This window comes from Bartonella vinsonii subsp. berkhoffii ATCC 51672, from assembly GCF_902825225.1.
In the GTDB taxonomy this organism is placed as follows: Bacteria; Pseudomonadota; Alphaproteobacteria; order Rhizobiales; family Rhizobiaceae; genus Bartonella; species Bartonella berkhoffii.
Genome location: NZ_CADEAK010000008.1, coordinates 1 through 57671 on the forward strand (window position 1 = coordinate 1; position 57671 = coordinate 57671).

Sequence of the window (57671 nt, forward strand, 5' to 3'; positions counted from 1 at the left end):
TAATCCCTACCGTGGTGCACGGTTTAACTCTTTCAAACTTGAAGGGTTCTTAAAGCTGATTTACCGGCGTTTATCAAATGTGACCATTGAACATTTAGACTGGTTTGATTTTATTAGGCGTTATGACTGGCCAATGACCTTGTTTTACCTTGATCCACCTTATTTTGGCGTTGAGAATTGCTATGGCAAAGATTTGTTTAAGCGAGAGGATTACCAGAAAATGTCCACACTGCTTGCCCAATTAAAGGGAAAGTTTGTTCTGTCTCTTAATGATGTGCCAGAGATCCGATCAACCTTTAGCCAATTTAAACGAAAAGAGGTGAATACATCTTATACATGTGGTTCAAATAATCCGATGCCCGCTCAAGAGCTGATCATCTCAAATTGCGATCTTTAGGAAAAGAAAAAAAATTCATGAAAGGGGGCTTTAAATGACCTTTGAAAGGTCTTTGAAGACCCTTTGAGAACCCTTTGAAAAAATGAAAATCCTTTGAAAAGGAGGTCATTTTTACAAAATATGATGCGAATGAGACAAAATTTGCTGGTCTCTGCATGCATATCTTACAGATTTTAGCTGTCAAATAATGGGATTGATGGAAAAGATGAAGCATCTCAAATTGCGATTCCTGAGCAGAGCAAAATAAGGCTCATAAAAGCAACTCTAAATGATCCTTCAAAACCTCTTTGAAAAAAATAAATTGGTACAAAACCTACTGTCAAATTATACAAAACCTGCTGGCAAGCTACAGGCAAGCTACAGCTGGCAAGCTACAATCTCTGGAAAAAAGTGGTCGGAGCGGCGGGATTCGAACCCACGACCCCTTGACCCCCAGTCAAGTGCGCTACCAGGCTGCGCTACGCTCCGAACTGTATAGAACGACTAAACGACTGCTTCTTTAAAGGCAAGAGAAAAATAAAGAGAATAAAATCTAAAATGCTTTTGCACTTTTAAAGAAAATTTATGGAATAAAAATTTTTCCGCTTCAATGTTTCTTTATTTATTGAAGAGCTAATTATGTTGCTAAGTCTGTTTATTTTTTGAAAAATGAGAATAATAAAAATAATACCTTTTAAAGTTTTTTATTTGTCTATCGGCAATTTTCAAAAAAGGCGAGCGTTTTTATCAGTATATGAAGAGATACATGACATTGGAAAATGTTTTCTTTTTTAATAGCAATAAGAATGCCACGTGCATTTGTTGCATTCGTAGTTACTTTGTTTATGATTTTTGTAAAAATGCTTTTTTGCATAATGTCACAAGCGCAATAAAAGAGAAATTTTAGGACTGACAGTCATAAATTAAAGTCATTGGATATGAGGATTTTATCTCGATAAGAAAAGATCAAAACATTTTAATTTATATCTTGTTGTTTTATTTCTAAGCTACTAAATAAATATCGTAAATAAAACACATTTCGAAATGTTTGTTGAGCAAGAAAAGAGTAAGTGATGAGCCGTTTTCCGGTAATAAATTTGACCCAATCTGCAGTAAATCGTGTTAAGGCGATTATGGATGAAAAAGGTGCACGTGGCATTCTTATTAGTATCAAAAAAGGTGGATGTGCGGGGATGGAATATACAATTACTCTTGTAAAGGAAGAGGGGTTGGATGCAGATGTTGTTGAAGTTAATGGCGCACGTGTTTTTATAGCACATGATGCAGTATTATTTTTATTAGGGACACAAGTGGATTACGAAGCAACGACACTTCGTTCCGGTTTTGTCTTTAAGAATCCTAATCAAGTTTCAGCATGTGGATGTGGTGAATCGGTAGAACTCCGTCCTATATCACAAAATCAGTTAAATAAAACAGATAAAGCCAATTAAGCTTAATACGATTCTATTGAATAATTTGATGATTTCTTGATTTTTATGGTTGATGAAATCTGATATTTTCCCTGTTTTTTACTTTTCGCTTTACTCCAAAGATCTTCCGTTTCGTTCAAAGATACATCAGCTAGTGTTTTAGATTGAGTGGAGAGACTTTCTTCAATATAGGTAAAACGATTGCGAAATTTTGCGTTTGTTTTTTTTTAATGCTTTTTGTGAATCAATATTCAAGTGGCGTGCAAGATTAAGCAAGGTGAAATAAAGGTTACCGAACTCTGCTTCTATATCTGACGTTTTATGATCTTTAATGGCTTCTTTGAGTTCATTGAATTCTTCTTCAATTTTTGCAAAAAAAATCATGATTTTTATGCCAACAAAAACCCTCTTTGGCCGCGGCTTTTTGTAAAGCGAGTGCTTTTTGCTCTGCTGGCTGGATTTTTTTTACTTTTGCAAGAATGCTTGTTATAGGATCGTTTGTTAAGCTTGCTTCTTTGCAGCATTTTCTCTGTTCAGCCTGTTCTCTTTTTTTGATATTTTCCCATTCTTCTGCGACAAAACCACGTTTTTTTGCTCTATATTTCCAAAAACATGAGGATGGCGGCGAATCATTTTTGCGGTAATTGCGTAAACAACATCCTCAAAAGAAAAACGACCTTCTTCTTGCGCAATTATAGCATGATAGACGATTTGTAAAAGAAGATCACCGAGTTCGTCGCAAATATCTGTCCAGTTTTTTCGTTCAATGGCATCGATAACTTCGTAAACTTCTTCAAGCATATAGGGTATGAGGGATTCAAATGTTTGTTTTATATTCCAAATACATCCGTTCTCACGGTTTCGTAATGCTGAAACGATTGCGATAAGATCACTGATCTCTTTTGATGCGTTCATTTATGCTTTTCCTATAAAGCTATGAATATGTCAATTATCCCAACGTCTGTGTAGCCACGTCCATTGTCCGGGATATTCACGTACCCAACTTTCAACAATATCGTTTAATTTTTGCGTGGAAGCAGCTATATCAATCTCATTTTTTTCATCAAGTGGAAGTTTTATAGATTCATACAACTCTAAACGATGACGTCCTCCAGCTAGCCGGATACAACGTGCTGGATAGATATCACAATCATATTGTCGCGCGAGTTTTATAATTAAGGGATTTGTTTTAAGTGGCCTATTGAAAAATGTTCCTAAAATACCTCGACGAAACTTTTGATCAACGAGCATGCCAACATTTTTACCTTCTGCTAACTTGGCTGCTAGTGCCCAAGCTGCCCCAGCTTTAGATGGCACGAGATGTCCCATAGAAGTTTGTCTGGCTTTAAGGACTCGTTTTGCTATATAGGGATTATTGGGGGGACGAAAAAGCACTGTAACATTCAGTCCAAAACTTTGGGCACATATAGGAAGGAGTTCGAAATTTCCGCTATGAGCTGTGAAAAAAATATGCGGTTTTTTTTCATTTTTTAATCGCTGAAATATCTCAGCACCTTTAACTTCAATAAGACCAGGTTGGTCCGCATGAGGATCAAAATCAAAAATTTTATCAAGAAAAATATATTCGGCTACGAACAGCCCTATATTTTCCCACATTTCTATTGCAATTGTATGCAGCTCTTCTTTTGTTTTTTCTGGATACGCAGCCTTAAGGTTTGCAAGCGCGATTTGATGACGATGGATAAGAGGACCAAATGTTTTTGCTAACCAAGAAAAGAAAGAAAGTCCAATGTTGCTAGGAAAATATTTTAAAATAAATAAAGAACCAATGAGAAAATATCCCCATAACAAATAAAATAATTTTTTTGCTATAATTTTAATACGATACATAAAAATTTTAATATAAAAATTCATCATAAATTAATCGATTTTAAGAATAATTTTACCGAAAATATCACGGCTTTCCATGCGTTTTAAAGCTGTATCAATTTCATCAAATTCAACAATTGTATCAATGACAGGATGAACAAAACCTTTTGCCATTTTCCACATGGCGTTTTGCATGTTTTCTATACGACAGCCAAATGAACCAAATATCTTAAGTTGTTGTTGGAATAACTGCATAAGATTTAATGGTGCTGTCACTCCAGAAGTTGAACCACAAGTTACTAAGCGTGCTCCTCGTTTCATACACAACAGAGAACCGCTCCATGTATCGGCTCCTACGTGTTCAAAGACAACATCAACACCTTTTTTTTGCGTTAATTTGCGGACAACGCCTTCAAATCGGTCTTTGCGATAATTAATAACATGATCTGCCCCAAGAGATTGTGCTTTTGCAATTTTTTCATCTGAACCTACAGTTGTGATAACTGTGCATCCCATGTGTTTTGCGAGTTGAATGGCTGCTGAACCGATACCAGAACCACCTGCTTGTATCAGTATTGTTTCTCCTACTTGTAGTTTTGCATTATCAAAAAGCATATGTTCTACAGTGCCGAAAGTAATGGGAGCAACAGCTGCTTGCAGTTCATCACATTCTGGTGGAGCAGGGACCAAGAGGCGTGCTGATAAATTGACAAGTTCACAGGCAAATCCATCAAGATGAAAACCGTAGACGCCTTTCACTTGACTACAGAGATTATCACGCCCTTCACGACAAGCTTGGCATATTCCACAGGTTTGCGCACCATAAAGGGAAACAATTTGGCCGAGGCGTAAATTTTTAACATGACTCCCTAGTTGCGTAACTTCACCGGAAGCTTCTGCGCCAATGATGAGTGGTATTTTTCTTTTAGCAAAGGCCATACCACGCCAGCCCCATACATCAATATGATTGAGAGCAACAGCTTTTATACGTACTGTTACCTCATCGGGATTAGGTGGTGGTGGTGGAGAAATGTTGGTGATTTCAAGCTGACGTTCATTTAATAGTTGCAGTGCACGCATTATTATCCCCCTTAACGTATATGGCTATTAGATTACGCGTTACTAAGTTTGATGAGTATGAATAAAGTTTATCCTTTATATGCTGTGATAACAAGACTTGTATTTTGGCCACCGAATCCAAAAGAGTTTGATAAAACTGCATTGACACGTGCTTTACGGCTATGGTTAGGAACAACGTCTAAAGGAATAGCAGGATCAGGATCATCATAATTAATTGTAGGAGGAAGTATCCCCGATTGAATAGTTAAAAGAGAAAAAACAGCTTCGATGGCGCCAGCAGCAGTTAATGTGTGTCCAATCATTGATTTATTAGAAGAAACAGGAATATGTTTTAAAATATTACCGAAGACTGTTGATAGTGCGAGGTATTCCATCTTTTCATTTTCAGGAGTTGAGGTTCCATGGGCATTAATGTAGTCAATTTCATTGGTGATTATCTTTGCATCATCTAAAGCTTTACGAATGGATTCAATTGCTGGAGATGCATCGGGCTTTGAACGCGTACGATGGAAATCATCGGCTGTTTCTCCACAGCCAGCTAAAATTCCTAAAACTATGGCATTACGATCTAATGCGCTTTTAAGAGATTCAAGAACAAGAGCACCTGATCCTTCTGCCATAACAAAACCATCTCTATCACGGCTAAAGGGTTTTGCTGCTTTTTCTGCAGGATCATTATGGGATGAAAGAGCAGATAATAACGAAAAGCGGATGAGAGATTCTGCTGAAACAGAACCATCTGTAGCAATTGCGAGTGCACGATTTGTTTCTCCCCGTCGAATAGCTTCAACACCTAATTGAATTGCTGTTGCACCAGATGCGCAAGCGGTTGAAAGTGTAATTGGAAGTCCCTTTGTTCCAAATTTTTTTTGAAGATTTGCTGCAATTGCACCAAATTGTGTGCTTTCAAAGAATGTTTCGTGAAGGTTATGGCTGCAGACTTCAAGAAGATGCGCATAGGAAGGCTCACCATTAAATGCTTCCTCTTGATCAAGAGTAAAACGTGCTGTCCACTCTAGCTCAACAGGAGGAGCTGCTAAAAAGAGTGGACCATTAAAATTCGTTTTATCAAGAGCGGCTTGCGCTAAAGCTTCTTTTGCTGCGAGATCTGCAAGTTTTTCAGAAAGAGCTGAAGCACCAAGCGTACTTTCTTTAAGAAAATCAACTGTTCCAGCGATACGTGTGTTTAATCCTTCAACAGGAAAGCGTGTGATTTTATGAATGCCGCTCACACCACTTGTTAATTTTTGCCAATTTTCATGTTTGCCTTGTCCCAGTGATGTTACAATTCCTGCTCCAGTTATTGCCACAAATGGACGCCCAAAATGATCATTATATTTCACTATGGAAATCTCCCTCAAACAGCAGTTAGGCGGGCTACACCTTCAGCTCTTTTTATACCAATAGTCGTAACAAATGCTTCACATACTTCTTTTAGAAAAGGCTTTTCAGAAGCACTTAATGCTGGAAAACTGCGTTTTTTTTCAATAACAAGAGCAGCAAGTGCAAGTGCTAAAGGAAATTGCGCTTCCCGCATATAACCAAATAATGTTGTAATTCCGCGGTAAAAAATATCAGAATTTTCAAGAGCATTTTGTTCTGCTTCTGTCACTTCATGAAATCCTGAAGCAGCAGAAATAGCTAAAGCAGATTTTGCTTTGGTTGTTTTCAACATTGATACAATTGATTCTTGAAGGGAGACTTTTGTTCTGTCTGTTTGATCTGTGATGATCTGCTTAATTTCAGCATAAGCACGTGCATTACGTTTTTTTGCATGTGCTTCACTTTCAAGAACGAGAAAGATACCACCAGAACCAGTTATAACACCGCCACCAGAATATTTTTTACGTTCCCACACTGGTGCCCACCCATCTCGCATTAAGAGGTTACCAAGTTCATGGGCTAACAACATATCATAGCCCTGTGCATTATAGGAGCCTCCCACCAATACATGTGTACTTTGCCCTGATCGAATACGCGCTGCAGCAATTTGAATTGCAGAAAGTCCACTGCCTTCTTCTCCCATAAAGGTGCGAGAAGAGCCGGTAACTTTATGAACAATTGAAATATTGCCAGCCAAAAGATTTGACAGTTGTGCTAAAAACAAAGTGGGACGAAGTTCAGTCGAAAGGACTGAATTTAATATGGAAGCAGGATCGGCAGCTGTGCGTGCTTTAGAAAGAATTTGTGTATCAACGACAATATCGCGCTCTCCTCCGCTTGCTGCGACAATCATATCCATTGTTGATGTTAATTGTTCATTATTTTTCATGCCTGCATCATGAAGAGCAAGGCCTGCTGCATAGGTACCAAGGCGTTGCCACGTGCCCATTTGCCGTTGATCACTTTTTTTGGGAATTTGTAAACTCCAATCAATTTCAGGCAATTTATGAACCGTGTAGGGTGAAAAGGTTGTACAATCAAGATTTGGTGTAACTGGGGGATTATTCAAGAGATCCCAATGATGACCAACGCCTTCACCAAGAGAGCTTATAAGTCCTATACCAGTAATGAAGACAGCGTGATCATGCATGGTAAAAAAAAATTATTCCGCCTGTTTTATGGCGACGAGTTCGTCAATTTTTGCACAAAGATTTTTGAGAACAAAATATTCTTCAGTAGCAATTGCACCTTCGTTAATTTCTTGTGTCCACTGCTCTAGTGGAACTTTAATCCCAAAAGCTTTATCAATAGCAAAAACAATATCAAGAAAATCAAGGCTATCGATTCCCAAATCATCAATTGTATGGCTTTCAGGTGTGATTGTGCTGCGATCAATTTCACTGATTTCTGCGATAATATCAGCAACTTTATCAAACGTAGAGGACAATGTAGGATTCCTTATTATAGAGTTGATAAATTCAAATATATTTATTATTCTTTTTTTAGCCTTTTTTCCCTTTTAAAAAAAGACTTAGAATATAATTATCTTTCTATAGAGTAAACAAATTTACAGTTCATGAAATGATATACTTAGAGGCTGTAAAAAATTTTAAAATTTTATTTTAAATTTACTTATTTTTATTTATCTTATGATGGATTTTTTCCTATTGGCTGCGAGAACTGCAAGAGCTGTCATATTAACGACTCCTCGTGAAGTGACTGAAGGTGTCAGGATATGTACAGGACGTGAGGCGCCGATTAAAATAGGTCCAACATGAAGTGCATTGGTAAGATTTTTTATGAGATTGAGTGTTATATTCGCCGCATCAAGTGTTGGAAAGACAAGCAAATTAGCTTCATCTTTGAGGCGTGAATCAGGAAAAACACGATCACGAAAAACTTTAGAAAGTGCTGCATCACCGTGCATTTCTCCATCAGCTTCTAAATTTGGATATAGTTTAGCAAGAATTTCGGTTGCACGGCGCATTTTACGCGCACTTTCTGTATTTTTTGAGCCAAAGTTTGAGTGTGATAATAATGCTGCTTTTGGAGTTATACCAAACGCTTCAATTTCTTGTGCTGCTAGTACCGTCATTTCTGCTATTTCTTCTGCAGAAGGATCTTCATTGACGTAAGTATCTGTTAGAAAAAGGGTCCGACGTGGAGAAATAAGTAAACTCACAGCAGAAAAATGACGAACGTTTGAATCAAGTCCAATGACCTGCTCAATTAATTCAAGATGACGTTCAAAACGCCCTTCTAAACCGCAAATCATTGCATCAGCTTCTTCACGCATTACAGCGAGGGCTGCAATTGCTGTTGTTGATGTTCTTACAATTGTTTTTGCTACATCGGGTGAAACACCACGTCTTCCTGTGTAACGAAGAAATAAATGAACATAATCACGAAAACGTGGATCATCTTCTGGATTTGTAAGTTCAAAATCTATGCCTGGGCGAATTCTTAAACCAAAGCGCTTTAGTCTCGCCTCCACCACATGGGGACGTCCAATGAGGATAGGTATTGCAGTTTGTTCTTCAAGAACAATTTGTGCTGCACGAAGTATGCGTTCATCTTCACCATTCGCATAAATCACACGTTTACGTTTTGCTGTTTTTGCAGCAGCAAAAACGGGTTTCATCATTAAACCAGAACGGAACACAAATCGGTTAAGAATATCATGATAGGCTTCCATATCTTCAATGGGACGAATTGCAACACCAGTATCCATTGCTGCTTTAGCAACAGCAGGAGCAATACGCAGTATTAAACGTGGATCAAAGGGAGAGGGAATCAGATAGTCTGGACCAAAACTGGGTGGTTTTTTGGAGTATGCACGTGCTGCAATATCTGAAGTTTCTTCGCGGGCGAGAGCTGCAATCGCGTGAACTGCAGCCATTTTCATTTCTTCATTAATTGCGCTAGCACCAACATCTAATGCACCACGAAAGATATAGGGAAAACAAAGAACATTATTGACCTGATTGGGATAATCAGAGCGCCCTGTGCAAATCATTGCATCTGGCCGCACGGAATGTGCTTCTTCTGGCATAATTTCTGGTGTTGGATTAGCGAGTGCTAAAATTAATGGATTTGAAGCCATTTTTTTCAGATATTCAGGTTTTAAAACACCCCCTGCTGAAACACCTAGAAAAACATCGGCATTATCAATAATTTCGGATAAAGTTCGTGCCTCAGTTTCTTGGGCATAATTGATTTTCCAACGATCCATAAGGGCTGTGCGACCTTTATAAACCACTCCTTCTAAGTCGCTAAGCCAAATATTTTCAACTTTTGCTCCAAGGCGAACTAAAAGGTTAATACAAGCTAAAGCCGCGGCACCAGCACCTGAGGTAACTATTTTTGCATTTTCAATTTTTTTCCCAGCAAGATTTAAAGCATTTAATATAGCTGCAGAAACAATAATAGCAGTTCCATGTTGGTCATCATGGAAAACTGGAATATTCATTCGAGAACGAAGTTTTTCTTCGATTTCAAAACATTCAGGAGCTTTAATATCTTCAAGATTAATACCACCAAATGTAGGTTCTAAGGCAGATACAGTGTCTACCATTTGTTCAATATTGGGTGCATCAATTTCAATATCAAAAACATCAATATTCGCAAATTTTTTAAATAAAACGGCTTTTCCTTCCATAACGGGCTTTGAGGCGAGGGGACCAATATTTCCTAGTCCAAGAACAGCAGTTCCATTTGATATAACAGCAACTAAATTAGAACGAGAAGTATATTGTGCAGCAAGATTTGGATCTTTATGAATTGCAAGACATGGTGCAGCAACACCTGGAGAATAAGCAAGAGCTAGGTCACGCTGATTATCAAGAGGTGTTGTCGCTTGTATTTCCAACTTTCCGGGTTTTGGATGTTGGTGATAAAAAAGTGCGGCACTGTCAAGTTCAACTTTTTGTGAACTGAAATTACTCTTTCGTTCTATAGACATTTTTATGATATCCAAGTTAGTATATGTTTATGTGAGATGTTTCATCTATGATAAATTTTATCTACTGGTAGCTCTCTTTTCTCTGAATAAAAAATGCACAAGAAAACTCTTCTGGAGCATTAAAGCAGTTTGATATTTTTTTATTTGTGCCCCTTAAAGATTGCATTGATAACAGCACGATTAATCTTTTTTCCTTAACAAAAATTTGCGGAAGTGTGTTATTTAAAAAGACGAGTATAATATTATTGATGCTTACATTATCAAGCAGTTATTTTTTTTGCAATGCTGGCAAAAAAAACAGAAGAGAATTTATTCATTTAACCTAGTTTTTATAAACTCCAGCTTTATTCATACTTATAGTGAGTGATAATTCATAAACCATTATTTTAAAATTCTAAACTGCTTTGTATCATTTTAATGAGCACTAATGGAATGAGTCTATGCATGTAGGTAGAAAAATATGTGTATTTTAACGAATAAAGCTTTGGTTGGAAAATTTATCAATTGAGTGCTTTATAGAGAGTTTGTTTCTACAATAGGTCTAAATTTGTATAAGAGGTATAAAGCAGGGGAATACTTATCCTTATTTTTGGGGGTACGTTATTGGTCATTAATATTGTTTAGGATACCAATCATCTATCCAACTTTTACAAAATGCTACATTTGCAAGTAGTGCATTATATGACGATAAATCCATAAATACAAAAAGTGGAAAAAATATTTTTCCACTTTTATGGTTGTCTATTGGATACGACCACTTGCATGAGCAAGCATAGTGTAAACTTTCCCAGTATCTGATATTAGATATTTTCGAACTGAGTTCGAAGAAGCTGAACCATGAGATACATCACGTAATAGTTTTTCAAAATCCGCAATATATTGATTAACTGACTGTTTAAAATCAACATCGCTCATATATTTTTTCTTAATCATTTCAAATATGGTTTTTCCATTCAAAGTATAAAGGCGTTCGGTCACGATGTTTTTTTGTCCACGCCGATAATGATCCCATAGCTCAACAACAGCATTGTGGTTAATAGCCCGCACTATACCAGCGGCTAATGTGTTAAGAGACTCATTTACAGGTCGCGATTTTGTTTGTACAGGGGCAAAAACTGAATCATCAGGTCTTTCATCATACCAAGTTTCTTCACGCGAAGCTCGTTCTAAGAGGTTCGATACCCATTTATTCTGCCTTTTTTTGCTTTGGTCTTGTTGCAAAATAGGCTTAGGGGGTATTATCTTTTTAATGAATTCAGGGGAACGTCTATCACTTCTTTGAAGTGTTAATGTTGTGGGAATTGTCGATATTAGCTGCTCATTTACATTATTTTGTGCATTATTTTGGTCAGTTTTTTGTACAACACTTGCTAAGTCCTTTAAGGCTGTAATTTGTTCATTGAGAGCGGTGCGGATTGTTTGCGTTGTTTCTTTTGTCGTTGCAGGGAGTTTTTGAACACTCTCATGAATATCATGATTAATTTTTGAAAGTTCTAAACGAACTTCATCAGCTGAGCGACGTATATCTTCTGTTGCTCCTGAAAAACGCGTTGAAGCTTCATTAATGAGCTGATTAAGTGATTGTTGGAGTGAATGTGTGGAATTACGCGCATTTTTGTCAGTGCGTTCGAGTGCTGAGCTGAGAACATTTTCATAATGTTCAATCAGTTGATTGATTTCATTAGATTTTGAAACAAGAGCATTGCTTAATGCAGAGAGCGTGTTGTGTTTTTCTTCAAGTGTTGTATTAAGCGAATTTTCGGATTGTTCTAAAACTTGAATAGCTTCAGAAAGTGTTTCAGCATGTTTATTGAAACTACTTGTTATGTGACCAATTTGTTCAAATGTGTTTTGTGAAAGTCCTTGCAAAATCTCAATATTGCTGTTGAGCGCTTGATTTGAGGCTGATAAATGCTCTGCTACTTGGTTAGTGTTGCGGAAAAAGTTATTTGCAGTCTCGCTGAATTGACCGTCAATATTTTGAACCGCTGATAATAAAACATTGCTATTTTCATGAAAGCTGTAAATTGACTGATTCAATTGTGCAATAATAGATGAGACATTATTGACAAGATCTTCCTTCATAGCAGTTACTGTTTGAAGTGTTTCAGAGTTGGTTTGTGCCAAACTATTTACGAGAGATTCACTGTGTGCATAAATCCTTTGTTCGGCATCTTGTGTTGAGAGGGAAAGTTGTTCGCCAATATGCTGTGTTAAAGAACCAATTGACTCCGTTGTACTTTGCGCAGCTTGATTTAAATGGTTTGTCAACTCTGTGATTTTTCCAACATATTCTGAAATTTGAGTAGCTGTTTGATTTTTTGCTTCTTCCAAGCGGCTACTTACATCAGAAAGCTGATATCCTAAATTATTTTTAAGATTCTGCATGGAGTGATGAAGAACATTGCATCTTTCGTTAAGGACTTGTTCAATTGTGATTGTTGAAGTGTGAATTGTTTCATTCAATAATGCTTGTGCATTATGACTAGCTGTTGCGAAGGCTTCGATAGTATGGGCTGTTTGCTCAGAAAAAACAGACAAAACTTTTTCACTGGTATCATAAACCGTTTGTTTAACGTTTGATACAATGCGATTTCCAGATTCCGAGAGAATATTTTCTGCTTGTACAGCGACATTTGTAACAGATGAAAGTATCTGTTCGCCTGTAGAAGAAAGAATATCGGAAGCCTTTATAATATTGTTATGCAAGTTGTCTGTGACCGTATTCACGGAATCTTCTAATGTGATGCGCATATTATCAATGTTTGTTTCCAGCGTTTGTTGAATAATCTGACTTTGTTCATTATTAAGCATGATAGATGTTTTTAATGTGTCAGAGCGTTCTTCAAAAGCGGATGTTTGCATCTCAATAGTTTCACACACTTGACCAAGCTTTTCGGACAATGTTTCTTCTAATGTTGTTGCACGTTCAAAAATTTTGTGTGCACGAACTTCCAGCTTTGTATCAAACGATTCCATGCTTGTTTCAAGGGTTTCAAAGAATGTACCACTCGATTGAGAGAGGGTATTCTTTAAAATTTCGGCATGGTTTTCGAGGTTTTTAATATGATCTTGGACAGTTTCTGTAATGTTTTTATTATTGGCAGCAATTGCATTCTCAACCAAATCTATTTGTTGTTTTAACGCAACATCCACATGTATATCACTTTTTGTAATGAGATTATGGATTGTTTCCATCCGCTGCTCGAGTGCACGTGCTTGATCTGCAAGAACTTCGTTAAGAGAAAAACTATTAATTGCTAAAGAGTCACGCAGAGCGTCAGCACGTATATCAATATTTCTGGCTTGTGCTTCTAAGGCCTCTTTTGTTGTATTACTACTTTGTACAATGACTTCTTGTAGTTTTTCTGTGCATTGCACTATATTTGCAACGTGATTTTCAGCATACTGATCAACGATTTGAACATTATCAACCAAAATCTGTTCAAGATTTGAGGTGTTTTGAGCTAAAACATCAATTTGATTTTTTAGTGTCTCAGTGATTTTATTCTTTTCATTATCGAGCATATCTGCCATCAGAGCTCTTTGATCAGAAAGTTGTAATTTGAAGTCCTGCGAACGCTCTTGTATGATATCAATAATAGCACTATCAATATGCTGAACTTCTTCTCTTAGCTTTTCTTTGCTTTTGTCGATTGCAGAAAGGATAGTTTCGTGCCCATTTGTAAAGGCTTTGGTAATATCAGCTGTTTTTTCTTGAAGATTTGCATTAATTTGCAAAACGTGCGCTTCTAAGAAATTACCAAGCTTTTCAGCATTATCTTCTAGAGTTTGACTGCGAGCAATGAAGGATTCAATTATGGAATTGCTGTGTTCTTTAAGAGAAAGATCAACCGTTGCTAAACGGTTTTCAAAAGCTTCAATCGCTTCTGAAGTCACGTTATCAAACTTGGAAGAGAGTTTATATGCTTTTTCATCGAGTTGAATGATTTTTTCATCAAAACTCTGTAGAAACTGATGATTGCGATCAATAATGGATTCATCCAGCGTTCTAAATTTTTCATCAACATTCTGTAAAGTCTGTTCTGTTGCTGTTTGTATATGCGTCGCAATTTTAGCGATATGCATTTCAGCTTTAGCTGCTGTTTCATTAAAGGCTTTTTCTATTTGTTTTTCATTATTATCAAAACGCTCTGAAAAACCATCAAAGTTTTTCCCTAATTCGTGAAAGAAAGCTGTATTTTTTTGCTGAATCTGGGTTGTGGTTTCATTAAATTTTTCAACAAGCTGGCTTGTTACACCATCACCTGCATAGGAAAGTTTTGCAACAAGATTTTCCCCTTGTTTTTGTAAGGTCTGGGAAAGAGTTTGTGCAAGCTTTTCAACATTGGTGACAATTTTTGAAGTCACTAAGCCAAATTCATCATTCAGTTGTTCCTGTGTTCCTTTAATTGTTGACTGTACGCGATCAGCATGATTCAAAATGGCTATGCGCTCATTGCTTAGTTCTTTGATTAATGTGTGTATACGTGATTCGTTTTCAGCATAGGCTTGTTCCAGATTATGGACCTCCCCTTGTATGATTGCTTCAAGTTCAACAGCACGCTCAAGAGTGCGTTCAATTCCCTCGTTCATAGCTGCGACTTTTTCACAAATGGTTTGCCCTATAGCGATGGCTTGTTTTTCAGAGATATGCTGTGGCTCACTGAGGCGCTGTGCAGCATTTGTCATAAGAAGAGCAATATTATGCAATTCGTTTGAACGCTTTGTTAATTGAGCAAATCCCCAAGAGAGAAGGATAGGGATTGCTGTTCCGGCCGCTACTGCTAATCCCGTTGGCGATGTAACAAAGGTGGTGATATTTGATAAGGAATTGAGACCAGCAGGAGCAAGCTTATGCGCAATAAAAGCACCCCCTGTTGCCCATAGAGCACTAAGCGCTGTTGTACACCAATAGATTCGTGAAGTAGAACGCTGCTTTAATAAGCCAAAATTTAAAGGGATTGTTATATCATCATTGGCAGGAAGAAGCTGTGTAGACAACAATGTATTATGAACAGTTCCACCTGAAAGGTCAGGATTAGGTTTTGAAGCAAAAAGCTGTTCAACAACCGCTTCATCAATAACAGCATTATCATGAATATTTGAGACAAGCGTTGAAGTAGCATTTTCAGCAAGAATTTCTTCTTCTGCCATTGCAATCTTTTGAATTAATTCGTCTACATTAATGACATTTTCAGAATTATTGACTGATATTGTTTCCATTGCCGCATCATTATTAAAATCAAAGTTCATAGCTTTCGAAAGAGCTTCTTCAACTTCAATTTCAAATGTTTGTAACTTAGTTCTGCGTGCCATACTCGCCTCGTACTCTTACAGATGGAAAAGGGATACGTCCTCCTCCAGATATTCGGATATACTAGCTGTTAATTATTTAGAAAGGAATATGCTTTGGAAAAAAATTTAAAACTTATCAAGATAAAGTTAACGTGGTTCTTTTAACCTGTTCATAAATGGTATAAAATATAATAAAAACAATATAGTGTTTGATTACAATAAAGATAAAAACACTGTTTACAATTTTCATTTATAGGTAGAATGATGAGGCTACTACATTCATTTTTATTGATTCTAAATGAGAGGAATTAGCCATATACCGCTAAAATGTTATAATTTGTAAAAGGTATCCACATTATAAAATGGTCTTTCTCATAGCAGTTCGTAATAAAGTGAGGGTGCGGAATTTTTTTTATATTTGATGATAGGTTTTTGTAAGTTATGATATTCATCATTGTAGAGAGCCTTTTTTCTTGATATTAAGCTGCCTTTTGCTAATTTTTGAAGCTCCTACGTTGACAATTGGATATTTTTCAGTCGATATGCGTGCATGAGTATTTTATGCAATTCGAGATAAAGGTGTAAGAATAATGGCAGAACGATCACAGCACCTGCAAGATGTATTTCTAAATACAGTGCGCAAGCAGAAAATTTCTCTTACAATTTTTCTTGTAAATGGCGTTAAATTAACGGGTATTGTAACCTCATTTGACAGTTTTTGTGTCCTTTTGCGTCGTGATGGACATGCGCAATTGGTTTATAAACATGCTATTTCTACAATTATGCCTGGGCAACCTGTGCAGATGTTTGAAGGTGAAAGTTCTGAATAAACAAGATATTACATTGTAGACCTCTTATCCCATTTTATAAAGTGCTTTAGATTGCTATGTTAAATGAAAATGAGAGATTTGGCGGATTTCCTTCACAAGTTGTAAGACAGGTGCCCACTGTTGTTTTGGTACCAATTTGTCAAGAAAACAAAAGTGAAAATGCCTCAGGTGGTTGTTCAGTATCTTCTCGAATTCAAGAGGCGTTAGGGTTAGCGCGTGCTATAAGGTTAGAGGTTGTTTATTATGAAGCAATTAATATAACCACTCTCCGTCCTGCAACTTTATTTGGGAAGGGGAAAGTGGATTCACTTGCTCATTATATAAGTGAATATTATGTTGAGCTTGTCGTTGTAGATTATTTTTTAACACCCGTGCAGCAGCGAAATTTGGAAAAATTATGGAAGTGTAAAGTTATCGACAGAACGGCTTTAATTCTTGAAATTTTTGGGGATCGTGCGCGTACAAAAGAAGGGGTTTTGCAAGTCGAGTTAGCGCATTTATCTTATCAAAAAAGCAGACTTGTACGTAGTTGGACACACTTGGAAAGGCAACGTGGTGGACATGGTTTTTTAGGAGGGCCTGGTGAAACTCAGGTTGAAGCGGACAGGCGTCTTTTGCAAGGAAAAATCACTCGTATCCGACGCGAATTGGAAACAGTTACAAAAACACGTGCTCTTCATAGAGCGAAAAGAAAAAAAACATCCCATCCTGTTGTTGCTTTAGTAGGATATACTAATACAGGAAAATCAACGCTTTTTAATCGTTTAAGTGGTGCGGATGTCCTTGCTAAAGATATGTTGTTTGCAACGCTTGATCCGGCTTTGCGCAAAGTTATTCTGCCCCATGGAAAAACGATTCTTTTATTTGATACTGTAGGTTTTATCTCTAACTTACCAACGCATTTGATTGCAGCTTTTAGAGCAACTCTTGAAGAAGTGGTTGAAGCTGATCTCATTCTCCATGTGAGAGATATGTCAGATTTTGATCATCGTGCCCATGCCAAAGATGTTTTAGAAGTTCTTTCAAGTCTTGGTATTGATATTGATGATACAGAACATATCATAGAAGTTTGGAATAAAATTGATATATTAGATGAGCATGCATTGAATGTTTTGCAAACAAGCACCAAAACACGTTTAAATCCTGCAGTTATGGTGTCAGCACTCATGAGTGATGGACTTGATCAATTATTAACAGCTATTGAAAAGCGAATTTTTGGAGAAATGCAAAACGTTGAATGTCTTTTAAAACCTCATGAAATGCCACTTATTGATTGGTTTTATAAAAATTCTGGTGAAATAATGCAGGAAGGGCATGAGGATGGTTCTGTTACCATTAAAGCTGTACTGACCTCTGAATCAAAAAAACAACTCGATCATATCAAGCAAAATATGAATTAAAGTTTTTTGAGATATTTCTGTACGTTAATTCTGCATTTTCATATTTTTCTTCTCTCAAAATAATATGACTTCAAGTTAAGAGGATAGTTACTACTTTCTCTTAATAAAAAAATATGAAGTATTTTACTGGTTGAAATAAAGATGAGTCTTAAATGTAACAAAAGGCTGTTTGTACGCACGGTCCCGCGAAATATTTTGGTTATTTTGCTGTTGGCAATTCTGTGTGCATTTTCGATTTGGTTGTTATATGACTTTAGTCGGCCGCGGATATATAGGGCAACTTTGACATTTTCCTTGTCTGATTCTGTAGGAAAGCCATTACCAATTCATAAACAAAATAGTATTCTTGCATCTTTATTTTCGCAGTCCGTACCTTTGAATGATTCAAACTTACATAGTTTTTCTTCGAATACTTTTCAGAAAAAAGATTTTCATGAAAATATTCGTTTGTCTCGTAATGGTGATTTCATTGATCTTACTTTTGAAGCGGGAAGCTTTGAAGCTGCTCGACGTGGATTAGAAACTTGGTTTTCCGCATTTTCACAAGCAATCATAAAACAGAAAAAAAAATTATTGTTAACAGAGCAGCATCTTGGTCAACAATATGATAAGACTGAGATACTCAATATCGTGCAAGGGTTTCGTTCATCTTTTGATTCTTTCATTTATCAAAATGTAAAACAATCAGAACTTAATGACTTTTCGGTGCAATTAACACAAGCAACTTTCAAGCGTATTCATTTAGCGAGTTTGAATTCAACGATTAACATGATACGTGAAAACGGACAGTCTTTATTGTCTCTGTCCTTTATTGCAAACAATCCAATGATTTCTGCACTAGAATCTAAGCGTGATCTTTTAGAGACACAAAGAGCACATATGGTTGTACAATTGGGTTGGACACATCCTCAAATTAAAGCAATGACTGCAGAATTAGAGGTAATTTCTCATCAATTAGAGAAGAAAATTTTGCAAATTATTGATCAAGTTCATTCAGATGAGGCTCTTGCAACGGAATTAGAACAACAACTCAAAAAAAGGATTAGCTTTTTTGTAAAAGAGCAGTCCCAGTCTTTGAAAAAAATGTTTAACGAACTTGAGAATAAAATAAGAGCAGTGGTGGATACACAGAATAAAGAGATGAGTAAGGATTCTCTTCTGTTGCAAAATACAAAAATTCATATGGTTGTGCCAACAACATTAGTGCCTCTTTCTTTTATAGCTCTTTACGGAAAAAATGTTATTATCAGTGTGTTTGCAGGCTTAGTTGCTCTTTTGGCAGGACTGTTCTTGTTTCACCAATGCTCTGGAATAAAAAAAGATCAACAGAAAGAAGATGACTTTAAAAATGATGAGAGCGCTTTAGACTCTAAGGGAATAAAAAGCTTTGAATCTTTTATTACGATAGGGGAATTATCCGATTTTTTGAAATATCGTGCTTCAACGGTTGTTTCAATAATTGGGACAGAGGCTGCAAGAACGGCAGCAAAACTCTCTTTGCTTCTCATCAAAGAGCGTAAAACAATTCTTTTGGTGGATATTTCTGGTCAACAGATAGAGAAAGTCATTGGTCCACATCGAGGGATGAGCGATATTTTGACAGGAAATGCCCAGTTTCAAGATGTTATTTATCGTGATTATGATACGGGAGTTGATATTCTTCCCCAAGGGTTAACGAGTGCTGTTTGTGCACAAGATTTTTCAAATGATATCCCGAATCTCTTACAAGAATTTAAAAAGGATTATGATTTTATCATTTTAGAAATGGCCAGCGAACCCAAATATGGGTTTGACCAATTTGCCGAGCTCACAGACTATTATATTTGTAGTATTTCTCTTAATGAACAAGATTGGATGACGAAAATGGTGAATAGGTTCCCGAAAACTATTTACCGTGTGGTTGCATCATAAATGTCGTAGAAAGCTGATCACATATGATAGTACTTTACTTATCTTGTATTCAAGTTGTAGACATATTAAAAATAACTTAAGATTAAATGTTTAGATCTTAAAATAAATTGTGGTTGGAGAATGACGTGGGGCAATTAGAAATGACAGTAAAGAGATTGAACGATACCGTTTTAACACCATTGCAAAAGAAAAATCGAAAACAAATTCAAATGTGGCTTTATTCTATTTTATTGCTTTGTTTGGCAATAGTTTTGGTAGGGGGTGCTACCCGCTTGACGGGATCAGGATTGTCGATAACAGAATGGAAACCAATTCATGGTGTTATTCCACCGATTGGAGTGGAGCAATGGCAGGAGGAATTTTTAAAATATCAGCAGATCACCCAATATAAGCTGCTTAATCGTGATATGACGTTAAGCGCGTTTAAGGTCATATTCTGGTGGGAATGGGCACACCGTATTCTTGGGCGTCTTGTCGGTCTTGTCGCCTTAATAGGTCTTATTTGGTTTTGGGCGACAAAACATATTGAAAAAAATATTTTGCTTCAGCTTACCGTTGTACCAATCCTTATTGCCTTTCAAGGGTTTATTGGTTGGTGGATGGTGGCTTCTGGTATTGGTCAAAGTGATTTGACAAGTGTAAGCCAATATCGTTTGGCTTTTCATCTTATCACAGCATGTTTTGTTATTGTTTTTGTTACGTATTTATCTCGAGGACTCACAGAATATTCAGAAAAACCAGCAAATCGAAAGATTCAGTATTTTGCAGGATGGTTTGTCGTTTTGATTTTGATTGAAATTTATTTGGGTGCTTTGGTTGCAGGCCTTCATGCTGGAAAAGTTTATAATACATGGCCGCTTATGGATGGTCAGATCATACCCGATGGGTTATTGCAGCATAATCCTGTTTGGCTTAATTTATTCGAAAATCCTTTAACTGTTCAATTTATCCATCGTTTTTTTGCTTATTTTTTGTTTATTGCAGCAGTTGTTCATGCCTTATATGTACGAAGCAATGTTCCACACTCAACGCATTCTCGTCGTGCATTTTTTATGTGTATTATGATTATTCTTCAAGCAATCTTAGGTATTCTGACATTATTACATGAAGTTCCTATCAGTTTGGGGCTTATTCATCAAACTGTTGCATTAGTCATATTGTGCTTTTCTGTTGCGCATTGGCGAGCAACAAAGGGAGCATATCATGTCATTAAATAACATTTATACAGAGAAGTTAATTTCCTGAAAGCATTAAGTCGAGATTTTGAATAACAGCTGCGGATGCACCTTTTCCTAAATTATCTAATAGAGCACAGAGATTGAAAATGCCTTCGCGCTCGTTGCCAAAGACGAATAGCTTCATTCCATCTTTGTGTGCGAAACATTCTGGATTGAGTTTAGTAAGAGCATCTGTTTCTTCTTGTGATGCAACTGATATGATATTCTGTCCTTTATAATGGTTTTCAAGAATTTCACGTAGATCAGAACAGTTCGCTGATTTTGTAAATAAGTGGCGATGGAGTGGAATATTTACAATCATTCCTTGAGGAAAACGACCAACACTTGGGACAAAAAGAGGTGTTTGGTTGATTTGCCCATAGATTTTAATTTCTGGCACATGTTTATGTTCAAGATGAAGACCATAGATAAAATAATTTTCCCGCGCGTCATTTTCTTGAGATTGGTTTTCCATTTGTGCAATCAATTGTTTCCCCCCTCCCGTATAGCCGGATATTGCATTAATGGATATTGGATAATGAGCGTCAAGCAAGCCTGCTTCACGGAGTGGACGAATCAAGCTAATTGCACCGGTAGGATAACATCCAGGATTGGATATGTAATGAGCTGCTTGGATACGTTCTTTTTGTCCTGCTGTCATTTCAGGAAAACCATAGACCCAGTTTGGTGCCACACGGTGGGCTGTTGAGCTATCAATAATTCTAATTTTTTTATTATTTTTAAGCCAGTTAACTGTTTTGCGTGCGGCATCATCTGGAAGACATAAAATAGCAATGTCAGCTTGGCTAAGACAGTCTCGTCGCACATCAATATTATGTCTCTCTGTATGAGCGAGAGAGAGTAATTGAAAATCCGAACGCTCGGCTAGTCGTTTTTGTATTTGTAATCCGGTTGTTCCGTGTTCACCATCAATAAAAACTTTCGTTGTCATTCTTTTGGCCTTGAATTAATTTTTTCTACCGTATTGAGCGTGTCGTGTTAAAATTATTTTAAATTATTAGCAATTGGAATGGTAGTCATTAAATGATTGAATTTCTTAAGATTATAGATTTTTTTATTTGTAGAAAGAGTGACAAATAAGAGTGCGGGAAGAGAAACTTCACACTTATTTTGCATTATTTTTATGAAGAAAGAATTTTCTATTTTATATGGCAAAGAAATAAGATAAATGTTTGTACCATTTTTGAGTGAAAGTGGTTTAAAATATTTGGTTTGCACAGTTTGCTGTGTTATCGTCCTATTACTTTATTTTTTATATGTTAGGAATGTGTTTTATGACTCAGCAAGAAAATGACACACAAAAGCGCTTTTTTAATGATAGTTTACAAACCGTTGATAGGGCAATTTTTGATGCAATGAGAGGGGAGTTTGAGCGTCAACAACAAGAAATTGAGCTGATTGCGTCAGAGAATATTGTTTCAAGAGCAGTTCTTGAAGCACAAGGGTCAGTCTTAACCAATAAATATGCAGAAGGTTATCCAAGAAAGCGCTATTATGGGGGATGTCAGTTTGTTGATATTATTGAGGATTTAGCAATTGAACGAGCAAAACAGCTTTTTGGTGCGGCTTTTGCAAATGTTCAGTCTCATTCTGGTAGCCAAATGAATCAAGCTATATTTTTAGCTTTACTTCAGCCTGATGATACATTTATGGGACTGGATTTAAATGCTGGTGGTCATCTTACGCACGGTTCATCCGTTAATATGTCAGGAAAATGGTTTGATGTTGTTAGCTATGGTGTGCGTCAAGAAGACCAGATTCTTGATATGGAGGAAGTTGAACGGCTCGCAAAAGAACGTAAACCAAAGCTTATAATAGCAGGTGGTTCGTCTTATCCCCGCCTATGGGATTGGAAACGGTTCCGTGAAATTGCAGATGAGATCGGTGCTTATTTTCTCGTTGATATGTCTCATATTGCTGGTTTAGTTGCTGGCGGTGTTCATCCTTCACCGGTTCCACATGCGCATATTGTGACAACGACAACGCATAAATCGTTGCGTGGTCCTCGTGGTGGATTGATATTGACAAATGATGAAGTTTTAGCAAAAAAAATAAACTCAGCAATTTTCCCTGGTCTTCAAGGTGGTCCTTTAATGCATGTGATTGCGGCTAAGGCTGTTGCATTCGAGGAAGCTCTGCAGCCTTCTTTCAAGAGTTACAGCGCTCATGTTGTTGCGAATGCAAAAATTTTGGCAAAAACATTACAGAGTAATGGTTTTGATATTGTTTCTGGCGGTACAGATAACCACTTATTGTTGGTTGATTTGCGTTCCAAAAATGTGACAGGAAAACGCGCTGAGTTGGCTTTGGGACGAGCAAATATTACCTGTAATAAAAATGGTATTCCTTTTGACCCTGAAACGCCCTCTATAACGTCGGGAATTCGTTTGGGATCACCTGCTGCAACAACGCGTGGTTTTGCAGAAAAAGAATTTATTCAAATTGGTGAGCTGATTTCAGAAGTTCTTGATGGTCTTAAAGCAGAAAAAAGCGATGAGGACAATAGTGCCGTTGAAATGGCTGTTAAGAAAAAGGTAAAAGATATAACGGATAAGTTTCCTCTTTACTCTTATCTAAGCACTTATTAAGGGTGTAAAGGAGATGCGTTGTCCTTACTGCCAATATGAGGATACACAGGTTAAAGATTCGCGTCCTGCAGAAGAGGGGGCGGTTATTCGCCGCCGCCGTGTTTGTGCTGTTTGTGGTGGTCGTTTTACAACTTTTGAACGTGTTCAGCTGCGTGAGCTTTTAGTCTCTAAAAAAAGTGGTCGAAGTGAGCTCTTTGATCGTGATAAATTAATGCGATCAGTTGATATAGCAGTGCGTAAGCGCAATATTGATCCAGACTATATTGAACGGGTAATTTCTGGTATTGTACGACAACTCGAAAGTTTAGGAGAACCAGAGATTTCTTCGGAAAAAATTGGTTGTCTTGTGATGGAAGCATTAAAAAGGATTGATGATATTGCCTATATCCGTTTTGCTTCTGTTTATCGAGATTTTCGTAATGCAAGCGATTTTCATGATGTTATCGACGAGTTGTCAAAGGGTATAGCAGCGGATACAGAATCTCATTTTGATGAATAAAAAAATACAAGATAAGCGGTTTATGGCTGCAGCTATCCGTTTAGCAGAGCGTCATGTTGGTCTTACTGGTGAAAATCCTTCAGTTGGTGCGTTAATTGTGCGAAACGATGAGGGCGCAGGGACATCTATTGTGGGGTATGGTGTAACAGCTATTCACGGCAGACCTCATGCTGAAGTGCAAGCGTTACAAATGGCTGGAACTTTAGCTCATGGTGCGACTGCTTATGTGACTTTAGAGCCTTGTTCGCATTATGGAAAAACTTCGCCATGTGTGAATGCTCTCATTGATTCAGGTGTTTCGCGGGTTGTTATTGCTCTTACTGATTTAGATAAGCGGGTTGATGGCCGAGGTATTTCTCTTTTACGGGCAGCTGGTATTGAAGTGGTTGAGGGCATTCTTGCTGAAGAAGCTTTTGAAGCATTGTGTACACATTGGTGCATAAGGAAATTGCAACGTTGTGCTGTTACTTTAAAAATGGCAATTTCTGCTGATAATGGTGTGGGAAAAAAGGGGCAGGGGGGAATAAAAATTAGTGGAATGACTTCTCATACCTATACCCATATTTTACGCGCTAAAAATAATGCTATTCTCGTTGGTATTGGCACTATATTAGCGGATGATCCACAATTGAATTGTCGTTTGCCAGGGATGGAAATGCGTTCGCCAATACGTGTCATTTTGGATGCAGATTTATGTATCCCACTTGATGCAAAAGTTGTTCAGACAGCAACAAAAATTCCTACATGGATTATTTGTAATGGGAATCCTTCGAAGAAAAGCAAAAAAAGCGCGTTGGAAAAATGTGGTGTGTCTGTGTATTCAACAAAAATAAAGAATGGTTGCATGCAACCCCTTGCTATTCTACAGCTGCTTTATCAACGTGGAATCAGTAGTGTTTTACTTGAGGGAGGAGTGAAGACAGGGGAAAAGTTTTTAAATTCTGGTTGTGTGGATCATTTGATATGCTTTTATGCTCCTATTATTTTAGGCAAAAACCGTATTGAAGCTCCTAATTTTGAAAATTATCTTTCGCAATTTCATAAAGTTGAAGCAAGAATGTTTGGAAATGACCGTTTTTATAAATGGAGGCGTAAGACGTTATGTTCACAGGGATTATAACGGATATCGGTTGTGTTGAAGATATTCAATCTTTAAAAAAAGGGGTTCGTTTTAATATTTCTACGCGTTATGCTGTTGAAAGCTTAGAGATTGGTTCGTCCATTGCGTGTTCAGGAATTTGTTTGACAATCGTTGAACGAGGATCAAAACAGTCCAATATGAGTTGGTTTGCTGTAGAAGCGTGGGAAGAGGCATTGCGTTTGACTAATCTTGCACAATGGACAAAAGGAACGTGTATTAACTTAGAGCGTTCTCTTCGATTGGGTGATGAAATGGGGGGGCATTTGGTTTCTGGTCATATTGATAGTTTGGCTGAGATCATTGATCAAAAAAATGAAGGTGATGCAGTTCGTTTTTTCCTACAGGTTCCAACACGATTTACGCCCTTTATTGTAAGCAAAGGTTCTATTGCACTTAATGGGACATCTTTGACTGTGAATTGTATTGAGGACTGTATTTTTGATATTCTTATTATTCGTCATACACTTGAAATGACAACTTGGGGACAAGCTAAAATTGGAGACCAAGTCAATTTAGAGATCGATCCGTTTGCTCGTTATGTTGCAAAGTTTTCTGGTTTTAAAATGATAGATGTGTGAGTTGAAAGTTATTGTAATTTTCAAAATTTTGTACTCTATAAGGCTAATTTTTGGGTTAATTTTTATAGAATCTTGTTATGATAAAAGAGAAGCATAAAAAGTTACATCTATTGATCGTTGAAGCACGTTTTTATGAGGGGATTTCTGATGCTCTTCTTGCAGGTGCAGTGGATGCTTTGCAGAAAGCAGAAGCAAGCTATGATATTGTGACAGTTCCAGGGGCATTAGAAATACCAGCTGCAATAGCTTTTGCTGAAAAAAATAGTAAGTATGATGGTTATGTCGCACTTGGCTGTGTTATTCGAGGTGAAACATATCATTTTGAAATTGTTGCGAATGATTCTTGTCGTGCATTGATGGATTTAACTGTTCATAATCATTTGGCTATCGGAAATGGTATTTTGACTATTGAAGATGAAAAACAAGCATGGGAACGTGCAAAACAGGATAAAAAAAATAAAGGTGGTTTTGCTGCTAAAGCTGCTTTATGTATGATCGCTCTAAAAAAGAAATTTGGAGATAATGATTAAATATGGCTGATATAAAAGGAAAACATTCTCCACGTTCAGCCAATAAACGTGGAGCAGCAAGACTCGCTGCAGTTCAAGCACTCTATCAAATGGATATAGTTGGTTCTGGTGTGATGGAAACGGCAGTTGAATATGAGGCTTATCGTTTAGGAAAAAATATTGATGGAGATCAGTATCTTGATGCTGATTTTCAATGGTTTTTAGCTATTATCACGGGTGTTGTAAAGAATCAAAAACAGCTCGATCCTATGCTTCATCAACAGCTTTCCACAGAGTGGTCACTCTCACGTCTTGATTCCATACTACGTGCAATTTTGCGTGCAGGTTTATGGGAGTTGATCAACCGTCAAGATGTGCCTGTTGCTGTTGTTATGAATGAATATGTGGATATAGCAAAAGCATTTTTTGATGGTGATGAGCCAAAACTCGTTAATGCCGTTCTTGACAGTATGGCAAAAAAAATCCGCCTCTAAGAATATTTCCTTAATCTCAACATTGCCGGGACTGATCGTTATCAGTCCCAAGATTAGCTTATACAGATTGTTATAATCTAGTTATGTGTTGGCAAATTTGCAGGACCTTTAATAATCTGGATTAAGAAAGGTTGTTCTTTTGTAGCTGTTGGAGTTGTTTGTGTGATGAAATCGAATACTTGTCCATTTTGTAGACCATAATGCGCTACTTTAGTAACTTGGTTATTTTTATTGAAATAAATAGCCAAAACTTTACGATCAATAATTTTTGTTTTCATAAATTGCATCGCACGATAACGCGTTTGTGAGATATAATAGAAGACCTCATTATCATATTTTGTTTTAAGTGATGGGGTTCCTAAACTTAAAATAACTTGTTCCTGACTTGATCCAACAGAAATAGAACTAAGAGCATTTTTATCAAGAACATAACCTTCCTGATATGTTTGGCTTGAACCTGAAGAATCAAGAATGCTACAACCGGAAACCGCTACCATGCTTGCTATTGACAGGCCAATCAATGACTTACGTTTGATTAAGGCCGCTATGTGAGGCATTTGAAACAATGATATCTCCCTTTTATACTTAAATATACGACAAGAAGGTAACCTCAAGTTTTTTCTCATTTTAGCTTAATCTGCCATAGCTTACATTGAGCTTCCCTGTTATAAAGTAGTTATGCCATATAGAATTTCTTTAGAAAAGGAAAAAATGAATGAAATGTACTTTGGTTAAACAAAAGTGCAATACATTACATCCTATATTCAGGAGTTGTTCATGAATCTTCAAAATGTTTCTCAAATGACATTTGCTTTGGCTTATCCCATATCAGTACGTTCTCTACCAGCTAAGGGTATAAAGGTTTCTGTTTGTGCAAACCAGAAAGAGTGTGCTCATTTAGCTGAGAACCATGATTTGGTTGAAGTAAAATCTTGTGAAGGAAAATTTCATATTTTCCCATGGAAAAAACGCGGAGTACGTGTAAAAGGTCTCTTGCGGGCACGTATAATACAGTTATGTGTTGTTACACTAGAACCAATAGAAAATATTCTCAGTGAAAATATTGAAGTTGTTTTGGTCCCTGAAGTCTCACATTTAATAAAGCCAAAAACAGCGGAATATACAGGAGAATTATTTTTAGATGTGGAGGGACTGGATACACCAGAAGTATTTTATGGCGATAAAATTGATATTGGTGCAATTATGGAAGAATTCTTTGAGTTGTCCATTAATTATTATCCGCGCAAAGAGGGGGTAAAGGTGCCTGTGATTAAAAATTTAGAAGAAATCGAACAAAAAACATCGCCATTTTCTGTTTTGGAAAGTTGGAAGCGACTGTAAAAACATAAAAAAATTATCTATTGTGCTGCATTATAAAAACAGTATTTTTTGCGGAGCTATTTTCGCAGAAGATGTTTGGTGGTTATTCAATAGCAAAAAATCGTGATATGCGTTTAAAAGAGTAAATGAAAAGATGTGGGATATGCAAGCGTGATTAGAATTTCTGTGGATGTCATGGGCGGTGATTATGGTCCAGAAGCAACTATTGCAGGAGCAGCAATTGTACAAAAATATTTATCAAATATTTATTTTCTGTTTTATGGAGTAGAGGAAGCTGTTACGCCGGTTTTAAAAAAATATCCTTGTTTGGCTTCTGTATCGCGCTTCTATCCTACAGAAAGCTACACGCGTATGGATGAAAAGCCAAGCCAAGCACTTCGCAATGGGCGTGGGAAATCATCCATGTGGTATGCGATTGAAGCAGTAAAAAATGAAAAAGCTGATGCTTGCATTTCTGCGGGCAATACGGGTGCACTCATGGCAATGTCTTATTTTTGTTTAAAAATGATGGCAGAGGCTGAACGCCCTGGAATTGCAGGTATTTGGCCAACGCTTCGCAGTGAAAGTATTGTTTTGGATATTGGAGCAACGATTGGTGCATCTGCGAACCAGTTGGTTGATTTGGCTGTTATGGGGGCCGGCATGTTTCGCGCTTTATATCACACTGAAAAACCAAGTGTTGGGCTTTTAAATGTGGGGGTTGAAGAGGTTAAAGGCCTTTATGAAATTAAAAAGGCAGGAATGATATTGCGTGAAGTGCAATTAGAAGGATTAGAATATAAGGGATTTGTTGAAGGCAATGACATTGGAAAGGGGACAGTAGATGTTGTTGTAACGGAGGGATTTTCTGGTAATATTGCTTTAAAAACCGCAGAGGGTACTGCGCGGCAGATGGCAGAGATTCTAAACTCCGCTATGCGCAGTTCTTTTTTAACATCTCTTGGTTATTTTTTATCACGGAGCGCTTTTCGTGCATTGAAACACAAAATGGATCCCGATAGGGTGAATGGTGGGGTGCTTTTAGGTTTGAACGGAGTTGTCATAAAAAGCCATGGAAGTGCTAATGCCAATGGCTTTGCTTCTGCTATCCGCGTTGGTTATGAGATGGTTAACAATGGACTTTTGAAAAAAATAACTGCTGATTTGCGGCGGTTTCATGAAAATAAAGAAACACTTTTTAATCAAGAAGATGAAGCGACAATAAATGAGAAGAACTTATGATAAGTTTTTGTAATATAATGAAAAAATATGAAGAAAAGGTTAGGGCTTAATGATTCGGTCCGTTATACGTGGTGTAGGAAGTGCCCTGCCTCAAAAAAGCTTATCGAATGATGAGATTGCAAAATTTGTTGAAACATCGGATTCATGGATTGTTCAACGTACAGGAATACGCCAGCGTTATATTGCTAATGAAAATGAAACAACGGTTTCTTTAGGCGTTGAAGCTGCACAAAAAGCACTTATAAATGCTGGTTTAACAATAAAAGATATTGATTGTCTTATTTTAGCAACTTCAACACCAAACCGTACTTTTCCTGCTTCTGCTGTTGAAATTCAATATGCTTTGGGAATGACTCATGGATTTGCTTTTGATATTCAAGCTGTTTGCTCTGGTTTTATTTTTGCTTTAGCAACAGGAGATGCCTATTTACGCTGTGGAACAGCTAAAAGAATTTTAGTTATTGGGTCTGACACATTTTCTCGAATTTTGGATTGGAAAGATCGCACGACATGTGTTTTATTTGGCGATGGAGCGGGGGCTGCTGTTTTAGAAGCACAGGAATGTGAAAGCAATCTTGCTTTCGATTGTGGCATATTGGCTACGAAATTACGCTCCAATGGCGCATATATAGATAAGCTGTATGTTGATGGCGGCCCTTCGACAACGCAAACAACGGGCTATTTACGCATGGAAGGACGAGAAGTTTTTAAATATGCAGTTGGTATGATAACGGATGTCGTTGATGATTGTTTTGCGTCTGCTGGTATGAATTCTTCTCAGTTAGATTGGTTTGTCCCTCATCAGGCCAATAAACGTATTATTGAAGCATCAGCTAAAAAATTGGGAATTGCCTTAGATAAGGTTGTGATTACTGTTGATCAGCATGGTAATACGTCTGCGGGATCAGTGCCATTGGCTTTAACAACAGCTGTTTGCCAAAGGAAAATTAAAAAAGGAGATCTTATTATGTTAGAAGCTATGGGCGGTGGATTTACGTGGGGAGCAATTCTTATTCGTTGGTAAATTATAGTCCCTTGACCATATTTGAATAAAACGTATAAGTCATTTTGTAATTTTTAATATTTTAAATAGGTGATTATAATGACAAGTAAAACAGTAACGCGTGCAGATTTAGCGAGCGTAGTTTGTAGAAGGGTAGGCTTGTCACACACTGAATCAGCAGCTTTAGTTGAATTAGTTTTGGATGAAATTTGCAATTCACTTGTGAGAGGTGAAGCAGTTAAGTTATCTTCTTTTGCAACTTTTCAAGTTCGTAGTAAAAATGAACGCGTTGGACGGAATCCAAAAACCGGCATTGAAGCGCCTATTCCACCGCGACGTGTCGTGACATTTAAGGCTGCAAATGTCCTTAAACAAAGAATCTTAGATTCGCATCGTGCAAGACAGAAAAATAATATCACATAAATAAATACTGTTACGGTGTTTGGTATTTGTTAAAAAATTATATTATAGATTGGGTTTTACATTTTGTTTCAAGAAAAAGGGTTTTTGGGTTTTAAAGTAGTCAAGTAGGGCCCTATTTTTAACCAATCTTATTGAGAAATTAGAACTTTATGAGTCGTTGTGTAACCAATAGTGTTTTAGATAAGGTGTTACAAAATGGATAAGAGCTCTGATGCTTTTCGCACAATTAGCGAAGTAGCCGAGTTATTGGAGCTTCCGCAGCATGTGTTAAGATTCTGGGAAACACGTTTTAGGCAAATTAAGCCAATGAAACGTGGGGGGGGAAGGCGCTATTATCGCCCAGCCGATATTGAGTTGCTCAATGGCATTAAGCAGTTGCTGTATGATCAGGGGTATACAATAAAGGGTGTGCAGCGCCTTTTGAAAGAGAATGGTATTGCTTTTGTTACTGCATTTGGCAATGGTGATCTTGAAGCTATGAATGTCGTAATAGAAAAGAAACACGCAGGACAAACTTTTGAAACTTCCAGCAGTAAGCCTAAAAAGTCTTCTTTTGGGCTTTTGAGTTTCATGAGGAGCGAAGGGGAAGCATCCATTGGTTCTGTTAATGTTCACAAAGATAAAACCGATAAAGCATTGTTACAAGAAACGCTGTTTGAACTTATTGAATGCAAACGTGTGCTTGATAGAGCACGATAATTTTATCGCTCCTTTTATCGTTTAGTGCGTTTTTAAGCATTTATTAAACGGCGTAAATCTGGTGGTGTTGCTTCATCGATAAGTTGTTTAATCGCTTCTTCTATAGACAAGAAGAGCTGATCTATGCTTCCTAAGCGGCGCATGCTCACGCTATTCGTTTCTGATTCACGTTTGCCGCATACCAAAATTACAGGAACTTTTTGTAAAGAGTGTTCACGTATTTTGTAATTAATTTTTTCATTACGAAGATCTGATGTTGCAGAAAGTCCAGCAGCTTTAAGTTTTGCCGTTATTTTTTTTGCATATTCATTTGCTTCAGATGTAATGGTTGCTACAACGATTTGCTCAGGTGCAAGCCAAAGGGGCATATGTCCAGTAAAATTTTCGATTAAAATGCCAAGAAAACGTTCCATTGATCCAAAAATGGCGCGATGTATCATGACTGGTTGACGTTTTTCTGAATCTTTATCAATATAAAACGCACCAAAACGTTCAGGGAGATTAAAGTCTATTTGTGTTGTACCACATTGCCATTCACGACCGATAGCATCTTTCAATGTATATTCAAATTTTGGACCATAAAATGCACCTTCACCTGGGAGGATACTTGTTTTGATTTGTCCTGCAAATTTTGTCTCAATAGTTTTAAGAACGGATTCCATGATATTTTCGGCATGATCCCATAATGCATCAGTTCCGACTCGCTTTTCTGGACGTTTTGAAAGCTTAAGGCTGATTTCTTTAAAACCAAAGTCAGCATAAGTTGATAAGATTAAATCATTAATCTTGAGGCATTCATCAGCTAACTGCTCATCTGTACAAAAAATATGGGCATCATCTTGTGTAAAGCTTCGCACACGCATAAGACCATGGAGAGAGCCTGAAGGTTCATAACGATGGACAAGACCAAATTCAGCAAGTCTTATAGGCAAATCGCGGTAAGATTTTAAACCATGTTTAAAAATTTGTACGTGACCAGGACAATTCATTGGTTTAAGAGCGTAAATATTTTCAAGATCCCAATCCTCTGCCGCTGGAATTGCTTTGAACATATTCTCTTTATACCATCCCCAATGGCCAGATATTTCCCAAAGTGATCTATCGAGCACTTGTGGTGCATTAACTTCCGCATATTGATGATCATCAAGACGTCTACGCATATAGTTGATCAAATTTTGGAACATTTTCCAGCCTTTTTTGTGCCAAAAAATCATTCCTGGTCCTTCTTCTTGAAAATGAAATAAATCCATTTCACGTCCCAAGCGGCGATGATCACGTTTTTCAGCTTCTTCTAGCATGTTTAGGTAAGTTTTTAAGTCATTTTCATTCGCAAATGCTGTGCCATAAATTCTCGTTAGCATTGGATTATTGGAGTCACCGCGCCAATAAGCTCCTGCGACTTTCATCAATTTAAAGGCACTTCCAATTTGTCCAGTAGATTGCATGTGTGGTCCACGACAAAGATCAAACCAATCACCTTGATAATAGATTTTTAAATCTTGATTTTCGGGAATGCTCTCAATAAGCTCAACCTTATAGAATTCACCTTTTTCAGAAAAAATCTCTTTCGCTTTTTCACGAGACCAAATCTCTTTTTTGAAAGGTTTATTGCGTTGAATAATTTCACGCATTTTTTTTTCAATAATGCTGAGATCATCCAATGTAAAAGGTTGCTGGCGCGCAAAATCATAATAGAAACCATTTTCGATCACAGGACCAATTGTTACTTGCGTTTCAGGAAAGAGCTCTTGTACTGCTTCAGCTAGGACATGTGCACAATCATGACGTATGAGATCAAGAGCGCGTGGATCTTCTCGTGTAATAATTTCTATTTGACCAGATTGTTCTAATGGATCTGATAGGTCTCGAATGCTTCCATTAAAGCTGTAGGCAACAGCTTTTTTTGCAAGTGATTTAGAAATGGATGCTGCCAATTCTAAACCAGTCATTTCAGTAGGATAATCACGTTTTGAACCATCAGGAAACGAAAGAGAAACAGAGCAAGACATAAAACACCCCTTTAGTCCAATTCCGCCAACGATTGCGGATGGGTTTCGTAAAAAACTGAATTATAATTAATTTAAAGCCTAAAAACTCATTTTTTTATCAATACGCATAAAAAAAGGAAAGAACTATTTATTGTGTTTCGTAGAAATTTTCCAGTAACGCCAAGGTTTATAAAAACAATAACTCTTTTCGAGAGAAGGAGGTACTGGATCAAATCCATATGTTCCAAATGGACCACAACGTATGATACGAAAAAGTCCCATCCATGCACCAGCCCATAGTCCATGGCGTGCGATTGCTTCATAAGTATATTCTGAACAGGTTGGTGCATGACGACACTGATTTCCTATCAAGTTAGAAAGCGTTATTTGATAAAAACGTATCAAGAAAATGCCAAGTAATCGTCCAGGTGTTTTTCGCCAAGGTCCCACATAATTTCGGGTTTGTCTGTTTTTTTGTTGGAGGTGTAATTTGAGCATTTATTTTTTTTCAATTTGTTTGATACATTCTATGGTCGCATCAAAGGAAAGCATTGTTGAAGCATGACGTATTTTATAGTCTTTAATGGACTGTAAACAAGAAAACGCTTCAAATGGAGCTTGGGGAGGTGGACCATCTTTTGTGAGCATATGATAGATAATTTCACGTAACATTTTAAGATTTTGTGTTGTTTGTCCTATAATATGAGATGCTAAAAGTGAAGCTGAAGCTTGTCCGAGCACACATGCTTGCACTTCATGAGCGAAATCTATAACAATGTTATTTTCTACTTTGAGATCTACAGTGATTGTTGAACCGCAAAGGCGTGCATGTTTTTTTGACGTTGCATCTGGATTATTAAGACGTCCGATTCTACTTATATGTGCAGCATATTCAAGTATTTTATCACTATAGATATTATCAACCATGAGCACTTGCCTGAAATTTCGAGAATCGAGATTGTTTAAGCTTTTAATTCGCTTATATAGAGATTATACAAAACGAAATATGTATCTAGCAAATGCTTTATAGAGGATGAAATTGGAGTTTTTTAATGCGTGATGTTATTAAAGGAAGTTCAAGAGATCCATTTTTATCTGAGAAACGTCCTAGTGTTGAAGAAGTAGAGGCAGCGATTCGTACATTGCTCTTATGGATGGGAGAAAATCCGAATCGGGAGGGGCTTATAGATACTCCTAAACGTGTATCGAAAGCATATCGCGATCTTTTTACTGGTTATAGCAAATCGGTTGAAGAGATTTTAGATACGGTTTTTGAAGAAGTTTCAGGGTATCGTGAAGCGATAATAGTAAAAAATATTCCTTTTTATTCACATTGTGAACATCATATGATCCCGATTGTTGGGAAAGCGCATATCGGCTATTTTCCTGATATAAAGATTGTTGGGCTTTCAAAAATTGCGCGTGTTGTGGATGTTTTTGCTCGTCGTTTACAAACACAAGAGGCTATGACAGCTCAAATAGCTCATGCTTTGGGAGTGCATCTGAAACCTCGTGGTGTCGCGGTGTTGATTGAGGCTGAGCATATGTGCATGGCTATGAGAGGAATTCAAAAGCAGGGAGCTACAACGATTACAACAAGTTTTCTTGGTTGTTATAAAGAAGATCAAGATGCACAGGCTAACTTTATGATGATGCTTCAAAGATCATAGTGGCACTTATATTCTGGTGACTTCGTAGTGGACATAAGTCCTTTAGGCAAAATAAATCGTAGGAAAGCGAAAATAAGCTTGTACCTTGCTTTATGATTTGTTAAAGCCAGAAATCAATGTATTTCACTTCATCACGTGCGGTCGTGGCGGAATTGGTAGACGCGCAGCGTTGAGGTCGCTGTGGGGCAACCCGTGGAAGTTCGAGTCTTCTCGACCGCACCATTTAATTTCTCTTGAGAGTTGTGTTATATTCCAAGAATGCTGTTTTATGCATTGTCGCGGGGTTTTTCTTTGTGTATTATTTGATTTAGTGTATTCCTAGTAATGCTTGTGCATTTTAGGTCGGTAGAATTTTTGTTCTTTTACCTGTAAATCTGAGATTTAAATCTTTTTAGAGGATTGGGTGGTGTTGTCGTGAGAAGTACAATATTTCTAAAGTATTTAACATTCTTGATTTGCATTTCTTTATTGACGGCATGTAGCAAATCGCGTGCCGTACTTTGGCACGGGGTTCATGCAACACCGTCTATGATTGCAGTGCAAAGGGAAGTTGAAGGTAGACCAATTCTTCCAAAAACTGTTGTTCCAGTATATGTTGCAACAAGCCGCATGATGCAAAACAACTATTCTCAGCCTTATGGAGCAGAGCGGTCAAACAAAGTACATTATAACCGTGTTGATGTGGGAATTCCTCAACAACATGTGAAGGGTGTTGTTGAAATAAACGCTTATAAACCTACCCATGATAAATATTTTGCAGCAGTGGCTTTGCAAAAATATGATAATAAAGAACAATTTAAACAGCAACTAAATGCCGCTTTAGCAAAAAAGCCAAAAGGGAAGAGAGAAATTTTTCTTTTTATTCATGGCTATAACAATAATTTTGCAGATGGCACATTTCGTACAGCTCAGTTTACACATGATTATTCTTTAGATGTAGTTGCTGTGCACTATTCATGGCCCTCTGCTGGATCAGTCCCTCTTTATATTTATGACCGTGATAGCGCAAATTTTGCGCGTGACGGACTGATAGAGCTTTTGACACTCATCAGTGAAACCAATGCTGATGAAATTTCCGTTATTGCACATTCGATGGGTAATTTCGTTATAATGGAGGCATTTAGAACTTTGGCATTACAGGGGAACTATAAACCTATTCGTCGTATTACAAGTTTCTTAATGGCGGCACCGGACATTGATGTTGATGTTTTTGAACGTCAACTTAATGATATTAAAAAGTTGCCTCAACCAACAGCTATTTTAGTATCTCGTGCGGATAAAGCACTTGCTGTTTCGGGACGCCTTACGGGTGGACATCATCGTGTAGGAGATGGTTCAGATATTGAAATGTTGCGTAAAAATGGAATAACTGTCCTTGATTTTTCTACTGTTGATGGTGGAGCACATAATGTCTTTGCATCTTCACCAACATTGATGGCTCTTTCTCGAGAAGGTTCTTTGGCTTCTACAATTATGCAGGGTACAGAATTATCACCCAGCCAGGCGCTTCTTGCTGATAGTAGTACTGTATTGGAAAAAACAACGCACCTTATCCTTTATACACCTGTGCGTTTTTTAACCCCATTGGCTTCACATTAATGTGAAAAAAGCCAAAATTTTTCATCAAATATAAATGTATTAGTAGGTTTTTTAGCACTTTCTTTAGAATAGCTTTGTAAAATGAAAAAATAGTGGAATGAATGTAAACAATTATGAGGTGTGTTCATAATGGTTGCACGAAAGCGCTCTGTCGATACACCTGCATTAGTTGATTATTTATCTCATTCTGCAGTTAAATTATTCGATATTCATACTATGCTTTTGAGGGCGAGAGAAGTTAATATGGGGGAAAAAGCAAATTTATTGCGTCAAATTGATTCTACAAAAAAACAGCTGGATGAAATAAGCCATGCTCTTGTTTTAGAATACCGTAAACGCCAAGAAAATGAGCAATTCTTAAAACAAATTCTGCTATCAATTTCCGAACAACTGTTATCGCTTAATAATGGTTTTAAAGAAACGGGACGCCTTTTTTTCCAAGAGATGAGAATACTTCAGTCTCAGATGCAATGTTTTTATGAGGGAATGGAAAGGCAACGTTTATTAGATAGCCAAGAATCTTGTTATTCTCCGTCAAAAATTGATGAAGTGATTAAACAATTACAAAAAGCACGAGAAAAGCTTATTGTTGAAAGCCCACATCTCTTTGAAAAAGAATATTAAAATGAAAAATAAAATATTTTTTCAATAAAGCACATTTGTACAAATATTTTCAACTTTATAGAAAACAGAGTGTTTCAAAGGCTATAGTCATTTTAAGAAAAGAAGCTGATGCTTGTCGCGATAGTTTTATGATCATGCCTTCTGATCAGTTGAGTCGCGAAGTCGCCGACATGTTTGTAAGAACGTTAAATAGTTTTTCATAACAGGATAAAGGCATGGTTTAAAAATCTTATTCCCTCACTTTATATCCACGCGCCCCTCACTTAAAAAACACATTTAGAATCAATAAGTTATGTGAAGTTTAAAAGTGTATGGTGGGCGATGAGAGACTCGAACTCCCGACATCCTCGGTGTAAACGAGGCGCTCTACCAGCTGAGCTAATCGCCCAATGCAATGATCAGCAATTGGATAGACATTCTTTACGGAAAAAAAAATCTAAACGCAAGAATAAAGATAGTGTTTTACAATTTTTTAAAAAAATGCATAAGCCCGCTTGACATAAACGCATGAACCCCTTACACGACCGCTTATACCAATATGAATTGGTTTGAAAAAAGTGCGCGGGTGTAGCTCAGTTGGTTAGAGTGCTGGCCTGTCACGCCGGAGGTCGCGGGTTCGAGCCCCGTCACTCGCGCCATTTTCGTCATTTTTTTATGAATTTTTATTTTTGAGTATAAACATCCTTGTGTGCAAAGCATGTGGCCGTTAAGGCGTTGTTTTGCGATGTTTCTTAAAGTTTAGATTTTCTTTCTTTTTACGTGGTTTATGAGAATAGGGCTTGCGTCTTGCTTTTCTCTGCGTTACCTATGCCGATAAGAAAAGCACGCTCAATATGTCCTTGAAGCAGTACGAGCGGCAATGAACAGAGATAATTTACCTGTTTGATTTAATAATATGGAATGATTGCTTTAATCCGGTCATTTCATTAAGATGGAAGAGGATTATGACTCATTTATTGGGCTCTTATTTGCCGGTGTTAATCTTTATCACTGTTTCGGCAGTTATTGCTGGGGTTCTTTTGATTATGCCTTATATCGTGGCTTATCGTTCTCCCGATCCTGAAAAATTATCGGCTTATGAATGTGGGTTTAATTCATTTGATGATGCACGTATGAAATTCGATATTCGTTTTTATTTAGTGTCGATTTTGTTTATTATTTTTGATCTTGAAGTTGCTTTCCTGTTTCCTTGGGCAGTTTCATTTAACTCGATCGGTATGTTTGGTTTTTGGTCGATGATTGTGTTTTTAACACTTTTGACCATCGGGTTTATATATGAATGGAAAAAAGGAGCTCTTGAATGGGATTAATGTCTAACAATTCAACAATGATTGCTCCAAAACCAAAAGGAATTATTGATCCGAATACAGGCGAATTGATAGGTTCTGACGATAGTTTCTTTCGTGATATACATGCTGAATTATCGGATAAAGGTTTTTTAGTTACTTCGACGGATGCTTTGATTACTTGGGCGCGTACCGGCTCTTTAATGTGGATGAGTTTTGGTTTGGCTTGTTGTGCTATTGAAATGATGCAATGTTCAATGCCTCACTATGACAACGAGCGTTTTGGATATGCACCACGCGCTTCACCTCGTCAGTCAGATGTGATGGTGGTAGCAGGTACTCTCACAAATAAGATGGCACCTGCTTTAAGAAAAGTGTACGATCAAATGCCGGAACCACGTTATGTGATTTCTATGGGATCGTGTGCTAATGGTGGTGGATATTATCATTATTCTTATTCAGTTGTTCGTGGCTGCGATCGTATTGTGCCTGTGGATATTTATGTTCCAGGATGTCCTCCTACGGCAGAGGCATTGCTGTACGGTATATTATTGTTACAGAAAAAAATTCGTCGTTCTGGATCTATAGAACGATAGGGGCTTTATTGTCATGGTGAATGAATCATTGGTTGAACTTGCTGCCTATTTGAAAAACAAATTAGGAGATAAACTTGAAGAAACCATTCTTGCATTTGGTGAACTGACTATAATATCACGGCTCTCTGCAATTACGGACGTATTAATGTTTGTTCGTGATGATTCTCGTTGTCAATTTATTAATCTTACAGACATTAGTGGTGTTGATTATCCATCTCGCGATAAACGTTTTGATGTTTCTTACCAACTCTTATCCCCTCGTGAGAATTTACGCTTACGTGTTAAGGTGCATACCGATGAAAACACGCCTGTTGCTTCTGCTTGCGCGGTTTATCCTGGAGCAGAGTGGTATGAGCGGGAGGCATACGATATGTATGGAATTTTATTTTCAGGGCATCCAGATTTAAGGCGGATTTTAACCGATTATGGATTTGAAGGACACCCTTTACGTAAAGATTTTCCTGTGACAGGATTTGTTGAATGTCGTTATGATAATGAAGTAAAAAGGGTGGTTTATGAGCCTGTTGTTTTGCGGCAAGAAATGCGCAATTTTGATTTCCTTTCTCCTTGGGAGGGAGGACAATATGTTTTGCCATGTGATGAAAAAATAGATGTCCCAAAATAATATTCGAGCGAATAAAACTAGAACTTAGAGTTTAAAATAATTAAATATTTTGCCTGTTATAAAAGGTTTTATTGATATTTAATATGAAGTTTTTTAGATAAAGCAAGGGGTTGAATGTGGCTGAAGTTAATGTTCGGAACTTTAATATCAATTTTGGACCGCAGCATCCTGCAGCGCATGGGGTTTTGCGCATGGTTCTCGAATTGGACGGTGAAGTTGTTGAGCGTGTGGATCCACATATTGGATTATTACATCGCGGTACCGAAAAATTAATGGAAACAAAAACGTATCTTCAAGCTGGCCCTTACTTAGACCGTCTGGATTATGTTGCTCCTATGAATCAGGAGCATGCTTTTGTGCTTGCTGTTGAAAAATTATTGGGTGTTGAGGTTCCCAAACGAGGTCAGTTAATACGTGTTTTGTTCTCTGAAATTGGACGTATTCTTAATCATTTGCTTAATGTAACAACACAAGCAATGGATGTTGGTGCTTTGACACCACCGCTTTGGGGATTTGAACAACGTGAAAGATTGATGATTTTTTATGAGCGTGCGTGTGGAGCACGTCTTCACGCAAATTACTTTCGTCCTGGTGGTGTGCATCAGGATTTACCGGAATCTTTAATTGAGGATATTGGTAATTTTATTGATCCCTTTCTTATTGCTCTTGGTAAACTTGATGCGCTTGTAACACCAAATCGGATTTTTAAGCAGCGTAATGTGGATATTGGCGTAGTAAATATTGATGAAGCTTGGGCTCGTGGTTTTTCTGGTGTCATGATTCGTGGAGCTGGTGTGCCGTGGGATTTGCGTAAAAGCCAACCTTATGAATGTTATGATGAAATGGAATTTGATATTCCTGTAGGTAAGAATAGCGATTGTTACGACCGTTACCTGATTCGTATGGAAGAGATGCGTCAATCAGCGAAAATTATGCGCCAATGTGTGGATCGTTTGCTAAGTACTGAAAAAAGCGGTCCAGTTTCGAGTTTAGATTGCAAAATCGTTCCTCCAAAGCGGAGTGAAATGAAAAGTTCAATGGAAGCACTTATTCACCATTTTAAGCTTTATACGGAGGGTTTTCATACGCCTCCTGGGGAAGTATATGTTGCTGTGGAAGCTCCGAAAGGTGAGTTTGGGGTTTATCTTGTTTCCGATGGTACCAATAAGCCTTATCGTGTTAAGTTGCGTGCTCCTGGTTTTGCGCATCTTCAAGCTATGGATTTTTTAACTCGAGGTCATATGTTGGCGGATGCTACAGCTATTTTGGGTTCGATTGATATTGTTTTTGGGGAGGTTGATCGCTAATGTCTGTGCGCCGTCTTGCAGATAATATTTACCAACCCGCAGAGTTTTCTTTTACAAAGGAAAATCAGATATGGGTAAAAAATACTATAGAAAAATATCCTGTAGGGCGTGAGCAGTCTGCTGTAATTCCATTATTAATGCGTGCTCAAGAGCAAGATGGTTGGGTAACACGCGCTGCGATTGAGCATATCGCACAGCTTCTTTCCATGGCTTATATTCGTGTTCTAGAGGTTGCAACCTTTTATACTCAGTTTCAGCTTCGTCCAGTTGGAACGAAGGCACATATTCAGGTTTGTGGTACGACTCCTTGTATGTTACGTGGATCTGGTGAATTAATCAAAGTTTGTCAGAAAAAAATTCATCACGAACCTTTTGTGACTAATAAGGATGGAACCTTATCATGGGAAGAGGTGGAATGTCTTGGAGCCTGTGTGAATGCTCCCATGATTATGATTTTTAAAGATACTTATGAAGATCTTACAGCTGAACGTCTTGAAGAAATTATTGATGCATTTGAAGCAGGTAAAGGTTCTGAGATAGCAGTTGGTCCGCAAAATAGTCGCAAATCATCGGAGCCGGTTAGTGGTTTAACTTCTCTCATTGAACAAGAAGAAAAGAAGTCACTTAAATCGTTAAAGAAAAAGGGTAAAGGGGAATGAGGGGCATAGTGTTTTTCTGGAAAAGGTATTTTATTATTCCATCCATTGTGGCAGTATTTGACTAAAAATTAATTGAAAAGATGTTTAAAAATTGCATTTGAGGAAAAACTAAGAATGCTACGGACAATAGAAAAGAGGGGGGGAATGCTGGCTGATAAGGATCGCATTTTCACCAATATTTATGGTTTAAAAGAGAGATCATTAAAAGCTGCAATATCACGTGGGCATTGGGATGGTACCAAAGCGATTATCGAAAAAGGACGTGACTGGATCATTGAAGAGATAAAGGCATCAGGTTTGCGTGGACGTGGAGGTGCCGGTTTTCCTACAGGGATGAAGTGGTCTTTTATGCCAAAGCAAAGTGATGGTCGTCCCCATTATTTGGTTGTGAATGCAGATGAATCAGAACCAGGGACATGTAAAGATCGCGATATCTTACGGCATGATCCTCATACTTTAATTGAAGGATGTGTATTTGCAACTTTTGCCATGGGGGCGAATGTTGCTTTTATCTATATTCGTGGTGAATATATTCGTGAGCGTGAAGCCCTTCAAGCGGCTGTTGATGAGTGTTACGATGCGAGTTTACTTGGCAAAAAAACAAAATATGGACATGCTTGCGATATTATTCTTCATCATGGTGCTGGTGCTTATATTTGTGGAGAAGAAACAGCTCTTCTTGAAAGTCTTGAAGGAAAAAAGGGGCAACCTCGGCTTAAACCGCCATTCCCTGCAAATATGGGGATTTATGGCTGTCCAACGACAGTAAACAATGTCGAATCTATAGCCGTTGTTCCAACGATTTTGCGTCGAGGCGCTTCGTGGTTTTCATCGATTGGGCGTACCAATAATGTTGGAACAAAATTATTTATGGTTTCTGGACATGTAAATGCCCCTTGTACATTTGAAGACGCTCTTGGTGTTTCTTTTCGTGAGTTAATTGAAAAACATGCAGGTGGTATTCGTGGCGGATGGAATAATCTTTTAGCAGTTATTCCAGGGGGAGCTTCTTGCCCAGTCGTTAGTGGTGAGGATATGGTTGATGCAATCATGGATTTTGATGGGATGCGAGATGTCGGATCTTCTTTTGGCACTGGTGGTATGATCGTGATGGATAAATCAACGGATATTATCAAGGCAATTTGGCGTATAGCAGCTTTTTTTAAACATGAAAGTTGTGGTCAGTGTACACCGTGTCGTGAAGGAACGGGATGGATGATGCGCCTTTTAGGACGCATGGTTGAGGGGCGAGCACAAAAACGCGAGATTGATCTTTTGTTTGAAGTGTCTAAACAGGTTGAAGGGCATACTATTTGCGCACTTGGTGATGCCGCGGCATGGCCTATACAAGGGTTGATACGTAATTTTCGTCCAGAAATCGAGCGTAGAATTGATGAGTATACGCGAAATGTCGTTCAAAGAAAAAATATTGCTTTGGAAGCAGTTGGATAGAGGATTTTGTTTTAAGAGCAACGGAATGCAAGTTTTAAGTGGATTATCCGCAGGCTGGATGAATGATGATAAATATTAAGGTTGATGGTAAAGAGATTGAAGTCCCTGATTACTATACGTTGCTTCAGGCAGCAGAAGCGGCTGGTGCTGAGGTGCCGCGTTTTTGTTTTCATGAATCTTTATCAATTGCTGGAAATTGTCGCATGTGCTTGGTTGAGGTCAAGGGAGCAGCTCCGAAACCTCAGGCTTCTTGTGCTATGGGGGTTCGTGATTTACGAATAGGGCCTAATGGCGAAGTGCCAGAAATTTTTACCAATACAAAGATGGTTAAAAAAGCACGTGAAAGTGTCATGGAGTTTCTCCTCATCAACCATCCTTTAGATTGTCCTGTCTGTGATCAAGGAGGAGAATGCGATCTTCAAGATCAAGCAATGCTCTATGGACGGGACTGTTCTCGGTATACAGAAAATAAGCGAGCTGTCGAAGATAAATATATTGGGCCACTTGTAAAAACTGTTATGACACGATGCATCCATTGCACGCGGTGTGTTCGTTTTACGACGGAAGTTGCAGGTATTTCTGAACTTGGTTTGATTGGTCGTGGTGAAGATGCTGAAATTACAACATATCTTGAAAAAGCAATGACATCTGAATTGCAGGGAAATGTTATTGATCTTTGTCCGGTAGGGGCTTTAACTTCAAAACCTTATGCATTTCATGCCCGTCCATGGGAATTGGTTAAGACGGAGTCGATTGATGTGATGGATGCGCTTGGTAGTGCTATTCGCATTGATAGCCGCGGTCGTGAAGTTATGCGGATTATGCCGCGTACAAACGAAGAGGTAAATGAGGAGTGGATTTCTGATAAGACGCGTTTTATTTGGGATGGATTACGCACGCAACGGCTTGATAAGCCATATGTACGCAAAGACGGAAAGCTCCAACCTGTAAGTTGGACGGAAGCTTTTGCAAAAATTAAAATGGTGATTTCTAAAACCTTACCAGAAAAAATTGGAGCGATTGCTGGAGATCTTGCTTCTGTTGAGGAAATGTATGCACTTAAAACATTGCTGCTTTCATTGGATTCAAAATTATTTGATTTCCGTCAAAGAGGCATGGCTTTATCTCCTGAATTGGGACGTTCAAGTTATATTTTCAATCCGACAATTGCAGGTATTGAGCAAGCTGATGCGTTGCTTATCGTGGGCTCTAATCCGCGCTATGAAGCAGCTGTTTTGAATGCACGTATTCTAAAACGCCAACGAATGGGACGCTTTCCTATCGCTCTCATTGGAGAGAAGGTCGATTTACGCTATTCGTATTCATATCTTGGAGCTGGTACGGATGCATTGAGTGCACTTATTCGTGGAGAGGATGCCTTTTTAAATGTGTTAAAAGAAGCCAAGAGGCCACTTATTCTTATCGGTGAGGGTGCTGTTTCAGGTGAAGAAGGCTTATCTGTTTTAAAAAGCCTTGCAAAATTAGCTTATAGTGTTGGAGCTCTTAGTGAGGAATGGAATGGCTTTGGTGTTCTTCACAATGCAGCTTCGGCTGTTGGAGGATTGGACATAGGTTTTACTTCTAAACTTGGGGTTGCAAATATCATTAAAACCTGTGAGGTTTTATTTTTGCTTGGTGCTGATGAAGTAAAATTAGCCAATACAAAAGCTTTTACAATTTATATTGGTAGCCATGGTGATTATGGTGCGCATGCTGCTGATGTTATTTTGCCTGCATCAGCTTACACTGAAAAATCAGGACTTTATGTGAATACAGAAGGACGTGTTCAAATGACAAATCGGGCAGGATTTGCCCCAGGTGAAGCAAAAGAAGATTGGGCTATTTTACGTGCTTTATCGGATGTTTTAGGGCGTAAGCTTCCTTTTGATTCGCTTTTTCAATTAAGACAGCGCTTGTTTAAGGATTATCCACATCTTTGTGCCATTGATGATATAATACCTTCCTGTATAGATAATCTTAAAGATCTTAGTACGCAAATGGTTGCTCTAGAGATGCGAACATTTACTTCTATGGTTAAAGACTTTTATTTGACAAATCCAATAGCACGTGCTTCTGCAATTATGGCGGAATGTTCATGTCTTGCAAAAGACCGTGCTACACAAGCTGTAGAGTAAGGGCAGAGGAAAAGGTATAATGATGTATGATTTCTTTATGACTTGGCTATTGCCATTACTCATTATAGTTGGAAAAACCCTCCTGCTTTTAGTTGTTCTTCTTCTCTTGGTTGCTTATCTTCTTTACGCAGATAGAAAAATTTGGGCAGCAGTACAATTGCGGCGTGGTCCAAATGTTGTTGGTCCGTGGGGATTGTTACAATCTTTTGCAGATTTAATTAAATTTGTTGTTAAGGAGCCTATTATCCCTGCTGGTGCTAATAAGGGTGTTTTTCTGTTAGCGCCTTTTATTTCCGCTACGCTTGCTTTATCAACTTGGGCTGTTATTCCCGTTAATGAAGGCTGGGAAGTCGCAAAGATTAATGTTGGTTTGCTTTATATTTTGGCTATTTCTTCTTTGGAAGTTTATGGCGTTATTATGGGAGGGTGGGCATCAAATTCGAAATATCCTTTTTTAGGAGCTCTTCGTTCAGCAGCACAGATGGTCTCTTATGAAGTTTCTATTGGCTTTGTGCTTGTAACTGTCATTTTAGTAAGTGGTTCATTGGATCTTACAACAATTGTACAGAAACAAAGTCACGGATTTGGAACGACTCTTGGTCTTCCTTTTAGCAGTTTTCTTGATTGGAATTGGCTCGTTCTTTTTCCAATGTTTATTATATTTTTTATTTCTGCACTTGCAGAGACAAATCGTCCACCCTTTGACTTAGTGGAAGCAGAATCTGAACTTGTTGCTGGTCACATGGTTGAATACTCTTCAACACCTTACATGCTTTTTTTCCTTGGTGAGTATGTTGCTATTGTTTTAATGTGCGCTTTGACAACTATTTTGTTTTTAGGTGGTTGGTTACCTCCCTTGGATGTTTTGTGGCTTAATTGGGTTCCTGGAGTCATTTGGTTTGTTTTAAAAGTTTGCTTTGTATTTTTTGGGTTTGCTATGGTTAAAGCATTTGTTCCACGTTATCGTTACGATCAGCTTATGCGGCTTGGTTGGAAAGTTTTTCTTCCACTTTCATTAGCAATGGTTGTGATAACCGCTGCTTTTTTAAAGTATACTGGTTTTGTTTAAGAGGAGGTTTTACTGATGTCAGGTCTTATTCAGGCAGCAAAGTCACTTCTTCTCTTGGAATTTGTGAGCGCTTTTTTCTTAGCAATGCGTCAATTTTTTGCACCAAAGCCTACGATTAATTATCCTTATGAGAAAGGTTTTGTTTCTCAACGTTTCCGTGGTGAACATGCGCTACGTCGTTATCCAAATGGTGAAGAGCGCTGTATTGCCTGTAAATTATGTGAAGCGATTTGTCCTGCACAAGCTATTACAATTGAAGCAGGGCCGCGGCACAATGATGGTACACGGAGAACTGTCCGTTATGATATAGATATGGTTAAGTGTATTTATTGTGGTTTTTGTCAAGAAGCTTGTCCAGTTGAAGCTATTGTAGAAGGGCCAAATTTTGAGTTTGCAACAGAAACACGTGAAGAACTTTATTATGATAAAGAAAAACTTTTAATGAATGGAGATCGTTGGGAGCGAGAAATTGCTCGAAATATATTGATGGACGCACCTTATCGTTAAGTGTATCCTCGAGTGAGGTGTCGGATAATTTTCTGATAAATTTTAATCTGGTATGAAGTTTTATACCAATTTTTTGATTAATTGAGGAGAAGCCTGTGCTAACAGATCTAGCGGTGGCATTTTTCTATTTATTCGCTTTTATTATGCTTTTAAGTGCACTGATTGTTATTACAGCACGCAATCCTGTGCATTCAGTTTTATTTTTAATATTGGCATTTTTTAATGCTGCGGCTTTATTTTTGCTTGCAGGGGCAGAATTTTTGGGGCTTATTCTGCTTGTTGTTTATGTTGGTGCTGTGGCAGTTTTATTTTTGTTTGTGGTTATGATGCTTGATGTTGATTTTGCTGAATTAAAAAGTGGTGCACTTCGATATGCTCCTATTGGAGCTCTTGTTGGGGGCATTGTTGCTGTGGAATTGATTGTTGTTTTTGTGAGTGGTCGTTTTTCTCCAGTTCTTAGAACACATATTACGCAACCAATGCCAGATTTAGTGCAGCGAACAAATACACAGGCATTAGGCGATATTATTTATACGGATTATGTTTTCTATTTTCAAATTGCTGGAATAATTTTATTGGTTGCAATGATTGGTGCGATTGTTTTGACACTTCGTCATAAGTCAGGTGTTAAGAGACAATCTATTGCCGTGCAAGTTTCTCGATCAGTAGAAAATGCAATTGAAATCAAACAAGTTGAATCAGGCAAAGGCATTTAAGGGGGGGCTATGCACATTGACATTACACATTATCTCATTGTTTCTGCTTTGATGTTTACGATTGGTATTGCTGGCATTTTTCTCAATAGAAAGAATGTGATTATTATCTTGATGTCCATTGAGCTTATATTGCTTTCAGTTAATCTCAATTTTGTTGCATTTTCAGCATTTCTTCATGATCTTGTTGGTCAGATATTTGCTTTATTTATCTTAACGGTAGCAGCTGCTGAAGCTGCAATTGGTCTAGCAATTCTTGTCGTTTTTTTCCGTAATCGTGGTTCTATTGCGGTTGAAGATGTTAATGTAATGAAAGGCTAACCGATAATGTATTACACAATTGTCTTTCTTCCACTTTTGGGCTTTTTAATTGCTGCACTAGGGGGAAAAACTATAGGAGATCGCGTTAATGAGTTGGTGACATGTAGCTTTATGGTGATCGTTGCCATATTATCGTGGATAGCCTTTTTTAAGGTTGCGCTTGGTCATGTTCCAGTAAATGATGTCTTGGTATTACATTGGCTAACTGTTGGTGGTTTAACTTTTGATTGGGCTTTACATATTGATACATTAACAGCTGTCATGCTTGTTGTTGTGAATAGTGTTTCGGCATTAGTGCATATTTACTCAATTGGTTATATGCATCATGATCCTTCAAGATCTCGTTTTTTTTCTTATCTTTCTCTCTTTACATTTATGATGCTTATGTTGGTCACATCCAATAACTTGATACAGATGTTTTTTGGATGGGAAGGTGTGGGGCTTGCTTCTTATTTGCTCATTGGTTTTTGGTTTCAGCGAGATTCTGCCAATAAAGCTGCAATGAAAGCTTTTGTGGTTAATCGTGTTGGAGACTTTGGTTTTCTCTTAGGAATCTTTAGCATTTTTGTTCTGTTTCAATCGGTTGATTTTGCCTCTATTTTTACAAAAGCTGCAGACAAAAGCTTTATACAAAATATAACATTTTTAGGTTGGCAGATTAATGGACAAACGGCCATTACTGTTACGTGTCTTTTATTGTTTATTGGTGCGATGGGAAAATCCGCACAATTTCTTTTACATACATGGCTTCCTGATGCTATGGAGGGGCCAACTCCTGTATCTGCGCTTATTCATGCAGCAACAATGGTAACGGCTGGCGTCTTTATGGTTGCGCGTATGTCACCTATTTTTGAACTTTCTTCTATTGCTTTGACAGTGATTATTATTGTTGGAGCTACCACTGCGTTTTTTGCAGCAACTGTAGGGTTGGTGCAGAATGATATTAAGCGTGTTATTGCATATTCTACATGTTCACAACTTGGTTATATGTTTGTTGCATTAGGTGTTGGAGCTTATGGAGCAGCTGTTTTTCATCTTTTTACGCATGCTTTTTTTAAAGCTTTATTATTTCTTGGTGCGGGCTCTGTAATTCATGCCATATCTGATGAACAAGATATGCGAAGAATGGGCGGCTTACGCAAGCATATAAAGGGAACTTATTGGATGATGATGATAGGAACCATTGCATTGACAGGTGTTGGAATTCCAGGAACACTTTTCGGAACTGCTGGTTTTTTCTCCAAGGATGCAATTATCGAGTCCGTTTTTGCATCACATAATATTGCTTCAGGATATGCTTTCTATCTTCTTGTTTTTGCTGCCTTATTGACAAGTTTTTATTCATGGCGGCTTATATTTATGACATTTCACGGTAAACCACGAGCGACGGTTGATGTGATGCACCATGTTCATGAATCGCCCCCCGTTATGTTGATTCCACTCTTTATTTTATCCATTGGAGCAATATTTGCTGGTGTCGTTTTTCAACCTTATTTTTTGGGTGACCTATATGATGCTTTTTGGAAAGGTGCATTGTTTACAAGCGACCATAATCACATTCTTCATGAGGTTCATACTGTGTCCAATTTGGTAAAATGGTCGCCATTTATAGCGATGATTCTTGGATTTATAGTAGCCTATTTATTCTATATTTCTTTTCCTTCTCTTCCTAAAAAATTAGCTGGAGTTATGCCGAGAGTGTATAATTTTCTTTACCAAAAATGGTATTTTGATCAATTATATCACTTTCTATTTGTTCGTTCTGCTTTCAAAGTGAGTTTCTTTCTTTGGAAAGTGGGAGACGGTAAGATTATTGATGGTCTAGGTCCGAATGGTATTGCAGCACGTGTTGTTGATATTACAGATAGAGTTGTTCGGATGCAGACAGGCTATCTTTATCACTATGCATTTGCGATGCTTATAGGTATTGCATTGCTGATCACATGGATGATGATCGGGGGCGTAAACTGATGACCGATTGGCCTATTCTTTCTACGGTTACATTTTTGCCGCTTGTTGGTGTACTTCTGATTTTTTTTATCAAAGACGATAGCGAGGCAGCGCGACATAATATACGCAATGTAGCATTTTTTACGACTGTGTTTGTTTTTATTATTTCCTTAATTATTTGGGCAGGTTTTGATTGTAAAGACGCTCGTTTTCAGATGATTGAGAAATCCAATTGGTTAGGAGGAGGTATTAGCTATCATATGGGAGTTGATGGTATCTCTATCCTTTTTGTCGTTCTCTCAGCATTTCTTTTGCCATTCTGTATTTTAGCAAGTTGGGAGAATGTTAAAGATAGATTAAAAGCCTATATGATTGCTTTTCTTCTTCTTGAAGTTGCAATTATTGGGGTTTTTTGCGCTCTTGATGCAATGTTGTTTTATATTTTTTTTGAAGGCAGCCTTATTCCAATGTTTATTATTATAGGTGTTTGGGGGGGGGCACGTCGTGTTTACGCAAGTATAAAGTTTTTCCTTTACACTTTACTTGGTTCAGTACTTATGCTGGTTGCCCTTATGGCTATGTATTGGAAAGCTGGAACACTTGATATACCAACTTTATTAACTTATCAGTTTCCTGCACATATGCAGATATGGTTGTGGCTTGCCTTTTTTGCTTCTTTTGCGGTCAAAATGCCAATGTGGCCGGTCCATACATGGCTCCCTGATGCTCACGTAGAAGCGCCCACAGCTGGTTCGGTTATTTTAGCCGGTGTCTTGCTCAAATTAGGTGGATATGGTTTTCTTCGTTTTTCTTTACCGATGTTTCCTATTGCCTCAGCTGATCTTGCTCTGCTGGTTTTCATATTATCGCTTATCGCTATTATTTATACATCATTGGTTGCTCTTGTTCAAAATGACATAAAAAAACTGATTGCCTATTCCTCAATAGCACATATGGGATATGTAACGATGGGCATTTTTGCGGCCAATGAGCAGGGTATTCAAGGTGCTATTTATCAGATGCTCTCGCATGGAATTGTTTCAGCAGCTTTATTTCTTTGTGTTGGAGTTATCTACGACCGTCTACATACACGCGAAATTTCCGCTTTTGGCGGTTTAGTGAATAACATGCCTAAATATGCTGTTGTTTTCTTAATTTTCACTATGGCAAATGTTGGCTTACCGGGGAGTTCAGGATTTTTTGGTGAATTTTTAACCTTAATAGGCGTTTTTCAAGTCAATAAATTGATTGTTGTTTTTGCTACAACTGGCGTTATTTTATCAGCTGCCTATGCACTCTACCTTTATCGGCGTGTAGTTTTTGGTTCCTTAGATAAAGAGAATTTAAAGGTTCTTATGGATCTTTCTGTAAGAGAAAAAATTATTCTTTATCCGATGGTTGTTCTTACAATATTTTTTGGTATCTATCCAACGCCTATATTTAAAGCAACGGCGTTTTCCGTAGAAGCCCTCATCAATAAATTGCACTAGATAAGGGAAGAATGCTCATGCAAACTGAAATCATAGCTCAATTGGTATTAATTCTTCCAGAAATTTTAATAGCATTAGGAGCAGTAGTCTTACTTTTGATTGGTGTTTATTCTAATGCACGTTCCTCTTTAACAGTAACGGGTTTGACCATTGCTCTCCTTATTGCAACCATTGTGATTATTACCGTTTTTCCCAAAAGTGGCTTATTTCAAACTAATGCGCTCATTATCGATTCTTTTGGTCGTTATATGAAAATCTTAACGCTTATTGGAGCGCTTTTTGCTCTTATTATGTCTGTTAGTTTTACCAGTTCACAAAAGTTCGATATATTTGAATTTCCTGTTCTTGTTCTTTTGGCAACTCTTGGCATGATGCTGATGATTTCAGCGGGTAATATGTTATCGCTTTATATGGGGTTAGAATTACAATCTTTAGCTTTATATGTTTTAGCTGCAATCAATCGTGATAACGTAAAATCTTCTGAAGCAGGTATAAAATACTTTGTTTTAGGGGCATTATCTTCAGGATTATTGCTCTATGGCATTTCTTTGCTTTATGGTTTTACGGGTCAAATTGGTTTTCACGAAATTGCTCTTGCTTTAAAAGGTAAAAATTTACAATTGGGAATTATTTTTGGAATTGTTTTTATTTTAGCCGGTTTGGCTTTCAAAATTTCTGCAGTTCCCTTTCATATGTGGACACCTGATGTTTATGAAGGAGCACCAACACCGATTACAGCATTTTTTTCTGGTGCTCCTAAAGTTGCTGCGATGGCATTAATTATTCGTGTTATTGTTATGACTTTTATACCGCTCAGTAATTCTGACGGTTCTATGCCTGCATGGCAGCAAATTTTGGTATTCATGGCCATTGCATCAATGATACTTGGTGCATTCGCGGCAATTGGCCAGAATAATATTAAACGTTTAATGGCTTATTCATCAATCGGTCATATGGGGTATGCGCTTGTGGGTTTAGCTGCTGGAGATATGCTTGGGATAAAAAGTGTTATTCTTTACATGACTATTTATCTTGGCATGACACTTGGCTCGTTTGCTTTTATTCTTGGTATGCGCTCTAGTGGTGGAAATGTCGAAAATATTTATGATCTCTCAGGGTTAGTAAAAACGCATCCATTTATGGCTGTTGTGATGACTATACAACTTTTTTCTTTGGCTAGTATTCCACCCATGGCCGGTTTTTTTGGAAAGTGGTATACATTTTCTGCTGCTGTTCATGCTGGACTTACTCCCCTTGCTGTCGTTGGGATGATAGCCTCTGTTGTGGGAGCTTTTTACTATTTGCGAATCATTAAAATTATATGGTTTGATGAAGCAAAAGCGCATTTTATTACTTTACCGAATGAGCTTCAACTTTGTCTCGGTCTTTCTGCATTATTCATTTTATTTTATACGCTTTTTGGAGTTTGGTTCGCTGAGTTAGCAGAAAAAATAGCGGTCGCATTGTTTTAATGAATATGGTTTATATTTTATCAGATTTTGCACAAAAACAAGGATACACTGTTGAATCATACGAAAGTGTTGATTCAACAAATCTTATTGCCCAACAAAAAGCACAAGCTGGTCATCAGGGGAAGCTCTGGGTTGTTGCACAAAAACAATCACAGGGAAGAGCAAGAAGAGGAAGGACATGGTCTAGTCCAAAAGGGAACCTTTATTCTAGTCTTTTGTTAATTGATGATATTGTTCATCAAACAGCTGCTCAATTTGGTTTTGTTGCTGGAATAAGTGTGGTAGAAGCAATAAAACAATTTGTAAAAGGTGAAGAACAAACGAACAATATCGTTAGCGTAAAATGGCCAAATGATATTTTGTTAGGAGGAGCTAAAAGTTCTGGAGTTTTGCTCGAGATTTTTAAATTGCCTTCACAACAGTATGCATTGGTTATTGGTATTGGAATAAATGTAAAATATCATTATGAGGATGCGCCGTATCCTACTTCCAGTTTGAATAATATTGGTTTGTTTGTTGAAACAGAGCAGTTATTTACAGTTCTGACGGAGTGTTTTGCTAAAAATTATCTTCTTTGGAAACAACCAAGAGGATGTGATTTCATCCGCGAAAAATGGCTTTTCTATTCTGCTCATCTTGGACAGCATGCTAAAATAGTCAATGATGAAAAAATCATTGAGGGTATTTTTGATGGTCTTGATAGTGATTTTAACTGTATCATAAAACAAAAAAATGGTCAGCAAGCCATTATAACGGCTGGGGATGTTCATTTTGGTTTAGCTGTTTCTGCTCATGCAGGTCGTTAATTAATTTATGAAAATTTTATTTCACCATCAGATTATCTTAATGATTTAGGAGATGTTTATGGTTGTAGCCAATGAGAATGAATTGGTTTTTTTGCCTTTGGGAGGGGTAGGTGAGATAGGGATGAATTTGGCTGCTTATGGATTTGGACCACAAAATTCTCGTGAATGGCTCATTGTTGATATGGGAGTAAGTTTTGCTGGTCCTGAATTACCAGGAACAGATCTTATCTTACCTGATATTCGCTTTTTGGAAAGTGAAAAACATAATGTGCGTGGTCTTATTTTGACACATGCTCACGAAGATCATTATGGGGCTGTTCTTGATCTATGGCCAAAGCTTAAAGTTCCACTTTACTGTACTTCTTTTACAGCAGGCTTATTGGAAAGCAAAAAGCAATCAGATTTTGAATCTTATAAAATTCCACTCAATATTTTTCAATCTGGTGATTGTTTTCAGGTGGGAGCTTTTGCTATCGAAGCTATTGCCGTTAACCATTCAATTCCAGAAGCTGTATCCTTAGCTCTTACAACATCCTTAGGTACCGTGATTCACACTGGTGATTGGAAAATTGATCATACGCCTTCGCTTGGAGCTATAACGGATGAAAAACGGTTTCGCATTTTAGGCAATAAAGGTGTGTTAGCATTGCTTTGTGATTCCACGAATGCGTGTCGGGATGGTATCACACCATCAGAGCAGCAAGTTCAGACGAGTCTTTCTGAAATTTTTTTGAAAGCTGAGGGGCGCGTTGCAATAGCAACTTTTTCATCTAATATTGGTCGGATACATTCAATCGCTCTTGCTGCCGAATCTGTTGGGCGCAAAGTTCTTATTGTTGGACGCTCGTTAAAGCGGAGTATTCTGGTTGCGCAAGAGCTCGGTTATATGAATGATTTAGCTCCTTTTGTTACAGAAGATGATTATGGATATATTTCACGAAAAGATATTGTTTTAATTGTGACAGGTAGCCAAGGAGAATCATGTGCTGCCTTAGCAAAGCTATCACGCAATGAAATGAGAAATATGGCACTTTCTGCTGGTGATACTGTTGTTTATTCGTCTCGTAGTATACCAGGAAATGAAAAAGCTATTATTGAGATACAAAATCGTTTTATCGATATGGGAATTAAAGTTATTACGAATGAGCACGCTCTCGTTCATGTTTCAGGTCATCCCCGTCGTTCAGAGCTTTTACAAATGTATGATTGGCTAAAGCCACAGATACTTGTTCCTGTACATGGAGAGGCAATACACCTCACCGCTCAGGCAACTTTAGCGCGTCAAGCAGGTATTAAAATTGTTTCTGAAATTAGAAATGGTAATGTGTTACGTCTTACACCAGAGCCAGTGGCAGTCATTGATCAAGCTCCTGTTGGTCGCATCTATAAAGATGGTTGTCTTATTGGGAATGAGGACGAATTAGGAATTCGTGAACGTCGCAAATTAAGTTACGCTGGTTATGTTGCTGTTTCTCTCCATATGAATAGCAAACATGAATTGCTTGATGATATAGGTTTAACCACATTTGGGCTCCCTGAAAGTAATGGAAAAGGGGAGAATTTGAAAGCTATTCTATTAGATATTATAGAAAACACGGTTTATAGTATTCCACTTATTAAACGAAAAAATAATGAACTTATTCGAGAAGCAACACGGCGTGCAGTGAGAGCAGCCGTTCATGAGGTTTGGCAAAAAAAGCCTGTCTGTACAGTTTTTTTACATCGGTCAAAATAAAGCATTTTAATATTATGTTATTTTCTTTTTAATGAAAGAAAGAGAGAAAAGAATGATACGATTATTTTATTGCAAAAAATAAACTTAACAGGGAATGGAATACATAAATTTTTCAATAATATGATTGTTATGGTTGCAAGCATTCGGAATAGAGCTATAGATGAGCATATACACTATTTAAATTGTTTCAATGTGATGGGACTGATTAGGAGTTAATTATTTCAATGCGTCTTTCTCAATATTTTCTTCCACTTTTAAAAGAGAATCCTAAGGAAGCAGAGATTGTTTCTCATCGATTTATGTTGCGTGCAGGTATGATTCGTCAACAAACATCGGGAATTTATTCTTGGCTGCCTTTAGGTAAAAAAGTCCTTGATAAAGTTTGTAAAATTATTCGAGAAGAGCAAGAACGTGCTGGTGCTATAGAAATATTAATGCCTACAATTCAATCTGCAGATCTTTGGCGTGAAAGTGGTCGTTATGATGATTATGGTTTGGAAATGCTCCGCATTAAAGATCGTCAAAAGCGTGATTTACTTTATGGTCCGACAAATGAAGAAATGGTAACAGATATTTTCCGTTCCTATATTCGTTCTTACAAAGATCTTCCGCTCAATTTATACCATATTCAATGGAAATTTCGTGATGAAATCCGTCCTCGTTTTGGGGTGATGCGTTCACGAGAGTTTTTAATGAAAGATGCTTATTCTTTTGATCTTGATTATGAAGGTTCTCAAACATCTTATAATCGTATGTTTATTGCTTATTTACGTACTTTTTCTCGTCTTGGCTTAAGAGCAATTCCCATGCGTGCTGATACAGGTCCGATTGGTGGTGAACTCAGTCATGAATTTATTATTTTGGCGGAAACAGGGGAGAGTGCGATATTCTGTGATAAACAATTTCTTGAACTTTCAGTTCCACACAGTTCAATCGACTTTAATGATAAAGCTGTTTTAACTGATATTGTTAAACAGTGGACATCTTTTTATGCAGCAACAGAGGAAATGCATAATGAAGAAGAGTGGGCTAAAGTTCCTGAAAAGAACCGTCTTTCCGCACGTGGTATTGAAGTAGGGCATATTTTCCACTTTGGCACTAAATATTCCGCTCCAATGGGAGCAAAAGTTATGGGACAAGATGGAAAAGAGCATGTTGTCTCTATGGGGTCTTATGGCATTGGACCTTCGCGTCTTGTTGCGGCTGTTATTGAAGCTTCTCATGATGAAAATGGTATTATTTGGCCAAAGTCTATGGCACCATTCGATTTTGGTATTATCAATATGAAACCAGAGGATAAAAATTGTACGCATGCATGTGAGACTCTCTATCAGGGATTAACACGTGCTGGTTTTGATTCATTATTAGATGACAGAAATGAACGTCCTGGATCGAAATTTGCAACGATGGATTTAATTGGTTTGCCAACACAAATTATTGTTGGACCTAAAAGCATCGCAAAGAATGAAGTTGAAATGAAAGATCGAAAAACGGGTGTTAAAAAATCTCTAACGGTTGAAGATATACTCAAACAATTTTCTGTCAGTTTATAGGCAATGTTATGAAGAGGTTGAGCAGCAAATGGTTTTCGTCTTATGAGTGGATGATTGCTTTTCGTTATATGATTCCCAATAAAAAACACGTCGTTGCCTCTGTTATTTCAATCATTTCTCTCATTGGAATTATGTTAGGAGTTTTTGCTCTCGTTGTCGTTATGGCAGTGATGAATGGTTTCCGGACAGAACTTCTCAATCGTATTCTCGGTATGAATGGGCACCTTATAGTTCAAGCAGTTCATTCTGGTTTTTCTGATTATAAAACTCTTATTTCTTCTCTAGAATCTGTGAATGGTGTAAAATTTTCTTTGCCTGTTGTTGAGGGGCAAGCGCTTGTTCAAGGTGAACTTGAAGGAGGATCTGGTGCGTTAGTTCGTGGAATGCGTAAACAAGATTTAGAAAAACTTAAAACAGTATCTCAAAATATTAAGTTAGGTTCGCTTGCTCAATTTGATAAAGAAGAAGGTGTTGCAATTGGAAGTGGTTTGGCAACAAAACTAGGGCTTACCGTTGGGCGTTATCTTCGTATTATTACTCCAGATGGTGATGCCACTCCTTTTGGAGTTACACCACGTGTTAAGTCCTATAAAGTAAGCGCTATTTTTGAAGTTGGTATGTCTGAATATGATTCAATATTTGTTTTTATGCCTCTTCATGAAGCACAAATGTTTTTTAATTTAGGAGATAAGGTTCAATCTTTAGAATTGTTTCTCAATAATCCTGATTCTGTTGATCAAATAAAACCAATTATAGAGAAAGCCGTTAATCAACAAATCTATTTAATTGATTGGCGCGAGCGCAATCAGGCTTTTTTTTCTGCCTTGCAGATTGAACGGAATGTTATGTTTTTCATTCTTTCTCTTATTGTTCTCGTCGCT

50 protein-coding genes, 4 tRNA genes and 1 pseudogene (1 of these 55 running past the window's edge) are annotated in these 57671 nt (G+C 37.6%); 40 read left to right on the top strand and 15 right to left on the bottom strand.

Translation table 11 applies throughout. The annotated features are described in order from the left end of the window. Window positions 1–397 (top strand): DNA adenine methylase (locus J7R10_RS05155; RefSeq protein WP_246787406.1); only part of this gene is annotated, 397 nt, incomplete at its 5' end. Window positions 398–788: 391 nt separating this feature from the next. Here the strand turns inward: J7R10_RS05155 and J7R10_RS05160 are convergent. Further along, window positions 789–865, bottom strand: a tRNA-Pro gene (locus J7R10_RS05160). Window positions 866–1449: 584 nt separating this feature from the next. On the opposite strand from J7R10_RS05160, the gene J7R10_RS05165 reads away from it, so the two are divergent. Beyond that, complete coding sequence (locus J7R10_RS05165) at window positions 1450–1827, top strand: iron-sulfur cluster assembly accessory protein (protein ID WP_010705203.1); 378 nt, start codon at window positions 1450–1452, stop codon at window positions 1825–1827. A 2-nt stretch (window positions 1828–1829) separates the two neighbouring features. Here J7R10_RS05165 and mazG read toward each other — a convergent pair. The 8 genes and pseudogenes from mazG to J7R10_RS05205 all read right to left on the bottom strand — a co-directional run bounded on the left by mazG (window position 1830) and on the right by J7R10_RS05205 (window position 15379). Further along, a pseudogene (gene mazG / locus J7R10_RS05170) lies at window positions 1830–2721 on the bottom strand (nucleoside triphosphate pyrophosphohydrolase). A 30-nt stretch (window positions 2722–2751) separates the two neighbouring features. Then, complete coding sequence (locus J7R10_RS05175) at window positions 2752–3681, bottom strand: lipid A biosynthesis lauroyl acyltransferase (protein ID WP_010705204.1); 930 nt, start codon at window positions 3679–3681, stop codon at window positions 2752–2754. Window positions 3682–3687: 6 nt separating this feature from the next. Continuing rightward, window positions 3688–4716: a zinc-binding dehydrogenase gene (locus J7R10_RS05180; RefSeq protein WP_010705205.1), complete on the bottom strand. Its 1029-nt coding sequence runs from the start codon at window positions 4714–4716 to the stop codon at window positions 3688–3690. 68 nt (window positions 4717–4784) lie between these two features. Further along, the gene (locus J7R10_RS05185; protein ID WP_010705206.1) at window positions 4785–6059 is read right to left on the bottom strand and encodes a beta-ketoacyl-ACP synthase; all 1275 of its coding nucleotides are present in this window, start codon (window positions 6057–6059) and stop codon (window positions 4785–4787) included. A gap of 14 nt (window positions 6060–6073) precedes the next feature. Next, window positions 6074–7249 (bottom strand): beta-ketoacyl-ACP synthase, encoded by a 1176-nt coding sequence (locus tag J7R10_RS05190; RefSeq protein WP_010705207.1) that lies wholly within the window; start codon window positions 7247–7249, stop codon window positions 6074–6076. 12 nt (window positions 7250–7261) lie between these two features. Continuing rightward, complete coding sequence (locus tag J7R10_RS05195) at window positions 7262–7546, bottom strand: acyl carrier protein (protein WP_010705208.1); 285 nt, start codon at window positions 7544–7546, stop codon at window positions 7262–7264. A 195-nt stretch (window positions 7547–7741) separates the two neighbouring features. Beyond that, complete coding sequence (locus tag J7R10_RS05200; protein ID WP_010705209.1) at window positions 7742–10060, bottom strand: NADP-dependent malic enzyme; 2319 nt, start codon at window positions 10058–10060, stop codon at window positions 7742–7744. Between the two features lie 741 nt (window positions 10061–10801). Next, window positions 10802–15379 carry a hypothetical protein gene (locus J7R10_RS05205; protein WP_010705210.1) on the bottom strand — a complete coding sequence of 1526 codons (4578 nt, stop codon included), beginning with the start codon at window positions 15377–15379 and terminating at the stop codon, window positions 10802–10804. Between the two features lie 569 nt (window positions 15380–15948). Between J7R10_RS05205 and hfq the strand changes: the two genes are divergently transcribed. The 4 genes from hfq (at window position 15949) to J7R10_RS05225 (ending at window position 20716) form a co-directional block, all read left to right on the top strand. Further along, window positions 15949–16188: an RNA chaperone Hfq gene (hfq, locus tag J7R10_RS05210; protein ID WP_010705211.1), complete on the top strand. Its 240-nt coding sequence runs from the start codon at window positions 15949–15951 to the stop codon at window positions 16186–16188. 56 nt (window positions 16189–16244) lie between these two features. After that, complete coding sequence (hflX, locus tag J7R10_RS05215; RefSeq protein WP_010705212.1) at window positions 16245–17588, top strand: GTPase HflX; 1344 nt, start codon at window positions 16245–16247, stop codon at window positions 17586–17588. A 141-nt stretch (window positions 17589–17729) separates the two neighbouring features. Next, complete coding sequence (locus J7R10_RS05220; protein WP_010705213.1) at window positions 17730–19499, top strand: membrane protein; 1770 nt, start codon at window positions 17730–17732, stop codon at window positions 19497–19499. A gap of 125 nt (window positions 19500–19624) precedes the next feature. Continuing rightward, window positions 19625–20716: a COX15/CtaA family protein gene (locus J7R10_RS05225; protein WP_010705214.1), complete on the top strand. Its 1092-nt coding sequence runs from the start codon at window positions 19625–19627 to the stop codon at window positions 20714–20716. 16 nt (window positions 20717–20732) lie between these two features. Here J7R10_RS05225 and argC read toward each other — a convergent pair whose 3' ends face one another. Next, window positions 20733–21668: an N-acetyl-gamma-glutamyl-phosphate reductase gene (gene argC, locus J7R10_RS05230; RefSeq protein WP_010705215.1), complete on the bottom strand. Its 936-nt coding sequence runs from the start codon at window positions 21666–21668 to the stop codon at window positions 20733–20735. A gap of 343 nt (window positions 21669–22011) precedes the next feature. Here argC and glyA point away from each other — a divergent pair, with 343 nt between their 5' ends. The 6 genes from glyA (at window position 22012) to nusB (ending at window position 26546) form a co-directional block, all read left to right on the top strand. Further along, window positions 22012–23325, top strand: coding sequence for a serine hydroxymethyltransferase (gene glyA, locus J7R10_RS05235; RefSeq protein WP_010705216.1), 1314 nt, complete (start codon window positions 22012–22014; stop codon window positions 23323–23325). A gap of 13 nt (window positions 23326–23338) precedes the next feature. Next, entirely contained in the window at window positions 23339–23824 is a 486-nt protein-coding gene (gene nrdR, locus J7R10_RS05240; protein WP_010705217.1) for a transcriptional regulator NrdR, read from the top strand. Further along, window positions 23817–24944, top strand: coding sequence for a bifunctional diaminohydroxyphosphoribosylaminopyrimidine deaminase/5-amino-6-(5-phosphoribosylamino)uracil reductase RibD (gene ribD, locus J7R10_RS05245; RefSeq protein ID WP_010705218.1), 1128 nt, complete (start codon window positions 23817–23819; stop codon window positions 24942–24944). The genes nrdR and ribD overlap by 8 nt, the downstream gene beginning before the upstream one ends. After that, window positions 24926–25543: a riboflavin synthase gene (locus J7R10_RS05250; RefSeq protein WP_010705219.1), complete on the top strand. Its 618-nt coding sequence runs from the start codon at window positions 24926–24928 to the stop codon at window positions 25541–25543. The genes ribD and J7R10_RS05250 overlap by 19 nt, the downstream gene beginning before the upstream one ends. A gap of 77 nt (window positions 25544–25620) precedes the next feature. Next, window positions 25621–26073, top strand: coding sequence for a 6,7-dimethyl-8-ribityllumazine synthase (locus tag J7R10_RS05255; protein WP_010705220.1), 453 nt, complete (start codon window positions 25621–25623; stop codon window positions 26071–26073). Between the two features lie 2 nt (window positions 26074–26075). After that, entirely contained in the window at window positions 26076–26546 is a 471-nt protein-coding gene (nusB, locus tag J7R10_RS05260) for a transcription antitermination factor NusB (RefSeq protein ID WP_010705221.1), read from the top strand. A gap of 77 nt (window positions 26547–26623) precedes the next feature. Here the strand turns inward: nusB and J7R10_RS05265 are convergent, their stop codons facing one another. Beyond that, window positions 26624–27103 carry an outer membrane protein assembly factor BamE gene (locus J7R10_RS05265; protein WP_010705222.1) on the bottom strand — a complete coding sequence of 160 codons (480 nt, stop codon included), beginning with the start codon at window positions 27101–27103 and terminating at the stop codon, window positions 26624–26626. 220 nt (window positions 27104–27323) lie between these two features. Here J7R10_RS05265 and J7R10_RS05270 point away from each other — a divergent pair, with 220 nt between their 5' ends. From J7R10_RS05270 to J7R10_RS05290, 5 genes are all read left to right on the top strand, one after another. After that, window positions 27324–27887 (top strand): YceD family protein, encoded by a 564-nt coding sequence (locus J7R10_RS05270; RefSeq protein ID WP_010705223.1) that lies wholly within the window; start codon window positions 27324–27326, stop codon window positions 27885–27887. Window positions 27888–28037: 150 nt separating this feature from the next. Further along, complete coding sequence (plsX, locus tag J7R10_RS05275; protein WP_010705224.1) at window positions 28038–29108, top strand: phosphate acyltransferase PlsX; 1071 nt, start codon at window positions 28038–28040, stop codon at window positions 29106–29108. 49 nt (window positions 29109–29157) lie between these two features. Next, window positions 29158–30132, top strand: coding sequence for a beta-ketoacyl-ACP synthase III (locus J7R10_RS05280; protein ID WP_010705225.1), 975 nt, complete (start codon window positions 29158–29160; stop codon window positions 30130–30132). 78 nt (window positions 30133–30210) lie between these two features. Then, a complete protein-coding gene (locus J7R10_RS05285) occupies window positions 30211–30534 on the top strand; it encodes an integration host factor subunit alpha (protein ID WP_010705226.1) in 324 nt (107 codons plus the stop codon). 195 nt (window positions 30535–30729) lie between these two features. Then, entirely contained in the window at window positions 30730–31233 is a 504-nt protein-coding gene (locus J7R10_RS05290; RefSeq protein ID WP_010705227.1) for a MerR family transcriptional regulator, read from the top strand. Between the two features lie 32 nt (window positions 31234–31265). Here the strand turns inward: J7R10_RS05290 and thrS are convergent, their stop codons facing one another. The 3 genes from thrS to J7R10_RS05305 form a co-directional block, all read right to left on the bottom strand. Further along, window positions 31266–33242 carry a threonine--tRNA ligase gene (gene thrS / locus J7R10_RS05295; protein WP_010705228.1) on the bottom strand — a complete coding sequence of 659 codons (1977 nt, stop codon included), beginning with the start codon at window positions 33240–33242 and terminating at the stop codon, window positions 31266–31268. Window positions 33243–33365: 123 nt separating this feature from the next. Next, the gene (gene yidD / locus J7R10_RS05300) at window positions 33366–33719 is read right to left on the bottom strand and encodes a membrane protein insertion efficiency factor YidD (RefSeq protein ID WP_010705229.1); all 354 of its coding nucleotides are present in this window, start codon (window positions 33717–33719) and stop codon (window positions 33366–33368) included. Continuing rightward, a complete protein-coding gene (locus J7R10_RS05305; RefSeq protein ID WP_010705230.1) occupies window positions 33720–34148 on the bottom strand; it encodes an iron-sulfur cluster assembly scaffold protein in 429 nt (142 codons plus the stop codon). 125 nt (window positions 34149–34273) lie between these two features. Between J7R10_RS05305 and folE the strand changes: the two genes are divergently transcribed. From folE to J7R10_RS05325, 4 genes are all read left to right on the top strand, one after another. Next, window positions 34274–34891 (top strand): GTP cyclohydrolase I FolE, encoded by a 618-nt coding sequence (gene folE, locus J7R10_RS05310; RefSeq protein ID WP_010705231.1) that lies wholly within the window; start codon window positions 34274–34276, stop codon window positions 34889–34891. Window positions 34892–35028: 137 nt separating this feature from the next. Then, window positions 35029–35113 (top strand) — tRNA-Leu (locus tag J7R10_RS05315). A 192-nt stretch (window positions 35114–35305) separates the two neighbouring features. After that, complete coding sequence (locus tag J7R10_RS05320) at window positions 35306–36490, top strand: alpha/beta hydrolase (protein ID WP_010705232.1); 1185 nt, start codon at window positions 35306–35308, stop codon at window positions 36488–36490. A 129-nt stretch (window positions 36491–36619) separates the two neighbouring features. Further along, window positions 36620–37114 (top strand): hypothetical protein, encoded by a 495-nt coding sequence (locus tag J7R10_RS05325; protein WP_010705233.1) that lies wholly within the window; start codon window positions 36620–36622, stop codon window positions 37112–37114. Between the two features lie 312 nt (window positions 37115–37426). Here the strand turns inward: J7R10_RS05325 and J7R10_RS05330 are convergent. Continuing rightward, window positions 37427–37502 (bottom strand) — tRNA-Val (locus J7R10_RS05330). A gap of 173 nt (window positions 37503–37675) precedes the next feature. Between J7R10_RS05330 and J7R10_RS05335 the strand changes: the two genes are divergently transcribed. From J7R10_RS05335 to J7R10_RS05425, 19 genes are all read left to right on the top strand, one after another. Beyond that, window positions 37676–37752: transfer RNA gene (locus J7R10_RS05335), tRNA-Asp, on the top strand. 306 nt (window positions 37753–38058) lie between these two features. Then, window positions 38059–38424 (top strand): NADH-quinone oxidoreductase subunit A, encoded by a 366-nt coding sequence (locus tag J7R10_RS05340; protein WP_004863741.1) that lies wholly within the window; start codon window positions 38059–38061, stop codon window positions 38422–38424. Beyond that, entirely contained in the window at window positions 38415–38996 is a 582-nt protein-coding gene (locus tag J7R10_RS05345) for a NuoB/complex I 20 kDa subunit family protein (RefSeq protein WP_010705234.1), read from the top strand. The genes J7R10_RS05340 and J7R10_RS05345 overlap by 10 nt, the downstream gene beginning before the upstream one ends. Before the next feature lie 16 nt (window positions 38997–39012). After that, window positions 39013–39621 (top strand): NADH-quinone oxidoreductase subunit C, encoded by a 609-nt coding sequence (locus tag J7R10_RS05350; protein WP_192813167.1) that lies wholly within the window; start codon window positions 39013–39015, stop codon window positions 39619–39621. Between the two features lie 116 nt (window positions 39622–39737). Next, entirely contained in the window at window positions 39738–40928 is a 1191-nt protein-coding gene (locus J7R10_RS05355) for an NADH-quinone oxidoreductase subunit D (protein WP_010705236.1), read from the top strand. Further along, on the top strand, window positions 40928–41587 hold the full coding sequence (gene nuoE / locus J7R10_RS05360; protein WP_010705237.1) for an NADH-quinone oxidoreductase subunit NuoE: 660 nt from the start codon (window positions 40928–40930) through the stop codon (window positions 41585–41587). The genes J7R10_RS05355 and nuoE overlap by 1 nt, the downstream gene beginning before the upstream one ends. Before the next feature lie 144 nt (window positions 41588–41731). Then, window positions 41732–43039: an NADH-quinone oxidoreductase subunit NuoF gene (gene nuoF, locus J7R10_RS05365; RefSeq protein ID WP_010705238.1), complete on the top strand. Its 1308-nt coding sequence runs from the start codon at window positions 41732–41734 to the stop codon at window positions 43037–43039. A 65-nt stretch (window positions 43040–43104) separates the two neighbouring features. After that, window positions 43105–45174: an NADH-quinone oxidoreductase subunit NuoG gene (nuoG, locus tag J7R10_RS05370; RefSeq protein ID WP_026501329.1), complete on the top strand. Its 2070-nt coding sequence runs from the start codon at window positions 43105–43107 to the stop codon at window positions 45172–45174. Window positions 45175–45196: 22 nt separating this feature from the next. Beyond that, window positions 45197–46243: an NADH-quinone oxidoreductase subunit NuoH gene (gene nuoH, locus J7R10_RS05375; RefSeq protein WP_026501330.1), complete on the top strand. Its 1047-nt coding sequence runs from the start codon at window positions 45197–45199 to the stop codon at window positions 46241–46243. A gap of 15 nt (window positions 46244–46258) precedes the next feature. Continuing rightward, on the top strand, window positions 46259–46750 hold the full coding sequence (gene nuoI / locus J7R10_RS05380) for an NADH-quinone oxidoreductase subunit NuoI (RefSeq protein WP_010705241.1): 492 nt from the start codon (window positions 46259–46261) through the stop codon (window positions 46748–46750). Between the two features lie 95 nt (window positions 46751–46845). Continuing rightward, a complete protein-coding gene (locus J7R10_RS05385) occupies window positions 46846–47466 on the top strand; it encodes an NADH-quinone oxidoreductase subunit J (protein ID WP_010705242.1) in 621 nt (206 codons plus the stop codon). 9 nt (window positions 47467–47475) lie between these two features. Further along, a complete protein-coding gene (gene nuoK, locus J7R10_RS05390; protein WP_004860043.1) occupies window positions 47476–47784 on the top strand; it encodes an NADH-quinone oxidoreductase subunit NuoK in 309 nt (102 codons plus the stop codon). 6 nt (window positions 47785–47790) lie between these two features. Further along, a complete protein-coding gene (nuoL, locus tag J7R10_RS05395; protein WP_010705243.1) occupies window positions 47791–49755 on the top strand; it encodes an NADH-quinone oxidoreductase subunit L in 1965 nt (654 codons plus the stop codon). After that, window positions 49755–51224 (top strand): NADH-quinone oxidoreductase subunit M, encoded by a 1470-nt coding sequence (locus J7R10_RS05400; protein ID WP_010705244.1) that lies wholly within the window; start codon window positions 49755–49757, stop codon window positions 51222–51224. Before nuoL ends, J7R10_RS05400 begins: the two co-directional genes overlap by 1 nt. A 17-nt stretch (window positions 51225–51241) precedes the next feature. Further along, window positions 51242–52696, top strand: coding sequence for an NADH-quinone oxidoreductase subunit NuoN (nuoN, locus tag J7R10_RS05405; protein ID WP_010705245.1), 1455 nt, complete (start codon window positions 51242–51244; stop codon window positions 52694–52696). Beyond that, window positions 52696–53502, top strand: coding sequence for a biotin--[acetyl-CoA-carboxylase] ligase (locus J7R10_RS05410; protein ID WP_010705246.1), 807 nt, complete (start codon window positions 52696–52698; stop codon window positions 53500–53502). Before nuoN ends, J7R10_RS05410 begins: the two co-directional genes overlap by 1 nt. Before the next feature lie 58 nt (window positions 53503–53560). Then, a complete protein-coding gene (locus tag J7R10_RS05415; RefSeq protein ID WP_010705247.1) occupies window positions 53561–55237 on the top strand; it encodes a ribonuclease J in 1677 nt (558 codons plus the stop codon). Between the two features lie 224 nt (window positions 55238–55461). Beyond that, a complete protein-coding gene (gene proS, locus J7R10_RS05420; protein ID WP_010705248.1) occupies window positions 55462–56790 on the top strand; it encodes a proline--tRNA ligase in 1329 nt (442 codons plus the stop codon). Between the two features lie 8 nt (window positions 56791–56798). Next, a protein-coding gene (locus J7R10_RS05425) for a lipoprotein-releasing ABC transporter permease subunit (RefSeq protein ID WP_010705249.1) crosses the window boundary here: on the top strand, window positions 56799–57671 show its 5' portion. 396 nt of this gene lie beyond the right edge of the window; 873 of the gene's 1269 nt are visible here — the first part of the coding sequence; its start codon is at window positions 56799–56801; its stop codon lies beyond the right edge, outside the window.

Bases quoted from the DNA above. Each gene is read 5' to 3' on its own strand.
- J7R10_RS05165 (WP_010705203.1), top strand. From the start codon at position 1,450: ATGAGCCGTTTTCCGGTAATAAATTTGACCCAATCTGCAGTAAATCGT.
- J7R10_RS05175 (WP_010705204.1), bottom strand. From the start codon at position 3,681: ATGAATTTTTATATTAAAATTTTTATGTATCGTATTAAAATTATAGCA.
- J7R10_RS05180 (WP_010705205.1), bottom strand. From the start codon at position 4,716: ATGCGTGCACTGCAACTATTAAATGAACGTCAGCTTGAAATCACCAAC.
- J7R10_RS05190 (WP_010705207.1), bottom strand. From the start codon at position 7,249: ATGCATGATCACGCTGTCTTCATTACTGGTATAGGACTTATAAGCTCT.
- J7R10_RS05200 (WP_010705209.1), bottom strand. From the start codon at position 10,060: ATGTCTATAGAACGAAAGAGTAATTTCAGTTCACAAAAAGTTGAACTT.
- J7R10_RS05205 (WP_010705210.1), bottom strand. From the start codon at position 15,379: ATGGCACGCAGAACTAAGTTACAAACATTTGAAATTGAAGTTGAAGAA.
- hfq (WP_010705211.1), top strand. From the start codon at position 15,949: ATGGCAGAACGATCACAGCACCTGCAAGATGTATTTCTAAATACAGTG.
- hflX (WP_010705212.1), top strand. From the start codon at position 16,245: ATGTTAAATGAAAATGAGAGATTTGGCGGATTTCCTTCACAAGTTGTA.
- J7R10_RS05220 (WP_010705213.1), top strand. From the start codon at position 17,730: ATGAGTCTTAAATGTAACAAAAGGCTGTTTGTACGCACGGTCCCGCGA.
- argC (WP_010705215.1), bottom strand. From the start codon at position 21,668: ATGACAACGAAAGTTTTTATTGATGGTGAACACGGAACAACCGGATTA.
- glyA (WP_010705216.1), top strand. From the start codon at position 22,012: ATGACTCAGCAAGAAAATGACACACAAAAGCGCTTTTTTAATGATAGT.
- nrdR (WP_010705217.1), top strand. From the start codon at position 23,339: ATGCGTTGTCCTTACTGCCAATATGAGGATACACAGGTTAAAGATTCG.
- ribD (WP_010705218.1), top strand. From the start codon at position 23,817: ATGAATAAAAAAATACAAGATAAGCGGTTTATGGCTGCAGCTATCCGT.
- J7R10_RS05250 (WP_010705219.1), top strand. From the start codon at position 24,926: ATGTTCACAGGGATTATAACGGATATCGGTTGTGTTGAAGATATTCAA.
- J7R10_RS05255 (WP_010705220.1), top strand. From the start codon at position 25,621: ATGATAAAAGAGAAGCATAAAAAGTTACATCTATTGATCGTTGAAGCA.
- nusB (WP_010705221.1), top strand. From the start codon at position 26,076: ATGGCTGATATAAAAGGAAAACATTCTCCACGTTCAGCCAATAAACGT.
- J7R10_RS05265 (WP_010705222.1), bottom strand. From the start codon at position 27,103: ATGCCTCACATAGCGGCCTTAATCAAACGTAAGTCATTGATTGGCCTG.
- J7R10_RS05270 (WP_010705223.1), top strand. From the start codon at position 27,324: ATGAATCTTCAAAATGTTTCTCAAATGACATTTGCTTTGGCTTATCCC.
- J7R10_RS05280 (WP_010705225.1), top strand. From the start codon at position 29,158: ATGATTCGGTCCGTTATACGTGGTGTAGGAAGTGCCCTGCCTCAAAAA.
- J7R10_RS05285 (WP_010705226.1), top strand. From the start codon at position 30,211: ATGACAAGTAAAACAGTAACGCGTGCAGATTTAGCGAGCGTAGTTTGT.
- J7R10_RS05290 (WP_010705227.1), top strand. From the start codon at position 30,730: ATGGATAAGAGCTCTGATGCTTTTCGCACAATTAGCGAAGTAGCCGAG.
- thrS (WP_010705228.1), bottom strand. From the start codon at position 33,242: ATGTCTTGCTCTGTTTCTCTTTCGTTTCCTGATGGTTCAAAACGTGAT.
- yidD (WP_010705229.1), bottom strand. From the start codon at position 33,719: ATGCTCAAATTACACCTCCAACAAAAAAACAGACAAACCCGAAATTAT.
- J7R10_RS05305 (WP_010705230.1), bottom strand. From the start codon at position 34,148: ATGGTTGATAATATCTATAGTGATAAAATACTTGAATATGCTGCACAT.
- folE (WP_010705231.1), top strand. From the start codon at position 34,274: ATGCGTGATGTTATTAAAGGAAGTTCAAGAGATCCATTTTTATCTGAG.
- J7R10_RS05325 (WP_010705233.1), top strand. From the start codon at position 36,620: ATGGTTGCACGAAAGCGCTCTGTCGATACACCTGCATTAGTTGATTAT.
- J7R10_RS05340 (WP_004863741.1), top strand. From the start codon at position 38,059: ATGACTCATTTATTGGGCTCTTATTTGCCGGTGTTAATCTTTATCACT.
- J7R10_RS05345 (WP_010705234.1), top strand. From the start codon at position 38,415: ATGGGATTAATGTCTAACAATTCAACAATGATTGCTCCAAAACCAAAA.
- nuoE (WP_010705237.1), top strand. From the start codon at position 40,928: ATGTCTGTGCGCCGTCTTGCAGATAATATTTACCAACCCGCAGAGTTT.
- nuoF (WP_010705238.1), top strand. From the start codon at position 41,732: ATGCTGGCTGATAAGGATCGCATTTTCACCAATATTTATGGTTTAAAA.
- nuoG (WP_026501329.1), top strand. From the start codon at position 43,105: ATGATAAATATTAAGGTTGATGGTAAAGAGATTGAAGTCCCTGATTAC.
- nuoH (WP_026501330.1), top strand. From the start codon at position 45,197: ATGTATGATTTCTTTATGACTTGGCTATTGCCATTACTCATTATAGTT.
- nuoI (WP_010705241.1), top strand. From the start codon at position 46,259: ATGTCAGGTCTTATTCAGGCAGCAAAGTCACTTCTTCTCTTGGAATTT.
- nuoK (WP_004860043.1), top strand. From the start codon at position 47,476: ATGCACATTGACATTACACATTATCTCATTGTTTCTGCTTTGATGTTT.
- nuoL (WP_010705243.1), top strand. From the start codon at position 47,791: ATGTATTACACAATTGTCTTTCTTCCACTTTTGGGCTTTTTAATTGCT.
- J7R10_RS05400 (WP_010705244.1), top strand. From the start codon at position 49,755: ATGACCGATTGGCCTATTCTTTCTACGGTTACATTTTTGCCGCTTGTT.
- nuoN (WP_010705245.1), top strand. From the start codon at position 51,242: ATGCAAACTGAAATCATAGCTCAATTGGTATTAATTCTTCCAGAAATT.
- J7R10_RS05410 (WP_010705246.1), top strand. From the start codon at position 52,696: ATGAATATGGTTTATATTTTATCAGATTTTGCACAAAAACAAGGATAC.
- J7R10_RS05415 (WP_010705247.1), top strand. From the start codon at position 53,561: ATGGTTGTAGCCAATGAGAATGAATTGGTTTTTTTGCCTTTGGGAGGG.
- proS (WP_010705248.1), top strand. From the start codon at position 55,462: ATGCGTCTTTCTCAATATTTTCTTCCACTTTTAAAAGAGAATCCTAAG.